This is a genomic window from Kribbella sp. NPDC055071, assembly GCF_053608045.1.
This window is the reverse complement of sequence record NZ_JBSGUS010000014.1, coordinates 199,391-246,657: the sequence shown is the minus strand read 5'-3', so window position 1 is coordinate 246,657 and position 47,267 is coordinate 199,391. Positions and strand designations below refer to the sequence as shown.

At 67.7% G+C, this 47,267-nt stretch carries 51 protein-coding genes; 27 read left to right on the top strand and 24 right to left on the bottom strand.

The window, feature by feature from the left end:
• The first annotated feature begins 109 nt into the window (after positions 1-109).
• A complete protein-coding gene (locus tag ACWF4Z_RS23975; RefSeq protein ID WP_452245353.1) occupies positions 110-778 on the top strand; it encodes a GntR family transcriptional regulator in 669 nt (222 codons plus the stop codon).
• Positions 779-820: 42 nt separating this feature from the next.
• Here the strand turns inward: ACWF4Z_RS23975 and ACWF4Z_RS23970 are convergent, their stop codons facing one another.
• Together ACWF4Z_RS23970 and ACWF4Z_RS23965 are read right to left on the bottom strand one after the other, a co-directional pair.
• Positions 821-2,035 carry an enolase C-terminal domain-like protein gene (locus ACWF4Z_RS23970; RefSeq protein ID WP_452245352.1) on the bottom strand — a complete coding sequence of 405 codons (1,215 nt, stop codon included), beginning with the start codon at positions 2,033-2,035 and terminating at the stop codon, positions 821-823.
• Positions 2,032-2,781, bottom strand: coding sequence for a FadR/GntR family transcriptional regulator (locus tag ACWF4Z_RS23965; protein ID WP_452245351.1), 750 nt, complete (start codon positions 2,779-2,781; stop codon positions 2,032-2,034). The genes ACWF4Z_RS23970 and ACWF4Z_RS23965 overlap by 4 nt, the downstream gene beginning before the upstream one ends.
• 102 nt (positions 2,782-2,883) lie before the next feature.
• Here ACWF4Z_RS23965 and ACWF4Z_RS23960 point away from each other — a divergent pair, with 102 nt between their 5' ends.
• Positions 2,884-3,270, top strand: a complete 387-nt coding sequence (locus tag ACWF4Z_RS23960; RefSeq protein WP_452245350.1) for a phage holin family protein — start codon at positions 2,884-2,886, stop codon at positions 3,268-3,270.
• A 57-nt stretch (positions 3,271-3,327) separates the two neighbouring features.
• Here the strand turns inward: ACWF4Z_RS23960 and ACWF4Z_RS23955 are convergent, their stop codons facing one another.
• The gene (locus ACWF4Z_RS23955; protein ID WP_452245349.1) at positions 3,328-4,539 is read right to left on the bottom strand and encodes a pyrophosphate--fructose-6-phosphate 1-phosphotransferase; all 1,212 of its coding nucleotides are present in this window, start codon (positions 4,537-4,539) and stop codon (positions 3,328-3,330) included.
• 105 nt (positions 4,540-4,644) lie between these two features.
• The gene (locus ACWF4Z_RS23950) at positions 4,645-5,112 is read right to left on the bottom strand and encodes an Lrp/AsnC family transcriptional regulator (protein WP_452245348.1); all 468 of its coding nucleotides are present in this window, start codon (positions 5,110-5,112) and stop codon (positions 4,645-4,647) included.
• A gap of 63 nt (positions 5,113-5,175) precedes the next feature.
• Here ACWF4Z_RS23950 and ACWF4Z_RS23945 point away from each other — a divergent pair, with 63 nt between their 5' ends.
• Positions 5,176-6,084 (top strand): DMT family transporter, encoded by a 909-nt coding sequence (locus ACWF4Z_RS23945; RefSeq protein ID WP_452245347.1) that lies wholly within the window; start codon positions 5,176-5,178, stop codon positions 6,082-6,084.
• On the opposite strand, the gene ACWF4Z_RS23940 is transcribed toward ACWF4Z_RS23945, so the two are convergent.
• Positions 6,025-7,017 carry an acetamidase/formamidase family protein gene (locus tag ACWF4Z_RS23940; RefSeq protein WP_452245346.1) on the bottom strand — a complete coding sequence of 331 codons (993 nt, stop codon included), beginning with the start codon at positions 7,015-7,017 and terminating at the stop codon, positions 6,025-6,027. The genes ACWF4Z_RS23945 and ACWF4Z_RS23940 overlap by 60 nt on opposite strands.
• A gap of 120 nt (positions 7,018-7,137) precedes the next feature.
• Between ACWF4Z_RS23940 and ACWF4Z_RS23935 the strand changes: the two genes are divergently transcribed.
• From ACWF4Z_RS23935 to ACWF4Z_RS23920, 4 genes are all read left to right on the top strand, one after another.
• On the top strand, positions 7,138-7,830 hold the full coding sequence (locus tag ACWF4Z_RS23935) for a response regulator transcription factor (RefSeq protein ID WP_452245363.1): 693 nt from the start codon (positions 7,138-7,140) through the stop codon (positions 7,828-7,830).
• Positions 7,827-9,434, top strand: coding sequence for a sensor histidine kinase (locus tag ACWF4Z_RS23930; protein ID WP_452245345.1), 1,608 nt, complete (start codon positions 7,827-7,829; stop codon positions 9,432-9,434). The genes ACWF4Z_RS23935 and ACWF4Z_RS23930 overlap by 4 nt, the downstream gene beginning before the upstream one ends.
• Before the next feature lie 173 nt (positions 9,435-9,607).
• Positions 9,608-11,011, top strand: coding sequence for a trypsin-like peptidase domain-containing protein (locus tag ACWF4Z_RS23925; RefSeq protein WP_452245344.1), 1,404 nt, complete (start codon positions 9,608-9,610; stop codon positions 11,009-11,011).
• Between the two features lie 78 nt (positions 11,012-11,089).
• Positions 11,090-11,794: a pirin family protein gene (locus tag ACWF4Z_RS23920; RefSeq protein ID WP_452245343.1), complete on the top strand. Its 705-nt coding sequence runs from the start codon at positions 11,090-11,092 to the stop codon at positions 11,792-11,794.
• Here ACWF4Z_RS23920 and ACWF4Z_RS23915 read toward each other — a convergent pair.
• Positions 11,791-12,120, bottom strand: coding sequence for an L-rhamnose mutarotase (locus ACWF4Z_RS23915; protein ID WP_452245342.1), 330 nt, complete (start codon positions 12,118-12,120; stop codon positions 11,791-11,793). The two genes, ACWF4Z_RS23920 and ACWF4Z_RS23915, sit on opposite strands and share 4 nt — an antisense overlap.
• A 163-nt stretch (positions 12,121-12,283) precedes the next feature.
• Between ACWF4Z_RS23915 and ACWF4Z_RS23910 the strand changes: the two genes are divergently transcribed.
• Together ACWF4Z_RS23910 and ACWF4Z_RS23905 are read left to right on the top strand one after the other, a co-directional pair.
• A complete protein-coding gene (locus ACWF4Z_RS23910) occupies positions 12,284-14,188 on the top strand; it encodes a penicillin-binding transpeptidase domain-containing protein (protein WP_452245341.1) in 1,905 nt (634 codons plus the stop codon).
• A gap of 118 nt (positions 14,189-14,306) precedes the next feature.
• Complete coding sequence (locus ACWF4Z_RS23905) at positions 14,307-14,633, top strand: TFIIB-type zinc ribbon-containing protein (protein WP_452245340.1); 327 nt, start codon at positions 14,307-14,309, stop codon at positions 14,631-14,633.
• Here the strand turns inward: ACWF4Z_RS23905 and ACWF4Z_RS23900 are convergent.
• A complete protein-coding gene (locus ACWF4Z_RS23900) occupies positions 14,630-15,037 on the bottom strand; it encodes a PaaI family thioesterase (protein ID WP_452245339.1) in 408 nt (135 codons plus the stop codon). The genes ACWF4Z_RS23905 and ACWF4Z_RS23900 overlap by 4 nt on opposite strands.
• A gap of 64 nt (positions 15,038-15,101) precedes the next feature.
• Here ACWF4Z_RS23900 and ACWF4Z_RS23895 point away from each other — a divergent pair, with 64 nt between their 5' ends.
• The 5 genes from ACWF4Z_RS23895 (at position 15,102) to ACWF4Z_RS23875 (ending at position 19,463) form a co-directional block, all read left to right on the top strand.
• The gene (locus tag ACWF4Z_RS23895; protein WP_452245338.1) at positions 15,102-15,566 is read left to right on the top strand and encodes an N-acetyltransferase family protein; all 465 of its coding nucleotides are present in this window, start codon (positions 15,102-15,104) and stop codon (positions 15,564-15,566) included.
• A gap of 103 nt (positions 15,567-15,669) precedes the next feature.
• Positions 15,670-16,692: an ABC transporter ATP-binding protein gene (locus ACWF4Z_RS23890; RefSeq protein ID WP_452245337.1), complete on the top strand. Its 1,023-nt coding sequence runs from the start codon at positions 15,670-15,672 to the stop codon at positions 16,690-16,692.
• A complete protein-coding gene (locus ACWF4Z_RS23885) occupies positions 16,689-17,501 on the top strand; it encodes an ABC transporter permease (protein ID WP_452245336.1) in 813 nt (270 codons plus the stop codon). The genes ACWF4Z_RS23890 and ACWF4Z_RS23885 overlap by 4 nt, the downstream gene beginning before the upstream one ends.
• The gene (locus ACWF4Z_RS23880) at positions 17,498-18,337 is read left to right on the top strand and encodes an ABC transporter permease (RefSeq protein ID WP_452245335.1); all 840 of its coding nucleotides are present in this window, start codon (positions 17,498-17,500) and stop codon (positions 18,335-18,337) included. Before ACWF4Z_RS23885 ends, ACWF4Z_RS23880 begins: the two co-directional genes overlap by 4 nt.
• Positions 18,338-18,368: 31 nt before the next feature.
• The gene (locus tag ACWF4Z_RS23875; protein WP_452245334.1) at positions 18,369-19,463 is read left to right on the top strand and encodes a DNA polymerase IV; all 1,095 of its coding nucleotides are present in this window, start codon (positions 18,369-18,371) and stop codon (positions 19,461-19,463) included.
• Between the two features lie 161 nt (positions 19,464-19,624).
• Here ACWF4Z_RS23875 and ACWF4Z_RS23870 read toward each other — a convergent pair whose 3' ends face one another.
• From ACWF4Z_RS23870 to ACWF4Z_RS23835, 8 genes are read right to left on the bottom strand one after another with little or no spacing between them, the layout of a single operon-like run.
• Positions 19,625-20,131: a hypothetical protein gene (locus ACWF4Z_RS23870; RefSeq protein ID WP_452245333.1), complete on the bottom strand. Its 507-nt coding sequence runs from the start codon at positions 20,129-20,131 to the stop codon at positions 19,625-19,627.
• Between the two features lie 10 nt (positions 20,132-20,141).
• Positions 20,142-21,257 carry an ImmA/IrrE family metallo-endopeptidase gene (locus tag ACWF4Z_RS23865; RefSeq protein WP_452245332.1) on the bottom strand — a complete coding sequence of 372 codons (1,116 nt, stop codon included), beginning with the start codon at positions 21,255-21,257 and terminating at the stop codon, positions 20,142-20,144.
• Between the two features lie 56 nt (positions 21,258-21,313).
• Positions 21,314-22,153 carry an amidohydrolase family protein gene (locus ACWF4Z_RS23860; RefSeq protein ID WP_452245331.1) on the bottom strand — a complete coding sequence of 280 codons (840 nt, stop codon included), beginning with the start codon at positions 22,151-22,153 and terminating at the stop codon, positions 21,314-21,316.
• Entirely contained in the window at positions 22,150-23,667 is a 1,518-nt protein-coding gene (locus ACWF4Z_RS23855; RefSeq protein ID WP_452245330.1) for a sugar ABC transporter ATP-binding protein, read from the bottom strand. Before ACWF4Z_RS23855 ends, ACWF4Z_RS23860 begins: the two co-directional genes overlap by 4 nt.
• A complete protein-coding gene (locus tag ACWF4Z_RS23850; protein WP_452245329.1) occupies positions 23,664-24,659 on the bottom strand; it encodes an ABC transporter permease in 996 nt (331 codons plus the stop codon). Before ACWF4Z_RS23850 ends, ACWF4Z_RS23855 begins: the two co-directional genes overlap by 4 nt.
• Positions 24,656-25,753, bottom strand: coding sequence for an ABC transporter permease (locus ACWF4Z_RS23845; RefSeq protein WP_452245328.1), 1,098 nt, complete (start codon positions 25,751-25,753; stop codon positions 24,656-24,658). The genes ACWF4Z_RS23850 and ACWF4Z_RS23845 overlap by 4 nt, the downstream gene beginning before the upstream one ends.
• A complete protein-coding gene (locus ACWF4Z_RS23840) occupies positions 25,750-26,841 on the bottom strand; it encodes a mandelate racemase/muconate lactonizing enzyme family protein (RefSeq protein WP_452245327.1) in 1,092 nt (363 codons plus the stop codon). Before ACWF4Z_RS23840 ends, ACWF4Z_RS23845 begins: the two co-directional genes overlap by 4 nt.
• The gene (locus ACWF4Z_RS23835) at positions 26,838-27,911 is read right to left on the bottom strand and encodes a sugar ABC transporter substrate-binding protein (RefSeq protein ID WP_452245326.1); all 1,074 of its coding nucleotides are present in this window, start codon (positions 27,909-27,911) and stop codon (positions 26,838-26,840) included. The genes ACWF4Z_RS23840 and ACWF4Z_RS23835 overlap by 4 nt, the downstream gene beginning before the upstream one ends.
• Before the next feature lie 164 nt (positions 27,912-28,075).
• Here ACWF4Z_RS23835 and ACWF4Z_RS23830 point away from each other — a divergent pair, with 164 nt between their 5' ends.
• The 4 genes from ACWF4Z_RS23830 to ACWF4Z_RS23815 are packed head-to-tail and all read left to right on the top strand — an operon-like array spanning position 28,076 to position 30,688.
• A complete protein-coding gene (locus ACWF4Z_RS23830; RefSeq protein ID WP_452245325.1) occupies positions 28,076-28,786 on the top strand; it encodes a GntR family transcriptional regulator in 711 nt (236 codons plus the stop codon).
• A 27-nt stretch (positions 28,787-28,813) separates the two neighbouring features.
• A complete protein-coding gene (locus ACWF4Z_RS23825; protein ID WP_452245324.1) occupies positions 28,814-29,662 on the top strand; it encodes a fumarylacetoacetate hydrolase family protein in 849 nt (282 codons plus the stop codon).
• A gap of 36 nt (positions 29,663-29,698) precedes the next feature.
• On the top strand, positions 29,699-30,301 hold the full coding sequence (locus ACWF4Z_RS23820) for a class I SAM-dependent methyltransferase (RefSeq protein WP_452245323.1): 603 nt from the start codon (positions 29,699-29,701) through the stop codon (positions 30,299-30,301).
• A 9-nt stretch (positions 30,302-30,310) separates the two neighbouring features.
• Positions 30,311-30,688, top strand: a complete 378-nt coding sequence (locus tag ACWF4Z_RS23815) for a VOC family protein (RefSeq protein ID WP_452245322.1) — start codon at positions 30,311-30,313, stop codon at positions 30,686-30,688.
• A gap of 30 nt (positions 30,689-30,718) precedes the next feature.
• Here the strand turns inward: ACWF4Z_RS23815 and ACWF4Z_RS23810 are convergent, their stop codons facing one another.
• The 4 genes from ACWF4Z_RS23810 to ACWF4Z_RS23795 all read right to left on the bottom strand — a co-directional run bounded on the left by ACWF4Z_RS23810 (position 30,719) and on the right by ACWF4Z_RS23795 (position 34,298).
• Positions 30,719-31,306: a histidine phosphatase family protein gene (locus ACWF4Z_RS23810; protein ID WP_452245321.1), complete on the bottom strand. Its 588-nt coding sequence runs from the start codon at positions 31,304-31,306 to the stop codon at positions 30,719-30,721.
• Positions 31,307-31,362: 56 nt separating this feature from the next.
• Positions 31,363-31,731, bottom strand: coding sequence for a DUF1304 domain-containing protein (locus ACWF4Z_RS23805; protein ID WP_452245320.1), 369 nt, complete (start codon positions 31,729-31,731; stop codon positions 31,363-31,365).
• A gap of 96 nt (positions 31,732-31,827) precedes the next feature.
• Entirely contained in the window at positions 31,828-32,736 is a 909-nt protein-coding gene (locus ACWF4Z_RS23800; protein WP_452245319.1) for a phosphotriesterase family protein, read from the bottom strand.
• An 83-nt stretch (positions 32,737-32,819) separates the two neighbouring features.
• Positions 32,820-34,298 (bottom strand): DEAD/DEAH box helicase, encoded by a 1,479-nt coding sequence (locus tag ACWF4Z_RS23795; protein ID WP_452245318.1) that lies wholly within the window; start codon positions 34,296-34,298, stop codon positions 32,820-32,822.
• A 393-nt stretch (positions 34,299-34,691) separates the two neighbouring features.
• Here ACWF4Z_RS23795 and ACWF4Z_RS23790 point away from each other — a divergent pair, with 393 nt between their 5' ends.
• The 4 genes from ACWF4Z_RS23790 (at position 34,692) to ACWF4Z_RS23775 (ending at position 38,227) form a co-directional block, all read left to right on the top strand.
• Positions 34,692-35,201, top strand: coding sequence for a DinB family protein (locus ACWF4Z_RS23790; protein ID WP_452245317.1), 510 nt, complete (start codon positions 34,692-34,694; stop codon positions 35,199-35,201).
• 37 nt (positions 35,202-35,238) lie between these two features.
• The gene (locus ACWF4Z_RS23785; RefSeq protein ID WP_452245316.1) at positions 35,239-36,279 is read left to right on the top strand and encodes an amidohydrolase family protein; all 1,041 of its coding nucleotides are present in this window, start codon (positions 35,239-35,241) and stop codon (positions 36,277-36,279) included.
• A 3-nt stretch (positions 36,280-36,282) separates the two neighbouring features.
• Positions 36,283-36,639, top strand: coding sequence for a YybH family protein (locus ACWF4Z_RS23780; RefSeq protein ID WP_452245315.1), 357 nt, complete (start codon positions 36,283-36,285; stop codon positions 36,637-36,639).
• A 145-nt stretch (positions 36,640-36,784) separates the two neighbouring features.
• Entirely contained in the window at positions 36,785-38,227 is a 1,443-nt protein-coding gene (locus ACWF4Z_RS23775) for an ankyrin repeat domain-containing protein (RefSeq protein ID WP_452245314.1), read from the top strand.
• Here the strand turns inward: ACWF4Z_RS23775 and ACWF4Z_RS23770 are convergent.
• Complete coding sequence (locus tag ACWF4Z_RS23770; RefSeq protein WP_452245313.1) at positions 38,193-39,290, bottom strand: calcium:proton antiporter; 1,098 nt, start codon at positions 39,288-39,290, stop codon at positions 38,193-38,195. The two genes, ACWF4Z_RS23775 and ACWF4Z_RS23770, sit on opposite strands and share 35 nt — an antisense overlap.
• A 61-nt stretch (positions 39,291-39,351) precedes the next feature.
• Here ACWF4Z_RS23770 and ACWF4Z_RS23765 point away from each other — a divergent pair, with 61 nt between their 5' ends.
• Together ACWF4Z_RS23765 and ACWF4Z_RS23760 are read left to right on the top strand one after the other, a co-directional pair.
• Positions 39,352-39,852, top strand: coding sequence for an N-acetyltransferase family protein (locus tag ACWF4Z_RS23765; protein WP_452245312.1), 501 nt, complete (start codon positions 39,352-39,354; stop codon positions 39,850-39,852).
• On the top strand, positions 39,849-40,691 hold the full coding sequence (locus ACWF4Z_RS23760; protein WP_452245311.1) for an SCO6745 family protein: 843 nt from the start codon (positions 39,849-39,851) through the stop codon (positions 40,689-40,691). Before ACWF4Z_RS23765 ends, ACWF4Z_RS23760 begins: the two co-directional genes overlap by 4 nt.
• Here ACWF4Z_RS23760 and ACWF4Z_RS23755 read toward each other — a convergent pair.
• A complete protein-coding gene (locus tag ACWF4Z_RS23755) occupies positions 40,688-41,272 on the bottom strand; it encodes a TetR/AcrR family transcriptional regulator (RefSeq protein ID WP_452245310.1) in 585 nt (194 codons plus the stop codon). The genes ACWF4Z_RS23760 and ACWF4Z_RS23755 overlap by 4 nt on opposite strands.
• A gap of 97 nt (positions 41,273-41,369) precedes the next feature.
• On the opposite strand from ACWF4Z_RS23755, the gene ACWF4Z_RS23750 reads away from it, so the two are divergent.
• Positions 41,370-42,578, top strand: coding sequence for an FAD-dependent monooxygenase (locus tag ACWF4Z_RS23750; RefSeq protein ID WP_452245309.1), 1,209 nt, complete (start codon positions 41,370-41,372; stop codon positions 42,576-42,578).
• Here ACWF4Z_RS23750 and ACWF4Z_RS23745 read toward each other — a convergent pair.
• Positions 42,529-43,416: a LysR family transcriptional regulator ArgP gene (locus tag ACWF4Z_RS23745; RefSeq protein WP_452245308.1), complete on the bottom strand. Its 888-nt coding sequence runs from the start codon at positions 43,414-43,416 to the stop codon at positions 42,529-42,531. The two genes, ACWF4Z_RS23750 and ACWF4Z_RS23745, sit on opposite strands and share 50 nt — an antisense overlap.
• A 108-nt stretch (positions 43,417-43,524) precedes the next feature.
• Here ACWF4Z_RS23745 and ACWF4Z_RS23740 point away from each other — a divergent pair, with 108 nt between their 5' ends.
• On the top strand, positions 43,525-44,124 hold the full coding sequence (locus ACWF4Z_RS23740) for a LysE/ArgO family amino acid transporter (protein ID WP_452245307.1): 600 nt from the start codon (positions 43,525-43,527) through the stop codon (positions 44,122-44,124).
• Between the two features lie 6 nt (positions 44,125-44,130).
• Here the strand turns inward: ACWF4Z_RS23740 and ACWF4Z_RS23735 are convergent, their stop codons facing one another.
• Entirely contained in the window at positions 44,131-45,042 is a 912-nt protein-coding gene (locus tag ACWF4Z_RS23735) for an SDR family oxidoreductase (RefSeq protein ID WP_452245306.1), read from the bottom strand.
• Between the two features lie 55 nt (positions 45,043-45,097).
• On the opposite strand from ACWF4Z_RS23735, the gene ACWF4Z_RS23730 reads away from it, so the two are divergent.
• Positions 45,098-45,793 carry a TetR/AcrR family transcriptional regulator gene (locus ACWF4Z_RS23730; RefSeq protein ID WP_452245305.1) on the top strand — a complete coding sequence of 232 codons (696 nt, stop codon included), beginning with the start codon at positions 45,098-45,100 and terminating at the stop codon, positions 45,791-45,793.
• Here ACWF4Z_RS23730 and ACWF4Z_RS23725 read toward each other — a convergent pair.
• Positions 45,712-46,644 (bottom strand): DMT family transporter, encoded by a 933-nt coding sequence (locus ACWF4Z_RS23725; RefSeq protein WP_452245304.1) that lies wholly within the window; start codon positions 46,642-46,644, stop codon positions 45,712-45,714. The two genes, ACWF4Z_RS23730 and ACWF4Z_RS23725, sit on opposite strands and share 82 nt — an antisense overlap.
• Between the last annotated feature and the right edge of the window lie 623 nt (positions 46,645-47,267).

The window sequence follows — 47,267 nt, the reverse complement described above, 5'->3', positions numbered from 1 at the left end:
GCCTCAAACGCGCACTCTGCCGCGAACTCCTACCCCTCATCACCCAAGCCCTCACCCCAGACTTGACACCCAACGATCTATAGGAGCATCAGGCTGCGAGAATCACTGCATGTACGAACGGCTGAGGGTGGATCGCTCGACCACGGTGGACCGCGTGGTCGACGCGCTGCGCGCCGCCCTGTTCGCCGGAGACCTCGAGCCCGGGACGCCGTTACGCGAACAACCGCTCGCGGAGGCGCTGGGCGTGGCCCGGAGCACGGTCCGGGAGGCGATGACCATGCTCGTCACCGAGGGTCTCGCCGTTCGCGAACCGAACAAGGGCGTCAGCGTCGCGATCCTGCACCCGGCCGCGGTCGCGGACATCTGCCGGGCCCGGTTCGTGCTGGAGTCGGCCGGGATCCGAGCCTGGTTCGACGCCGACGAGGCCGCGCGGGAGCGGGTCCGCGAGGCGATGCGGGTGTTCGCCGCGACGGCCAAGGACGGCGCGGACCCGGAAGCGATGACCGAGACGCACCTGGCGATCCACCGAAGCCTGGTCGCGTTGACCGGTAGCGACCGCCTGATCGCGACGGCCGACTCGATCACCGGTGAGGCGCGGCTCGCGTTGGCTCGCGTCGACGCGCTTCGCCAGGATGCCCGGCAACAGGTCGCGTCCCACCGCAAGCTGGTCCGCCTGCTCGAACGCGGCGAACTCGACGCCTGCGTTGAGGAACTCCAGGCCCACCTGGACGGCGCCCAGGAATCCCTCCTCGAGGCCATCGCTACTCCGCCGCGCTGACCTGCGCCGTACCGAGGAAATGGTCGGCGGAGCGGGGAACGGTCATGAGGGGTCGGCCCAATCGGTGTTCGGGAGGAGGGGGTACCAGTCGGGGCGGGCCGGGTCTCGGTCGTAGGGATACGGGCCGAGTTCGCGGAAGAGTTCGGCGTACTCGGCGAGCTTGTCGCGGTCCAGGTCGACACCGAGGCCCGGTGCATCCGGGACGGCGATCGCGCCGTCGACGTACGGGAGCTTGCCGCCGGCAATGATGTCGTCGCGCAGGTGGTGGTAGTGCGCATCGGCCGCGAACGACAGATTCGGTACGACGGCGCCCAGCTGCAGCATCGTGGCCAGCTGGATCCCCAGCTCGCCGGACGAGTGGACGGCGACGCCGAGCTGAAAGGTCTCGCACACGCCGGCCGCTTTGAGGCACGGTCGGATCCCGCCCCAGAACGTGGTGTCCAGGAGGATCACGTCGACGGCGGGGTCGCGGACGTTGGCGGCGAGCTGCTCGAAGTTCACGACAACGGTGTTGGTCGCGAGTGGGATCGGCGTCTTGTCTCGCACCCGGCGCATACCGTTCATGCCCCAGGTCGGGTCTTCGAGGTAGTCGTTGTCGAGGTCCTCGATACCGCGGGCGAACCGGATCGCCTCCTCGACGCTGAACGCGCCGTTCGGGTCGAAGCGGACCCGGTGCCCGGGGAACGCTTCGGCCAACGCGCGGAGGCACTCGCGTTCGTAGTCCGGTGGGAAGACGCCACCCTTCAGCTTGTGCACGCTGAATCCGTGCGCATCGACGAGGTCGCGGGCATGGTTGATGAGCTCGTCGGCGGTCCGGATCTCGCCGGTGCCGTCGTCGGCCGGGTGGCGGAAGAACAGGTAGCTCGCAAAGGGAACGCGGTCACGGACCTTGCCGCCGAGCAGCTCGTGCACCGGGACGCCGAGCTCGCGACCCTGCAGGTCGAGGCAGGCGAACTCTATTGCCGCCAGCAACTGAGTCCTGTTGTTGTAGAGGCTTGCGGTCGGGTTGGCGAGCATCCACCGGAGTGCTTCGGTGCGTGCCGGGTCGTGGCCGACGAGGTAAGGCTTGAGCCCGGTGATCGCGGCCTCGGCGCTCTGGCCGCCGCCGCCCATCTCGCCGAGCCCGATCAGCCCGTTGTCGGCCTCGACCTCGACGACGGTCCGGACGAACCGTCCCCAGTGCGCGCCGTTGCTGTGCCGCAGCGGCGCCTCGAGCGGAACGGTGACCGTGGTGGCGCGGATGTCGACGATCCTCACTTGGCGTCCTCCGGCAGTACGACGGGCAGTCCGGCCGTCAGCCCGCCGTCCACCTTCACGTTGATGACCGCGAGGACGCCGTCGAGGTGCTCGCGGGTGAGTCGCTCCGCCAGCTCGGGGTCTCCGGCCCGGACCGCCGCATAGACGGCCTGGTGCTCGTCCAGGTCGGTCTGCCGGTCGCCGTGGATGTGCAGGATCTCCAACTGCTCACGGACGTTGACGACCGTGACTGACTCGACCACCTCGGCCAGGGTCGCGTTTCCGGATGCCTGGGCGAGTGCGCGGTGGAAGTCCATGTTGATCTCGGCGAGCTGGGCATGGTCTGCCGACGCGATCAGCTCCGCCGCCGTGGCGAGGTCCCTGCTCATCTGTTCCAGTGCGTTCTCAACTCGAACCTGCGCGGCCAGTGCGGCAACCGGCGGTTCGATCAACGCGCGCGCCTGCAGCAGCTCGACCAACCGATCCGCGCTCGGTGCCAACGCCAATGGGTTGGCCAGAACCAGACGTCCGACGTTGGGCCCGACGTACACCCCAGACCCGTGCCGCAGCTCCACGGCACCAGTTGCCTCGAGTCTCCGGAGTGTCTCGCGCACAGTCGGTACGGCGACCTTGAACCGGTCCGCCAGTGATCGGACCGACTCGAACTGGTCCCCGGACGACAGCCTGCGCTCGGCGATCAGCGACAGCATCGACGCAGCCAGATCGTCCAGCAGGCTTCGTCGTACCACTCCCAGTCGCTGTGGCATGAAAATGATCAGATCACTTGGTCATTTGCGTGTCAAGACTCAGGGTCGGGTCAGGGCGCGTACCAGGAGTGATGTCACCGCCCAGGTGGGAGGATCGACGGCATGAAGAACTTGGTCATCAGGCTCCTCGTGAACGCGGTCGCGCTGGCGGTGGCGAGCTGGATCGTCGCCGGCATCACCCTGCAGGGTGCGACCACCGGCAAGCGGGTCCTGACGCTGCTCATCGTCGCGGCGATCTTCGGCATCGTGAACGCGATCGTGAAGCCCGTCGTGAAGGTGCTGTCGTTCCCGCTGCTGATCCTGACGCTCGGCCTGCTCACGTTCGTGATCAACGCCGCGATGCTCCTGCTCACGTCCTGGATCACCGGCAAGCTGGACGTCCAGTTCCACGTCGACGGCTTCTGGAACGCCCTCTTCGGCGCCCTGATCATCAGTGTCGTCGGCATGCTCCTCAACGCCGTACTCCCCGAAAAGGCCGAGGTCCACTAACAGCACAGACGCGGCAATCGGACAGCCGCCGCGAAAGCGGTGTCCGATTGCCGTGTACTACGCCTGGCCGATGTCGGCCTTGAGGGCTACGAACCAGTCGACGGTGGGGTCGAATTCCTTGCCGCCGGCGATGCGGGGGAACTCGATCGCGCGCAGCTCGTCGTTGCGTTCCTCGTCGTGGCCGACGACGCCGCTCTCGCCGCGCAGCGCGGCGTCGACCGCGTAGTCGGTGCACTCCTTGATCAGCGCGAGGTCGCGGTCGTTGGCCGCGGCCGAACGGCTGAAGTAGCCGCTCTTCTGCACCATCGTCTTCTCCGCGCCGATCCGCTCGGCGAACTGCTTGGCGAACCAGGCGCCCGGGTTGATCGTGTCCAGCTTGACGTGACCGAACGGGTCCCGGCCGACCTCCTCGCCGCGCGCCTCCAGCTCGGCCACGATCGCCGGTACGCCGGCACCCTCGGACAGGAAGATGTTCACACAGTCCTCCTCGTCCATCACCGCGCGCAGCCGCTCCGCCTCGGCATCCAGGTCGATTGTTGCCTCCGGCACGTACACCGCGTGCACGTCCCAGCCGGCCTTGTCCAGGCCGATCCCCGGGTTCCACTCCTGCGTGGCCAGCCACTCGCGGTACTCCCGAGCCGTTGCCGCGGTCAACCATCCGCAGTTGCGGCCCATCACCTCGTGGACGATCAGCATCCGGGGGTTGGAGCTGTGCTCGCCGATGATGTTGCGGGCGAACAGCGCACCCTGCTCGGCCGCGGTCCACGCACCCAGGCTCTGCCGGATCGGGATCACGTCGTTGTCGATGGTCTTCGGCAGGCCGACCACGGTCAGGTCGTAGTCGTGCTCGTGCAGGTACGCCGCGAGGTCGGCAGCGGTGGTGTTGGTGTCGTCGCCACCGATGGTGTGCAGTACGTCGACGCCGTCGGCGACCAGTCGCTCGGCGGCGACCTGGAGCGCGTTCTGGCCGTCGGCGATCAAGCCGCGCTTGACCAGGTCGGCCGTGTTGGTCAGCTTCACCCGGCTGTTCCCGATCGGGCTGCCGCCGAACTTGTGCAGCAGCGACGCCTTCGCGCGTACCTCGGGCGTCACCTCGAGGAACCGGCCGCTGAGCAGGCCGTGGTACCCGTTCAGGTAGGCGATGATCTCCACGTCGGGCGCCACCTCGGTGTAGCGCTCGATCAGCCCGCCGACGGCGGACGACAGGCAGGGCGCGAGCCCGCCGGCGGTGAGCAGGGCAACTCTGCGGACAGACTTGTCGGCAGCCATGGGTCAGGGTCCTTCCAGAGGGTCGCTGAAGTCGGCACCCAGACTAGTGACCCAGACCACCCTCCACGCTGGTCGACCCCACCACCAGCAAGGGTGGGTGTGCGTCTAGGCGCTGGTCGGGGCCACTGGGCGGGGTGGGACTGGGGTGGAGACGATGAACGAGCTGTTGGTTTGGCCGTAGGGGCCGAAGCGGTCCAGGAGGTCTTCGAGGCGGTCGATCGCGGCGACCTGGACCCGCATCAGGAAGCAGTCCTCGCCCGAGATCCGGTGGCACTCGACCACCTCCGGGGTGTTCTGAGCGAGCTCGGCGACCCGGCGGACCTGCCCGGGTCCCGGCCGCATCCGGACCCACGCGGCGACCGGGACCCCGAGCGCGGCCGGATCGATGTCGAGCCGGTAGCCCCGAATCACCCCAGCCTCCTCGAGCCGGCTGACCCGCTCACGCACGGTCGGCGTGGACACCCCCAGCCGCCTGGCCAGCTCTGTGGTCCGCAGCCGCGGATCGGCGGTCAACTCGCTCAGGATCCGAGAGTTGAGCTCATCAAGCAGTTGGCTTTTCGTTTCAGTAAGCAAGTCGGCCTCCAGACCTTCGTTCCGTCATGGTAACTCGCGCAATCACTTTCTAGTATCGATGGCATGAAACCCACCGCACTCGGCGCCGCGGGCGTCACGGTCGTCCTGTGGGCATCGGCGTTCGTGGCGATCCGCCACCTTGGTTCCGAGCTGTCAGCCGGACCACTGTCGCTCGCCCGATTGCTGATCGGCAGTGTTCTGCTCGGACTGGTCCTGCTGGTGAAGCGGGAGCCGTTCAAGCTTCCGCAGCGCCGTGACTGGCCGCTGCTCCTGGGGTGCGGCGTCCTGTGGTTCGGCGTCTACAACCTCGCCCTCAACGCGGCCGAACGGCGCTTGGACGCCGGCACCTCCGCGATGCTCGTCCACGTCGCACCACTGCTGGTCGCACTACTCGCCGGACTGACCTTGGGCGAGGGATTCCCGCGACAGCTCGTCATCGGCAGCCTGATCGCCTTCGGAGGCGTGTTGCTGATCGGCCTCTCCACCTCGACCGGCCACGCCGAGACGTGGGGCGTCGTCCTCTGCGTCACGGCCGCGGTGTCTTACGCCGTCGGGGTGGTCACCCAGAAGCCGCTTCTGAGCCGACTGCCCGCCGCACAGGTCACCTGGATGGCCTGCATGATCGGAACGGTCGTTTGTCTCCCCTACGCACCCGCACTGGTCCACGAGGTCAGTGCAGCCACGCCTTCGACGCTCTGGTGGGTGTTCTACCTCGGCGCCTTTCCCACCGCGCTTGGCTTCACCACCTGGGCCTACGCACTGTCCCGGACCACCGCGGGCCGGATGGGCGCGACGACGTACCTGGTCCCGATGGTGACCGTTCTCCTTGCCTGGGTGCTGCTCGGCGAGACCCCAGTCACTCTGGCGATCGCGGGCGGCGCGCTGTGCCTCGTGGGGGTCGCCGTCAGCAGGTCAAAGCGCAAGACCCCGCAGGTGCCGGTGGACGCCGTCGTACGCGCTGGTCGTGGGTAGTAGTCGCTTCGGGACTTTGGTGACGACGCTGTAGTTGGCGTCGACCACGTTGGCCAGCGGGACCTCGCTGACCTGGCTGAGCAGTTGGTAGGCGTCCAGCTTGTCCAGTCCGTACAACTGGCCGAGCCAGCCGACCATGTCTACCTGCCCGGCTCGCCAGGCGTCCTCGAGCGGCCGGCTCGACCCGACCACGGCCAGGTACTCGTCGTTCTCGATCCGCGGCCACACCGGTCCAGGCGTCTTCAACAGCTCGACAATCAGTACGACGTTCATCGCGCCCTCGACCGCCGTACCGCAGGACTCGCCCTCGCCTTGGCGGTAGTGGCCGTCGCCGATGGAGAACAGGGCGCCCTCGACGTTCACCCGCAGGTAGCAGGTCGCGCCGGCTCGCATCTCCGGTGTGTCCATGTTGCCGCCGAACATGTCGGGCACGAGGGACGAGCGGACCTCACCGGCCGCGGGGGCGACGCCGACCGTGCCGAGCATCGGCTCGAGCGGCAATGCGATCTCCAGGTCGCTGCCCTGCGCCTGGAAGCCGACGGTCTGGTTCGCCGTGTCGACCTCGTAGATCCAGGTCCGCTCGGGCAGCGGGTCCTGCAGAGTGGCGGTCCGATCCGTACCAGTCAGGCCGCCGAAGAACGGGATGGTCGCGGAAGCACCCCAGCCCCGCGCCGGCGTGAGCTCGACGAAGTGCAGGACCAGGGTGTCGCCCTGCTCGGCGCCCTGGACGTAGAACGGACCGGTCTGTGGGTTCACGAACGGCATGTTCAGCGAGGCGCTGGCGAGGTCCGTCGTACTGCGCAGACTCCCGACGAAGGCGTCCTCGGTCCACAACCGCAGCGCAGTCCCCGGCGCGATCCATCGTACCGGCGCGACCCCACCGAACGTCCAGGCAAGATCCTCGGGCTCGGGCGTGAATTCGAGAATGTCCACGACTCGACAACTTAAGGTGTGCAGGAGGTGTTGGATAGTCATCAGTAGGTTCTCAGGCGATTCTCAAACTGACGGCCTACTGTCAATCTGATGAGCGTTACAGCGGAGCGGGGAAGCGACATGCGGGTACTCGTGGTGGACGACGACCGGGCGGTCCGGGACTCGCTGCGCCGTTCGCTGGAGTTCAACGACTTCGAGGTGGTGACCGCGGCCGACGGGGCCGAGGCGCTCGCGGTCATCGGCAACGTCGAGCCGGACGTCGTCGTGATGGACGTGATGATGCCGCGCCTGGACGGCCTCGAGACCACCAAGGCCTTGCGGGCCGCGGGCAACAATGTGCCGATCCTGGTGCTGACGGCCCGGGACGCGGTCGCGGACCGGGTCGACGGTTTGGATGCCGGTGGCGACGACTACCTGACGAAGCCGTTCGCGCTCGAGGAGTTGCTGGCCCGGCTGCGGGCCCTGCTCCGGCGCAGTACGACGCCGGGCGAAGGCGGCCAGCGCGGCGAGGTCCTGCAGTACGGCGATCTCGTGGTCGATGTGGACGCGCACGAGGTCCACCGAGGCGAGGTGCCGATCCCGCTCACCCGGACCGAGTTCTCGTTGCTCGAGCTCCTGATCCGCAACCCACGCCGCGTGCTCGAGCGAGCGGTCATCCTGGACGCGGTCTGGGGTTACGACTTCCCGACCACGGCGAACTCGCTCGAGGTCTACATCGGCTACCTGCGCCGCAAGACCGAGGTCAACGATCTGCCCCGCCTGATCCACACCGTCCGTGGCATCGGCTACGTCCTGAGGGACACCCCACCGTGAGCGGCTCCGACTTCCCGTCGTACGCCGATCACCCGAACGAGCGCCACGGTCCTGGCAATGGGCGGGGCAGTGGTCAGGGCAGTGGTCAGGGCCAGCCGCCCGCCGGGGCACGCCCCCTGCCCACGGCCGGCCAACCTGTTGCCAACGGCAACGGCAATCGGGTCACGACGACCGCGAGCCGGACCCAGGACTGGGCGCAGCAGAAGCTGCACCAGCTGAGCCTGCATGCCCGCGTCACCCTGCTCGCCGCGATCGCGGTCGGTCTGGCCGTGTTGTTCGTCAGCGGCGCCGCCTACCTGACCGTCCGGCAGCAGATGTACCGCAACCTGGACGAAAGCCTGATCCAGCGATCGGTGTCCGCGGTCAAGGGTGGCGTCATCACCAATCCGCAGGTGATCACGCAGATCACCCCGGCGTACCTGGGCCTGACCGACATTCGGATGGGCCTGCTCTTCGACGACGGCACCACGATCACGGGTCCCAAAGCCTACGCCCCGCCGATCGGGCCGCAGGAGCTCTCTGTTGCCCAGGCCGCAGCGGGGAGCGACGCGAACATCCGGACCGACGGATCCCCCAACAACCATCACTACCGGGTGATCGCGATCCCGCTGGGTGACGACACCGCGTTCGTGGTGGCCCAGTCGCTCGATCCGATCGACCACACGCTGCACAACCTCGGCATCGTCTTGTGGGCGGTCGGTCTGCTCGGCGTGATCGGCGCGGCGCTGGTCGGCAACGCCGTCGCGGCGTCCGGGCTGAGACCGGTCTCGCGGCTGATCGGCGCGGCCGAACACGTCGCGCGGACCGAGGATCTGCAACCGATTCCGGTGACGGGATCGGACGAGATCTCGCGGTTGGCTCAATCGTTCAACGCGATGCTGGCCGCGCTGGCACGATCTCAGGATCGGCAGCGCCGGCTGGTCGGCGACGCGGGGCACGAGCTGCGTACGCCGCTCACGAGCATCCGGACCAACCTGGATCTGCTCGCCCAGGCCGACAAACGCGGCGGGCTCCGACCGGAGGATCGCCAGCAACTGCTGGACGACGTACGGGCTCAGATGGACGAGCTGACCACGCTGATCGGCGACCTGACCGAGCTGGCCCGCGACACTCCCCAGGTGCGGAACGCCGAGTTGATCGAGCTGTCCAACGTCGTCGAGGACGCGATCATCAAGGTACGGCGACGCGCGACCGGGATCGAGTGGGACATCCAGCTCACGCCGTTCCCGGTGTGGGGCGACGAGCGGCTGCTCGGCCGCGCAGTGACGAACCTGCTCGACAACGCGGCGAAGTACAGCGTGCCGGAGGGCATCACCCCGACCAGCGACGGTGAACCGGTCGGGCGGGTCACAGTGCGGCTGCTCGACGGCGTACTCACGGTGACCGACTCGGGGCCGGGAATCGCCGAGGCGGACCTGCCGCACGTGTTCGAGCGGTTCTACCGGTCCAGTGAGGCGCGCAGTCGGCCCGGTTCGGGGCTGGGGCTCGCGATTGTGAAGCATGCGGCCGAGCGGCACGGCGGGATGATCTACGCCCGGAACGCACCCGGCGCCGGCGCCCAGTTCACGCTGTGGCTCCCACACGCCGCCACCCAGACCCGCTGATCCGCCGCCCCGGAGCACGCTGTTCGCGGAGCGAAGGCTGTCTCGGAGCACGCCGTCTCGGCGAGCGTCTGAAGATCCCCTGACAGAACCTTCAGGGATTCTTCACAGAGTTCTTCGTGAGCTCCGAGCGGATCTTCAGGGCCCTCTCAGGTCCGGCCGACAAAGTACTCGGCATGACGGAGAACCAGCCGCAGCAGCCGCAGAACCAGCCCGGCCAGAACCCGCAGCAACCGCAGGGGCCGCAAGGGCCGGAGCGGACGCAGCAGTTGCCGATGGGCATGCCTTCCTACGGGCAGCATCAGCAGCAGCAGTCCGCGCCGCTCGGCGGGCAACCGCGGCCGGGTCAGCACCCCTCAGGTGGGAGCGCTTACCCGCAGTTCGGGACGCCGGGGACGCATCAGGGGACGTCTCCGGGTCCGAACTGGCCGTTCGGCCCGCAGCCGCAGACCGCGGAGGCCACGCCGCCGAAGCCGAAGCGACGCGGTCTGGCCCTCGTAGCGCTGACCGCCCTCCTGGTCGGCACTGCGGGTGGTGTCGGCGGCGCCGCCGTGTACTCGGCGACCAACGACACGACCAACGCGAACTCTCCGTCAGTGACAGCGCCGCTGAACGGTAACCAGGCGGCCCCGGCCGCCGCAGCCGACGGCTCGGTGCAGAACGCGGCCGCCAAGGTCCTGCCGAGCACCGTGAAGATCGCGGTGGCCACGTCGCAGGGCGCGGCGACCGGTTCCGGCATCGTGATCAGCAAGGACGGCCTGATCGTCACCAACAACCACGTGGTCGCCGGGGCCGGACCGGGCGCCACGATCACGGTCATGCTGAACGACGGACGCACGGTCTCCGCGACGGTCAAGGGTACCGACCCGCTGACCGACCTCGCCGTGATCAAGGCGGCCGCGAACGACCTCACCCCCGCCACCCTCGGCAGCAGCGGCAGGCTCGCGGTCGGCCAGGGCGTGGTGGCGATCGGCTCGCCGTTCGGCCTGGAGGCGACCGTGACGAGCGGCATCGTCTCGGCGCTGAACCGTCCGGTCACCTCGGGCGACGAGCAGCAGGACAGTACGACGGTTTTCCCAGCAATCCAGACCGACGCCGCCATCAACCCGGGAAACTCCGGCGGCGCTCTGATCGACCTCGCCGGCCAGGTGGTCGGAATCAACAGCGCGATCAAAACCGCCGGAGGATCGGGACAATCCGAAGGCGGCAACATCGGCCTGGGCTTCGCGATCCCGATCGACCAGGCCAAGCCGATCATCGACGAGCTGGTGGCCAAGGGCAAGGCCACGCATGCGCGGCTCGGTGTGACGGTCGGCGACGCGCAGTCAACCGACGGGCTCACGAATGGAGCACGCCTCGGCGAGGTAACGTCCGGCGGTGCGGCGGACAAGGCCGGTCTGCAGTCAGGTGATGTGGTGACTGCTGTAGACGGTAAGGCGATTGCGTCAGGGGACGCGTTGGTCGCCGCGGTCCGTTCGCACCGCCCGGGCGATCAGGTGAAGATCAACCTGACCCGCAACGGCAAGCCTCAGTCGATCACCGCCACCCTCGGATCGGACAACGGCAACCCGACCGGCTGAGCAGCAGGCACCCTCCGTCCGGGACTGCGCCGCCCACCGAGCGGCGCAGTCCCTTTGTTTTGCTGGACAATGGGTGTCATGAGTGTGGAGATCCGGCGGGCGGGCGATCGATTCGAGACGTCGTCGGCGTGGCTGGAGTCGCGGCACTCGTTCTCGTTCGGGCCGCACTACGATCCGGCGAACGTCGGGTTCGGGTTCCTGCTGGCGCACAACGACGAGACGGTTGCCCCCGGCAACGGATTCGACCCGCATCCGCATCAGGACCTGGAGATCGTCACCTGGGTACTGCGCGGAGCCCTGGTGCATCGCGATTCGCAGGGGAACTCCGGGCTCGTCCACCCCGGTCTGGCGCAGCGGATGAGCGCCGGCTCCGGCATCCGGCACACCGAGTGGAACGACGGCGGCGAGCCGGTCCACTACGTACAGATGTGGGTCCGGCCGGATCGCTTCGACCTGCCCCCTTCGTACCAGCAGGCCTACGTCGGGCTGAGCACCGGCGAGCTGGTCCCGATCGCCTCCGGGCTGCCGCACCACGCGGCGAGCACCGCTGTCCGCATCAACCAGGCCGCCGCCGGGCTCTCGATCGCCCGTCTCGCGCCCGGTGATGCGGTCGACCTGCCAACAGCGCCGTACCTGCATCTGTTCGTTGCCCTCGGCACCGCGACGCTCGAAGGTTCAGGAGCCCTCGGTACGGCGGACGCCGCCCGCCTGAACGGCTCCGACGGCGAGACGATCACGGCCGGACCGGCCGGGGCGGAGCTGCTCGTGTGGGAAATGTACTAGTCGGTTTGTTCGCTCATGGTCCAGACGTGGCGTAGGGACTGGCCCGCGACGCCTTCCGGGTTCTGGGCGAAGCCCTCGACGAACTGGCTCATGTGCTGCTGCCAGCGCTGATCGACCGGATCGTTCTTCAGCTGGGCGACCGCAGCCTCGTAGTCCTCGGAGACCACCAGGTGGAAAAGGTCGCGGCCACTGCGCCAGATGGACCAGTCGGTGATGCCGGCCGCGTGCATCACGGTGATCAGTTCCGGCCAGACACGAGCGTGCTCGATCTCGTAGGCCTCTTCGGTGCCGGGAATGAGTCGGCTGTGGAGAGCAAGGCGGGTCACAACAAGGCAGAATACGCCGGACGCTCTCTCAGTTGATGCCAACTCCAGCGGCCGGATGCGCGTCGTACTTGGGTGGATTGAGTAGTTTCGCCCTCGTGGTTGCGAAACCACACGCCGAAGACTGTCCCAGGTGTCCATCCGTCGTCGTGCGAGAGTTGGAATTGTGAAGCGAACCACTGCGATCGTCTGCTTGAGTAGTCTGCTGATCACCGCCGGTTGCTCCGACAGCAAATCCGGTGACGGCAAACCCGACCCGAACAACGAGAAGCAGGCGTCCGCGGCGGTGATCAAGCAGTTCGCCGACGCCTGGGTGAAGGCGTGGGCGCCGAACGGCAAGCCGGACGCCGCCGGTGCGCTGACCGACAACCCGACGGTGTTCGGCAAGCGGCTCGACGATGTCGACACCGCCCTGGTCGCGAGCACCGTGACGGTGGTGCCGCAGGGCGACCCGAAATGCAGCGACAACAACAACTGCACGCAGGATCTCGCCGTCGAGGCGCAACTGCGCGGCATCGGCACGATGAAGTGGACCAGTACGGCGACCGCCGTGAAGACCGGCGACGCCTGGAAGATCAAGGCCTCCGGCGACACCATCTACCCCGGTCTCGGCGACGCGAACTACCTCAAGCGGGTTCGCGCGCTCCCCAACCGCGCCTCGATCCTGGACCGCAACGGCGTCGCGCTGACCGTGAACCGCCCGGTCGTCATCGTCGGTGTGGCCTCCGGCAAGACCGCCACGGCCGCGACGTACGCCGCTTTCACGAAGAATCTCGACGTCGACGGCAAGAAGCTCGCCGCCCGCGCCCAGGCGGCGCCGGCCGGTCAGTTCGTCGAGGCGATCACCATCCGCGCCGAGCAGTGGGAGACGCTGCGACCAACGATGGGCAAGCTCCCCGGCGTGCTGACGATGGGTGGGACCCAGTCGCTGGCGCCGACCGCGACGTTCGCCCGCAACCTGCTCGGCACGATGAAGACGGCGACCGCGGACACGCTGAAGAACGCCGGACCGACCGCGTCCGCGACGGACCAGGTCGGGACGACCGGCCTGCAGTACGCATTCCAGCAGCAGCTCGCCGGGACGCCGGGCGGCACGGTCACGCTGCGCGACGGCAAGACGAAGCTGTCGATCAAGACGGTCTTCGCGCAGAAGGGGGCCGCGGGGAAGCCGGTCAAGACCACGATCGACACCAAGCTGCAGACCTCCGCCGAGGCCGCGCTGGCGGCGAGCAAGCTGCCCGCGTCGCTGGTCGCGATTCAGGCCTCGACCGGACAGATCCTGGCCGCGGCGAACGGGCCGGATCCGGCCAGCTACAACCGCGCGTTCCTCGGCCGGTACGCGCCGGGTTCGACGTTCAAGATCGTCACCTCCGCGGCGCTCCTGGGCAGCGGCCTGACCGCGAACACCCCGCTGCCGTGCACGGACACGGTCAACGTCCTCGGCAAGACGTTCAAGAACTACGACGGTCTCGCGGCGTACGGCGCGGGCACGATGCAGAAGGCGTTCAACGAGTCCTGCAACACGGCCTTCATCTCCCAGCACGGCCGGTTGCCGAGGGACGGGATGACCAAGGCCGCCGCGATGTTCGGCATCGGGCGTGACCTGAACCTGTCGGTCTCGGCGTACGGCGGTCAGGTGCCGACCCCCAAGGACGACACCGCCGAGGCCGCGTCGATGATCGGCCAGGGCACGGTCACCGCCAGCCCGCTGGCGATCGCGCTGGTCGCGGCCACGGTCGACCACGGTACGGCGATGAAACCCGTCCTGGTCCCGGAGAAGGACGCGGCCGGAGCCGCCGCCTCTCCGTTGCCTCCGGCAACCGTCGCGGCGCTGCGGACGTTCATGCGGACGACGGTCACCGGTGGTACGGCCAGGGTCCTGGCCGCGAACGGCGCCGTCGCCGCCAAGACCGGTACGGCGGAGGTCGTCCAGAACGGCAAGGTCGGGACGAACGCCTGGATGGCCGGCTACCGCGGCGACGTGGCGTTCGCGGTCATTGTCGAGGGCGGCGAGTCCGGTTCGAAGGCGGCCGGGCCGATCATCAAGAGCTTCCTGTCCAGCTTCAAATAACCGGTTGGTTGTAGCGCCCAACCAGTTGAGCGAGGGTGGCTGAGAGTTGTGCTCCGAAGATGCTGAGAGTTCGCTGAAACCGCGGTATACCGGGGATTTGGTCACTTAGGGTTGCCGAATGGAGAGCCTGACGTGTCCCAAGTGCCGCGGTGCGATGCGAACCTACGAACGCAGCGGAGTCACCGTCGACCAGTGCGCCGAGTGCCGCGGAATCTTCCTCGACCGAGGCGAACTCGAGCGCCTCGTCGACGCCGAACTCCGCTACAACACCCCGCAGCAGTCACAGCAGCAGCGCCCGGAGAAGCGCTACGACGAGAAACGGTACGAGGAGAAGCGGTACGACGACCGCCGCCGCTTCGACCACGACGACGATGATGACGACGACCGCCGCTACGGAAGCCATCCCCGCAAGAAGAAGTCCTTCCTGGAAGGGCTTTTCGACTAGCGGCGGATGACGGTGCCTTGGGCTATTGCGCAGAGGGTGGGGGTGCCGGAGGTGTCCTGGGTGGAGAGTTCGCAGGTGCAGGTGGCTTGGCGGGTGCCGGCGTACGTGACTTTTGCTTCGGCTCTGAGCAGGGTGCCTTGGGCGGGGCGGAGGTAGCTGATGGTGAAACCGCCGGTGAGGACCTCTGGGCCGAGAGTGGATCCGGCGGCGAAGGTGATCGCGTTGTCGGCGGCGTACGCGAGGACGCCGCCGTGCAGGAACCCGTTCTGCTGTTGAAGATCCGGGCGGATGTCGAGCTCGAGGGTCGCGCCGCCGGCGCCGAACGCGGTCACCCTGGCGCCGAGCAGCACGCTGAACGGCTGCGCGGCAAGGATCTTCTCGGCCAGCTCGAGAGTCAGCTCCATAGCGACAGGTTAACCAGCCGGTAGCCGGTGTCGGCACCTGCCGGGGCGCGTTATCGTCGGGCAGGTGACCACGCCTTCGGTGACGCTGCGCCCGATTTCCGAGACCGAGTTCGCCGGTTGGAGGGATCGCGCCGCCGCGTCGTTGGCCGCCGGCATCGGGCCGACCCGGGGGCTCAGTGAGGACGAGGCGTTGACGGTCGCCTACCCGGAGATCGACAAGCTGTTGCCCGAGGGCCCCGGCACCGAACAGCACCTGATCTGGATCGCCTGGGACGGCGATCAGCCGGTCGGCAGCCTGTGGATCAGCACCAAGCCGCGAGTGGCGTTGATCTTCGGGCTCGAGGTCGACGACGGCCACCGCGGCCGGGGCTACGGCCGCGCGATCATGCTCGCCGGCGAGGAGGAGTGCCGCCGCCTCGGCCACCACCAACTCGACCTCAACGTCTTCGGCAACAACACCACCGCCATCCACCTCTACGACTCTCTCGGCTACACCGTCACCTCCCAGCAGATGCGCAAGCAGCTCTGAAACCCGGTGGACAGCGCTTTCTCGGTCGGATTAGCGTGCCACCTGGCAGCCGCTCGTCGAGGCCCGGCAGCATCCGACTCTCTCTCGAAAGCGGTGCATCACCGTGGCGTACGTTCGTGACCCGTCGCCTGTCATTGCGGCCAACGATCTGACCAAGACCTACACCTTTCATCAGCAGCGCGCTGGGCTCGGTGGCGCGCTGAAGAGTCTGGTCAGGCGGAAGTACGAGACCAGGCTGGCGGTCGACCGGATCGGCTTCACGATCGATCGCGGCGAGGTCGTCGGGCTGCTCGGCCCGAACGGCGCCGGCAAGACGACCACGCTGAAGATGCTTTCCGGCCTGCTGTACACGACATCCGGTGAGCTGGAGGTCCTCGGCTTCACCCCGTCGGACCGCAAGCACGACTACCTGCGTCGGATCGCCTTGGTGATGGGTCAGAAGACCATGCTCTGGTGGGACGTTCCGGCCATGGAGAGTCTCCTGCTGCACAAGGAGATGTACGGCCTGTCCACAGCGGAGTTCGACCGCAATGTCGCCGAGCTCGCGGAGCTGCTCGAGGTCCAGGACCTGCTGAACGTCCAGGTCCGCAAGACCTCGCTCGGTGAGCGGATGAAGCTCGAGCTGATGGCGGCGCTCGTCCACGGCCCGGACATCCTCTTCCTCGACGAGCCGACGATCGGGCTCGACGTGGTCGCGAAGGCGCGCGTCCGGTCGTTCCTGGCCGAGGTGAACCGGCTCCGCGGGACCACGATCCTCATCACCAGCCACGACATGGACGACATCGAGGCGCTCTGCTCGCGGGTGATGATCATCGACCACGGCCGACTTCAGTACGACGGTGCCCTCGACGAGCTCGTGCACACGGCACGGCCGCGCAAGCTGGTGCGGGCGACGTACGCGACGGCCGTCGACGGCAGCCCACTCGCCGCACTGGATGGTGTCGCGGGGGTCTCCGCAGTGGATCACACGATCACGCTGGAGGTCGACCGGGAGCGGGCCGGCGACGTGATGGGACACCTCACCCGCCTCGGCCCACTCGTCGATCTCGATGTCGCGGACGCCGACATCGAGGAGATCATGCGCGACCTGTTCCTGCGGCGCGGGACGGTCGGGGAGGGGTCGTGAACACGCTGGTCCGCACCGCGCGGGTCCTGCGCCGGATGACCGCGGCCGACATCGCCCAGGCGTCGATCTATCGCGGCGCGTGGATCATCTTCATGGCGGCGAACATCTGCGTACCGATCATCTCGCTGCTGATCTGGCGGACGGCGATCGCGAACGGCGCCCAACTCCCGATCGACGAGCGGTACATCACGACGTACTTCGTGCTGCTCAGCTTCGTCACGATGGCGACCTCGTCCTGGATGGCGGCGTTCCTCGCTCAGGACATCCGGCTGGGGAAGTTGTCGAGCTGGATGGTCCGGCCGGCGTCGTTGCTGGTCGGCTTCGTCGCGAACAACCTGTCGGAGAAGTTCCTCAAGCTGTTCGCGTTGGTGCCGATGATCGGGATCCTCTGGTGGATCTTCCGCGACTCGATGAACATCCCCGCGGGTCCGGGCCGGTGGGCGCTGTTCGCGGTCAGCATCGTGCTCGGGGCGATCCTGGTGTTCACGATCGACATCCTGATCGCGTCACTGGCGTTCTGGATGGACGACGTGACCGCGCTGGCACAGGCTCGTCTGATCATCGCGAGTGTGCTGTCCGGTGCCGTCGTACCGCTGGCTTTGATGCCGGACTGGTCCCGTGGGTTCGTCGACTACCAGCCGTTCCGGTTCACGGTGTCGTTCCCGGTCGAGATCGTCGCGGGCAACCTCTCGGGGACGGATCTCCTGGTGGGGTTGGGGATTCAGCTCGGGTATGTGCTCGTGCTCGGGGCGCTGACCCGGTTGGTCTGGTCCGCCGGGATCCGTGCGTACTCGGCGGTGGGCGCATGAGCTCGCTCGATCATCGGGAGCCGTTGGATCGCACGTGGCTGCACAAGCAGCGGCGGCATCTCCGGTTGTGGCGGCGGTTCTTCGCGCAGGCGATTGTCCGCGAGACCCACTACCGCGCGCACTTCCTGACGACCTTGCTGGTCGGGTTGGTCCAGCTGGGGCTTGGCGTCGTACCGATCCTGTTGTTGTTCGGGTTCACCTCGGAGGTGCACGGCTGGTCGCGGGCCGAGGTCATCACGCTGGTCGGGGCGTATCAGATCACCACCGGACTGATGGCGACGTTCATCGCGCCGAATCTGAACCGGATGACGTCGTACCTCACCGAAGGCGAACTCGACGCCGTCCTGTTGCGGCCGGTATCGAGCCAGTTCTACCTGACGCTGCGCTGGATCAACGTTGCTGAGCTCAGCAGCGTCGTCAGCGGCATCGTCGTGCTGGTGATCGGGCTCGTACAGGCGGAGGTGAGCCCGAACGCCGGTCAGATCCTGCGGGCTCTGGTGCTCGCGGCCTGTGGGCTGGTGCTGTTGACGGCGGTCTGGTCGGCGATGTCGTTCCTGGCGTTCTGGCTGCAGTCCGTGAACTCGATCGGGGCGATCTACCTCAACCTGGTGGAGGCGGGCCGGTATCCGCTCGTGTTCTTCCCGGTCGCCGTGCGCATGTTCCTGATCTTCGCGTTTCCGGTGGCTTTTGCGACCACGTTCCCGGTGCAGGCGTTGTCGGGTGACATCGGCTGGGGATGGGTCGCGGGTGGGATCGGGCTGGTTGTCGTCGCGGTGACGCTGGTTCGGATGCTGTGGGGGCGCGGTCTGCGGACGTACTCGAGCGCATCCAGCTGACCTGTCGGTGGGGTGTGGTTACCTGTGGGGTATGAGCTGGTGGGTCCTGCACGTGGACATGGATCAGTTCATCGCGGCCGTCGAGATCCGGCGGCGGCCGGAGCTGCGGGGGCTCCCGGTCGTGGTCGGCGGGTCGGGCGATCCGACCCAACCACGGCAGGTCGTTGCGACTGCGTCGTACGAGGCCCGCGCCTTCGGAGTCCACTCGGGGATGCCGCTGCGGGCGGCGTACAAGAAGTGTCCGTCGGCGGTTTTCCTGCCGAGCGAACCTGCGACCTACGAGGCTGCGTCCGTCGAGGTGATGGACGCTCTTCGCGCCTTTCCGGTGGTGGTCGAGGTCTGGGGATGGGACGAGTGCTTCGTCGGTGCCGAGACCGACGACCCGGAGGGGCTGGCCGCGGCCCTGCGCGCCGCGGTTGAGGCGGAGACCTCGCTGACCTGCGCGGTCGGCATCGGTGACAACAAGACCCGAGCCAAACTGGCGACCAACTTCGCGAAGGAGTCGCGTTCCCACGCGGAGCCCTTCGCGGGCGCCGGCGACGGTTCTTCCGTCGGCATCTACCGGCTCACGGCCGCCAACTGGCGTTCGGTGATGGACCATCGCCCGATCCGCGATCTCTGGGGTATCGGCAGCCGGATGGAGAAGAACCTCAACGAACTAGGCGTGACCACCGTCGCCGACCTGGCTTCCGCCGACATCGAGGCGCTGCGCGAACGCTTCGGCCCGAACATGGGCTCCTGGTACGCCGCCCTGGGCCGAGGCCTGGGCGACACCCAGGTCACCGACGTCCCGCGCGAGCCCGTCTCCCGAAGCCACGAAGAAACCTTCCCCACCGACCTGGTCGAACTCCCCGACATCGAACGCGAACTCCGCCGCATCGCCGAAGAAGTCACCCGCGAAGTAGTAGCCGACGGCCGCACCATCCAACGCATCTGGGTAAAACTCCGCTTCACCACCTTCTACACCCCCATCAAAAGCCGCAAACTCAAAACCCCAACCCAAGACCCCGACCTAGTAGCCGAAACAGCCCTGTCCCTCCTCGAAAAATTCGACCTCCGCCGCCCCATCAGACTCCTAGGCGTCCGCGTCGAGTTCGTGCCCCCCAACTCCGAACCCACACCGTGACCTCAGCAAACGCCCCGAATCAACGCTTATCGCGTCGCTATATATAACTTTCTTCTGAGAAGGTTATAGCGAGCGACGTGAACCAACCCGCAGTCGCCACAGGGCGGCGGGTGAGCGAGGCAGGTCGCCGTACGTCTCCCAGAAGCCCCATGGCATAGGGCTCACCGCCTCGGCCTGTGGCGGTCGGCTGACCGGAGAGCAGCCACGTACTGCGCGTGAACCTCTGCGGAGATCATGCCTACGCGTTCGGCGAGGAGCAGCAAATCCCAGGTGTCGGCGATCTTGATCCCGTGCGCCTCGGCGTGGATGAGCGCACCGGTGTCGTCGCTGACGAAGACCGCCGTGGACCGGAGCTCGCGGCTCGTGAGGATGGCGATCGTCTCGGCCTCACCCAGGTGTTTGGTCGGCCGGTCGCCGGGCGCGGCCATCGCCTCGCGCAGCATCCTGGTCGTCAACAACTCGGCAGGCGTCGGCTCGAGCGGCCGGCCGAGGAAATCGCGTACGCCGTTGAGCGCGCTCAACCCATCGATGCGAGCCGACCTCGCGCACTCCTGAGAAACCGAGAGGCACCACCGGCCGTTGCCGTTAGCAAGCTTCTCCAGGAGATCGACGCGACCGATGACGGCGAAGTTGATCAGGACGGTATTGTCCGGGAAGAACAGGCTCACGTCTCAACGCTCAGAGGCCGAGGGCTGATGCGAGAGAGTCGACGGACTCGTGCACAGGGGCGGGTCGTTCAACCACCAGGTCATCCTCGGCGGTGTCCAACATCCAGGCCAAGGTGCCCGGTGAAATCTCGCCGAGTGCGATCCGCTGGACATGCGCGGCCTGCAACGACAGGGGAAATCGTCGCACTGCGGACGCGTTCATCCGCTCCGCGATGAGATCGATCGGCAGAGCGAACTGTCCCCCGGTCGCGGCCTGGCCGGCGACGCCGGCCAGGTGATCCCGCAAAAGTCGCTGCGTCGAGCAGTCCAGAAGCTTCCGGACCCGGCCCGATACCGGGAGTTGCAGGCTGTTCAGCCGCGTTACGAGCGCCTCGCAGGAAACGCCTGCGTCCCAGACGAACTCCGCCAAATCGGACGCCCCGATGGCCTGCCAGTCGACCGCACTCAGGACCGCCCGCGGCAGCAGCAACTCGGCGGCGAACGCATTGGCAGCTGCCTCCTGGCCGCCCTTTGCGTCCTCGATGTCATGGTGGCGCAGAGCGAGATGCGCCAACTCGTGCGCCACAGACCAGTTGCTGCGGAACCAGTTCGCCCGAGCAGCCAGCAGGATCACATGCCGACCACCGATGGTGAAGGAGTAGTCAGTCGTCAGACCCGCTATCCGTACGACGTCTACATCCAGCCGATCCTCGACGCGGTCGGCGAACCCGCGCACGTAGCCGTCGCCCAGGGCTGCGCGGAGCGCAGCCGCTGACGTCGGAAGGCTCGCAGACGGGCGCCCTGCGTCCGGATATGCCTGTCGATAGGCCAGCGCGACGTTCGCAAGCTCCTCATCGTCCTGCTCACGACCAGGGACGCTGTGCTCGCCGGTGAGGTGATCGAACTCGTGCCGGGCCGCAATCCGCACGCCGTGAGGATCGGCGTTGCCAGTGATCAGCCAGTGGAGATCCGCGCCGAGGAGGTCGGCCAGCAGTGCCAGCTCGATCGACGAGAACGACCGCTTGTCGTTGAGCGCCCGCGAGAAGGCATCCGGCGTCATCCCGATCTGCTCGGCGACATCTCGCTGCCGAGCCGCCGGGAGAACCGATGCGATGCGCTCCTGCACACGTCCCCCGATGCTGCTCATGCAACGACCTTAGCCCTGAATTGGGAAAATCCCAACTAGCGCTCGCGGCCGGACACTTACAGGTTGTAGGTGGTGGTGGCGGTGGTGGTGAAGATTTGGGTTTGTTCTGTGGGGGTTAGGTGGGTGGTGAGGGTTTCGGTGAGTTCGTGGACTTGGGGGTAGGTGGCGGCTAGGAGGCAGACGGGCCAGTCGGAGCCGAACATGACTCGGGGTGGGCCGAAGGTTTCTAGGACTGTGTCGGCGTAGGGCTGGAGGTCTGCGGGTTTCCAGGTGGACCAGGGGGCTTCGGTGACCATGCCGGAGAGTTTGCAGGTGACGTTGGGGAGGGCGGCCAGCTCGCGGAGTTGGGTGGCCCAGGGGTCCAGGGGGTCGCCGATGACGGGCTTGGAGATGTGGTCGACGACGAAGGTCAGCTGCGGGAAGGCCCGCACGGTTTGGATTGCGGCGGGGAGGTGAGGGGTCTTGGTCAGGAGGTCGTACACCAGGCCGGCTTCGGCGACGGCGGCCAGACCGCGCTGGACGTCGTCGCGCAGGAGCCAATCGACGTCGGGCTCGTCGTGGACCTGGTGGCGGATCCCCTTCAGGTAGGCGCCGTCGGGGCGTTCGCGTAGGGCTCCCAGGGTGTCTGCGATGTCGGGGGCGGTCAGGTCGACCCAGCCGACCACACCGGCGACCAGGTCGTTGCCGGCCGCAACCTCCAGGAGCTCGACGGTTTCGTCGAGCTGACTGACGGTCTGGACGACGACGGTGGACGTGACGTCGGCTGCTGCCGCCGAGGGGGCCAGGTCTTCGATGGAGTAGTTCCGCCGGATCGGGTCCAGCTCGGGACCGACCATCCAGGTCTGCTCGCGGACGGTCAGGTCCCAGACGTGATGATGAGCGTCGACCTTGCTCATGCGGCTGTTGTCCCTTCGGCGTGGATCAGGCGGATGACCTGCTGGCTCATCCGGTCGTAGTCGTGGTCGTTCGGGAGCTCGCCCTGGACGCGGTGATCGCGCATCACGACGACTCGATCGGCCAGGGTGATCATCTCGGGGAGGTCCGAGGTGATCAAGAGGATCGCGAGTCCGTTCGCCGCGAGGTCCCAGATCAGGGTGTGGAAGGCGTCCTTGGTGCGAACGTCGATGCCGACGGTCGGTTCGTCGATGATCAGGATCTCGGTCTGCGCGGCCAGCCACTTCGCCAGCGAGACCTTCTGCTGGTTGCCGCCCGACAAGGTGCCGGCGTGCTGCTCGGGTGACGCGATCCGGATGCCGAGCTTGTCGACGTACGTCGCAACCGTCGCGGTCTCCGCCTTCGCCGGGACATAGCCGAGTGCCTTGCGCAGGCGGTCCCAGATCGTGACGGCGATGTTCCGGCTGACCGACTGCTCGAGGAAGACGCCCTCCTCCTTGCGATTCTCGGTGACGTACCCGATCTTGTAGTTCCGCAGGGCATCCCGGACATTGCGGATCCGCACGACCGATCCACGCACCCGCACCTCGCCGGCGGTGATCCGGTCCAGCCCGAGCAACGCCTTGGCCAGCTCGCTGCGACCGGCACCCACCAACCCGTACAGCCCGACGATCTCGCCCGGCCGGACGGCGAGATCCACGTCCGCGTGGCCGGTCGCCGTACTGACACCGGAGAGCTCGAGCAATGGAGCGGCCGACGCGTCGACGGATCGATCCGGCAGCTTGAGCGCCTCGTGCACGCGGCCGACCATCAGGTCGACAACCTGGTCGCGAGTGAGATCCGAAAGCGCACCGCCGCTGAGCACCGAGGCGCCGTCGCGGAGCACTGTCACCGTGTCGCAGATCTGGAAGACCTCCTCCAGCTTGTGACTCACGAACAGGATCGCGCGACCGTCGTTCTTGAGCTTGTCGACAACGCGGAACAGCAAGGCCGACTCGTTCGGCGTGATCGAGGCGGTTGGCTCGTCGAGCAGCAGGACCCGGCTCTCGATCGACAACGCCTTGGCGATCTCCACCAGCTGCGCCTGCGCCACCGACAGCTCGGTGACGGGCTGGTCCGGATCGATGTCCAGCTCCAACTCGGCCAGCCACCGCGCCGCCTCCGACCGGATCGCGGCGCGGTCGACGAGTCCGCGGGAGGTCGGCAACTTCTGGAGCAGGATGTTCTCCCCGACGGTGAAGCCGGGGATCAGGTTGCGTTCCTGGTGGACGACGCCGATCCCGGCCGACGCCGATTCGTGCGGCGAACCGAACGACACCTCGCGACCGTCCAGCAGCAACCGGCCACCGTCCGGGCGATAGAGCCCGGTGATCACCTTGATCAGTGTCGACTTGCCGGCGCCGTTCTCCCCGAGCAGCGCGTGCACAGACCCGGCCTCGAGGGCGAGCGTCACGCCGTCGAGCGCCCGTACGCCGGGGAAGACCTTGTCGACTCGCTCGGCCTGGAACAGCGTCATGAGACACCTCCTGCCACGGTCGCATCCGGTGCTTTCACGACGGAACGGCGGTCCTGGCGTTTGGTCCGGACTTGGCCCAGGACGACCGATCCGAGCACCACGGCACCGACGACGAAGTTCACCCAGGAGGGCTCGAGGGAGAACTCGGCTCGTGCGGTGTCCACGAAGCGCACGATGAACGCGGCCAGGACTGTCCCGAGCACGACCGCCGAACCGCCGGTGAGGAGCGCGCCACCGATGATCGGTGCCGCGAACGACGGCAGTAGCCAGTCGCCGCCGATGCTCTTGTTCACCCCTGGTGACGATGCGACCGTGAGGATCGCGGCGATCCCGAGGATGGCTCCGGACAGGGTGTGGGCGACGATGACGGATCGGTCGTTGGAGATGCCGGAAAGGCGGGCTGCGATCGGATTCCCGCCGGAGGCGAGGAGTTGCCGGCCAGGGACCGTACGACGAAGCAGCACGGACAGCGCGCCCGCGACGACCAGCGCGACCAGGAAGATCGAGGGCAGTACGCCGAAGAGTGCGGACGAGCCGAAGTCCTTCAATCCTTGGGGATACGCGTCGACCGTGCGGGTGCCGACGATGCGGTACTGCACGCCGAGCAGGACGGTCATCGTGGCGAGCGTGACGATGAAGCCGTTGATGCGGGTCAGGACGACGAGTACGCCGTTCAGCAGGCCGGCGATGGATGCGAGCAGGAAGCCGATCAGGAGCGCGAGGGGGACGGGCACGCCGTGATCGGCCATGAGCACAGCCATGGCCGCCGCAGCGAATCCACCGATCGCGCCAACAGCCAGGTTGAGTTGACCCACTGCGAGAACCACCATCTGAGCCAATCCGATCAGGACCGGCACGGCAAGGAACTGAAGGAGCACTCGTAAGGAATTCGCCGAGAGCAGGTCACCCTTCGAGGCGATCGCCAGAAACACGAAGAACACGACGCAGATGACCAGCAACGTCATCTCGGTAGAGCGCACAAACCGCCTCATCCCTTCCTCCCAGAGTCCGCCGGTGGCCGTGAGCGGGGTTGGCGTTCGGAGAGGAGGGTTCGGATGCGGTCGGTGGAGAGGGCCAGGAGGAGGATGAGGCCCAGGTAGATGTTGAGGCTTTCCAGGCCTACGCCTAGGAGGTCCAGGCCTTTGCGGATAACTGACGTCAGGGCTGTGCCTAGGAGGGTGCCCCAGATGGAGACGAAGCCGCCGGCCAGCAGGGTGCCGCCGAGGATGGGGCCCAGGAACGACGGGAGCATGAACTCCTCGCCGATTGTGGCCTTGATGGAGCCCGTGGAGACGGCGAGCATGAAGCCGGCCAGCGCGGCCAGGCACCCGGACATCGCGTGCGCCACGATCACCCGGCGTGCAGTCGGGATCCCGGACAGCTCAGCCGCCCGCACCGACGAGCCGGTCATCAGCAGCTCACGCCCGAGCCGCGTCCGCGAGTAGATCCACCCCACGACGACCATCGCGACCACCGCGAAGATCGCCAGTTGCGGTACGGCGGGAGACCCACACACGTTGCCGATACACACATCGGCCAGCGAGTAGTTCCGCAACTCACGCATCCCGGCCGGCTTCGTCACGAACGCCGCGTTGTCCGTCAACGCCGTGTACACCAGCGGAATCAGCCCCAGCAGCAGGAAGTCCAGCGCCAGCGTGACCACGAACGAGTTCACCCCGGTCCGCGCGATCACCCAGCCCGCCAACGCCCCGATCGCCGCACCCGCGACGAGTCCGACCAGGAGACCGGCGTACAGGCCGAAGTGCCAGAGGTCGTACGAGATCCCGGTGATCATCATCGAGAACGCCGCCATCCGCCCGACCGCGAGGTTCATGTGGCCGATCGACAGCACGCATAGCTGCGCCAGCCCGACCACGGTGAACATCGCGATATCCCGCAGCAACGGAAACACGACCAACTGCTGGTTGAAGAACGCAGGCCGCAGTACGCCGAACAACGCAGACAACACCACAACCAGCAACAACAACCCGATCCGCTGGTTCGCCCACCACGGCGCACCCCGCGGCGGCTTCTCTACCGGAGCGTCGTCCTGCAGCGCCTGCGTCGCCGTATCGGAGACGCTCATCCAACCCGCCGATCGTCGATCGCGTCGACATCCCAATCGATGCCGAGCCCCGGCGTGTCCGGAGCCACCGCATGCCCGTCCGCGACGGTCATCTCGGCCAGCGTGATCGCCCGCAACTGCGGAATGTGCTCGACATAACGACCATTGGGTACGGCGGCTGTGAGGCTGACATGCAGTTCCATCAGGAAGTGCGGACACACCTCGAGGTTGAACGTCTCGGCCAGATGCGCGACCTTCAACCACGGCGTGATCCCGCCGATCCGGGCAACGTCGACCTGGACGATCCCGGCCCCACCGGAGGCGACGTACTCCCGGAACTGCGACACCGAGTACAGCGATTCCCCGACCGCGATCGGGATCGACGTCGTCGACGCCAGCCGCACATGCCCGGTCACGTCGTCGGCCGGCAACGGCTCCTCGAACCACGACAGGTCGACCGCTTCGAACGCCGCCGCCCGTCGCCGCGCCTCCGGGTACGTCATCGACTGGTTGGCGTCGACCATGATGTCCAGCGAAGGACCGACCGCGTCCCGCACCGCCTGCAGCCGATCGAGATCCTCGTGCACCCGAGGCTTCCCGACCTTGAGCTTGACGCCCGGCCAGCCCGCCTTCTGCGAGGCCAACGCGCCGGCGACGAGCTCATCCGTTGTCAGATGCAACCATCCGCCCTCGGTGTCGTACAGCGGAACCTGCTGGCGATACCCGCCCGCGAGCCGCCACAACGGCTCACCGGCCCGTAGGCAGCGCAGATCCCACAACGCCGTATCGACGGCCGCCAAGGCCAGCGAGGTGATCGCGCCGACGGTCGTCGCGTGCGTCGACCAGAACAATTCCGACCACAGCGCCTCGACGTTCCGAGCGTCCTGACCCACCAACCGTGGCAGCAGATGATCGCGCAGTAACGCCAGTACGGCGGTCCCGCCCGTACCGATCGTGTACGCGTACCCGAGCCCGGTCAGCCCGTCCGATGTCGACAAAGAGACGAAGATCGTTTCCTGCTTGATGAACGACTGCACCGCATCGGTACGGACCGTCTCGACCTCGAGATCGACCAGGAACGCTTCAGCACGGCTGATGACGGTGTTCACTGGCAGCTCAGCTGCGATGCGAACTCCGTCTGCAGCTCCTTGGTCTTCGCCTTGCGCTCGTCGTCGTACGTCGCGACGTTGGCCTTGGTCACGATGAACGACCCGGAGTCGACGATCACGCCGGGCTTCTTCATCGTGCACTGCTTGGACTGCAGCAGGGCGAGCAACCAGCCACCGACGTACGCCTGGCCGACCGGGTTCTGCGTGACCGTCGCGGCGACGCCGCCGGACTTGATGCCGGCCAGGATCTTCGCGTCGTCGTCGATGGCAACGACCTTGATCGGGAGCTTGCTGCTGGCAACACCGTCGGCCGCGGCGACCGCCGGGTTGTAGGCGGTAGTGACGATGCCATTGATCTTTGCGCCCTGTGCGGCCAGCAGGTCGGCGACGGCCTTCTGCGCGGTGGAGAGGTCCTTGTCGATGTCGGTGATCACCGGCAGCTCGGTGACCTTGCCGTTCGTCTCGGCGACGGCCTTCTTCACCCCGGCGATCCGGCGCTGGGTGTTCGAGTCGACGTTGTTGCCGGTCAGATGGACGATCGTGCCCTGGCCGCCGATCGCGTCGATCGTTGCCTTCGCCGCCTTGTACGCCGCCGCCTCGACATCGGTGGACAGGCAGAAGTCGGCCGAGTTGGTGTCACCGGCCGGGCAGGAGGCCAGCGAACCGACCGCGAACCCCTTGGCCTTCAGGTCCTCGAACGTCGAGTTGATGTCCGTCGGCGACACGCCGAAGATGCCGAACGCGTTGTAGCCCTGGGCGGCGAGCGAGCTGACCACGTTGTTCTGCTTGCCCTGGTCCCATTCGCCGGTTTCGTTGAACGTCACGCCACCGAGCTTGAAGTCGGTCTTGTCCTGCTCCGCGGTGGTCTTCCACGGCTGGAAATACGGGTGCGCCCCGCCGGGGATGAGCGCTAGCTTGACCTTCGAGCCGTCCTTGAGCGTGACCGGACCGGATGACGTCGAGGTGGACGCGTCATCCCCGGTACTGGTACCGCTCGAGTCGCTGGAGTTCTTCGTGGTGCATCCGGCGACGAGGGCGAGAGCGGCGAGACAGACCGCTGTCCTACGCACTGTGACTCGCAAAGACGCTGTAACAATCCTGGGGACGATCATGGGGCGGCTCCAGATCCTATAGGATATTGCGTACCCGATGCTGCCGCCTCACACTGGACGCGTCAAGACTCGCCCAGGTAACGATGCGGGTCGGGCAGAATAGCTTCCCGGGAGGAGCGACAGTGACGGATGCGCATGTGGGTCTGGCGGGGCAGCTCACGCGCCTGCCCCAGCGACAGGTACTGAGTGACGACGTCTATGAAACGGTCAAGGGCCTGATCATGGACAGTGTGGTCGAGCCGGGCACCCGGCTGAACATCGACGCGTTGACCCGCGAGCTGGGCATCTCCCAGACGCCGATCCGCGAGTCGCTGGCCCGGCTGGAGTCGGACGGGCTGGTGATCAAGGAGCCGCTGCGCGGGTACCGGGTCTCGTCCCGGCTGTCGCGGGCCGAGTTCGAGGACCTGTTCGAATATCGGCTGCACATCGAGCCATGGGCGGCCGGACGTGCCGCCGAGCGGGCCGGCGCCGACGACCTGGCCCGGCTCAAGGCCGAGATGCTGAGCTACACCGACGTACCGGATCGACCGGCGTACGAGAGCTACCGCGCCATGGCCGCGCACGACCAGCGCTTCCATGACCTGGTGCTGGAGCTGTCCGGTAACGAGACCGCCCGGCTGTCCTTCGCGCGGACGCACTGCCACCTGCACCTGTTCCGGCTGTACTACGGTGGCGGCATCGCGACGAAGGCGTTGCGCGAACACAAGACGGTCGTGGCCGCGGTCCGCAAGGGCGATCCCCAGGACGCGGCCGCGGCGATGCGGGCGCATATCGAGGCCTCCCGGGCCCGGCTGCGACCCATCTTCGACCAGGATCCTGCCACCAAGAGCTGACCCCAACCGCCACCCAGGGAGACATCTGTGGAACTGCTGCGCCTCGGCGCGGTCGGCGAGGAGCGCCCGTACGTGCGCGCCGCCGACGGCACCGTCCATGACCTGAGCCCGATCACCCGTGACATCGACGGCGCGTTCCTGGCCGCCGACGGCATCGCCCGTACGCGCGCCGCCCTGGAGGCCGGCGAACTACCCGTCGCCGACACCGACGGCCTGCGGATCGGCGCCCCGATCGCCCGACCGGGCGCGGTCGTCTGCATCGGCATGAACTATGCGGCCCACGCGGCCGAGTCCGGCGCCGAGCCGCCGAAACAGCCGATCGTCTTCTTCAAGCACCCGAACACGGTCGTCGGCCCGAACGACGACGTACTGGTCCCCCGCGGCTCGGTCAAGACCGACTGGGAGGTCGAGCTCGCCGTTGTCATCGGCAAGCCGGCCCGGTATCTCGAGACCGACGAGGAGGCGCTCGCCTGCGTCGCCGGATACACCGTCTCGAACGACGTCTCCGAGCGGGCGTTCCAGATCGAGGTGTCCGGCGGGCAGTGGTCCAAAGGCAAGTGCTGCGAGACGTTCAACCCGCTCGGCCCGGCGCTGGTCCCGGCCGACGAGGTGGACCCGACCAACCTCGACCTGAAGTCCTGGGTGAACGGCGAGCCGCGACAGGACTCGAACACCCGGGACATGGTCTTCTCGGTGGCGGCGCTGATCCGCGACCTCTCGCAGTACATGGTGCTGAGCCCGGGCGACATCCTCAACACCGGCACTCCGGAGGGCGTCGCGCTGTCCGGCCGGTTCCCGTTCCTGGTGCCCGGCGACACGATGGAGATGGAGATCCAGAGGCTCGGCAAGCAGAAGCAGGCCCTGGGTAAGGCTTGATCAAAACTGTCCCCGGTCGGCTCTAGGGTCGGCCGGGTGACAGACTTTCTCGCCGACATCCGTACGTCCTACGACACCGTCGCCTCGTCCTACGCCGAGCTTGTGGTCGACGGCGCCGACTGGGAGGACGAGGCCTTCGACCTGCTCGTCAAGCTCGTCGCGGGCAGCGGACGCAGGGTGCTCGACGTCGGCTGCGGGCCGGGTCGGACCACCGGCATGCTGGCCGAGCGCGGCCTGCGGGTGACCGGCATCGACCTGTCACCCGGGATGATCGAGGTCGCCCGCCGCGACCGTCCTGAGCTCGACTTCCGCGTCGGCTCGATGACCGCACTGGACCTCGCCGACGGCTCGGCCTCGGGTGTCGTGTCCTGGTGGTCGATCATCCACCTCCCCCGCGACGTCGTACCGCAGGCCTTCGCCGAGTTCTATCGCGTCCTCGCGCCCGGCGGTGTCCTGCTGATGGGATTTCACGTCGGCGAGGAGAGCACCCACAAGACCTCCGGGTACGGCGGCCGCCCGATGAACGTCCACGTCCACCGCTGGACCGCGCCCGCCCTCACGGCACTCGCGGTCGCGGCCGGCTTCGCGCCGTACCTGGCGACCGAAATTCCCGACGACCGACTGCTCTTCCAGAAGTAGGGTCTGCCCATGACTTCCCGCGTGCGCACGGTCACCTTCGACACCCGCGATCCGTACGAGCTGGCCGGCTTCTGGCTGCAGGTGCTCGACGTGCCCCGCCCCGACGACGACCACCCCGGTGATCCCGCGGCGCTGGTCGTCACCGACGCCATGACCCTGCTGTTCGAGCAGAACGACGACGTGAAGGCCGTCAAGAATCGCGTCCACCTCGACCTCGAGCCCGATATCCCCCGCGACGAGGAGGTCGAGCGCATCCTCGCCCTCGGCGCCACCATCGCCAACGACCTCCGCAACCCTGACGGCACGGGCTGGGTCGTCATGCACGACCCCGAAGGCAACGAGTTCTGCGTCCTGCGAAGCCAAGCGGAGCGAGACGCAACCAGCTAGCTCCCCCGATGGCCAGAGACCAGGACGCAGCTAACCCCCGAGGGTCAGGGACCAGGAGCCGGCGAGTGCAGCGAGGCTGACCGTGGCCAGTGGCCGGATGTCCACGTGGCGCAGTGACTCCGCGGGGGCGTCGAGGACGTAGAGCACGATCGCCCGGACCACTGCGGGATGCACGACGGCGACGATCGTACGGCGTTCCTCGCCGAGCTGACCCAGGTCACCGAGCCAGTCCGCGACCCGCGCGAGGACATCGTTCTCGCTCTCGCCACCCGGGGTCGCGGTGTGCGGACGCTCGAGCCACACCGACACCCGGGCCGGGTCCTCGGCGAGCAGCTCCTCGAGCCCGCGACCGGTCCAGTCGCCGTACTCGCGGTCTCGCAGGGCGGGCTCAAGCGCCGGGACCAGGCCCAGTGCCTCCGCAGTACGTACGGCGGCCTGCTCGGGACCGGCGTACACCACGTCAGCCTCGAGCTTCAGCTCGCCCGCAGCCTCGACACTCGCCGGATCCGGCTCGCCGTCGCCACCGAGGACGAGCCCCCGCAGCGAGGGTGTGAGCGCGTGGGCGACCAGTGTGAGTGATCGAGGTGGTGGGGTCGGGAGGGAATCCTGCGCCGTCAAGCCGCAACCACCTTCTGTCGAGTCATCCGGGCGGTTCACAGCGTAGCGGGCAACGATCAGAGGATCGCCGCGAGGACCAGGGCGATGATCGGCGGGACGGCCTGGGTCGCGGCGGCGCGGGCCATCCGGCGGTCCGAGGCGATCAGCACGATGCCGGCGCCGGCCATGCACGCACAGGCGAACAGCGCGATCGCGTGTCCCTTGTCGCCGCTCCAGATCAGCCCGCCGAGCGCGCCGATGGCGAGGAACAGGTTGTAGAAGCCCTGGTTGAACGCCCACGGCCGCGCGACCGCCGCCTCGGTGTCGTCCTTGACCAGGAACCGCTTGTACGTGCTCGGCTTGGAGAACAACAGGCTCTCCATCGCAAACACCGCGAGGTGGAACACCCCGGCGATCCCCACGAACACCTGCGCTACAAAACTCATCCACGTCCTCGCTTCGCTCCCGGCGCGGATGAGGCACGAGACCCACTGTGTTTGATGATGAACTCGCTTCGCTCCTTCATGCCGGGAAACGTACCGTCAGGCGCGCCAGTCCGTGGCGAAGGCGCGCGCGGGGTTCGTCTTGAAGACCGCGTCCGCGACATCTCCACCCAGGTGACGGGCGATCTTCGGCCGCAGATGCGTGAGCAGGTACGGCATGCCCGGACCTTCGGAGGTGGAGCGCGCCCGGGCCGAGGTGGTATCGCCGCCGAGCAGCAGCCGATCGGCATACCCCGCATCGACGAGCGCGGCCAAGCAGTCCATCAGCTGCGGATCGGTCGCGCTGTTGGCCCGCGACGGTCCGTCGAACTCCAGCCAAGCACCCCGCTTCGCCAACTCCAGCTGCGCACGGTGATCCGGGAAGCGGTTCAAATGCCCGAGGATCACCGCCAACGGATGAACATCGAGCTCGTCGACGAGCAGGTCCAGTACGGCGTCCGCCGCCGAGCCGAGCTCATGATGTACGGCGATGGCCGCACCGGTCGCGTGGTGAGCCTCGGCCGCGGCCCGCATCACCAGCTTCGCGTGCTCGTCCAGTACGTGGAACCCACCGGCCACCTTGATCAGCCCGGCACGCACCGAACTGTTGCCGATGCCAACGGTCAGCTCGCGGACGAAGATCTCCGCGAGCTGATCCCGCACCTCGTCGACGAACCCGTCAGGATAGTGCTCCCGACGGTGCAAACCGGTGGCGGCGACGAGCGAAATCCCTGTCCTGGTGGAGATCCCGGGCAACAGCTCGGCCCGGCGGCCCAACCCGTACGGCGTCCACTGCACGATCGCCTGACCACCGGCGTCCGCGAACGCGCGAACTTCGGCCAGCGCGGCGGCCTCGTCGTCCAGCTCCTGTCCGGCCAGGAGCGCCGACCGGAAGAACAGGTGATCGTGTGAGTCGCAGACACCGAGCGCCTCGGGGAGGAGGTCGTTGAGGACCGTTCGAATCCGCATGAGTACCTCGCTGTCAGGAGTCGTCAGAAGAGATCGTGACAGGACCAGGTGTCACGATCTCTTCCGGGTAGCGCGGTTCCTGCTCAGCGGCCTCGGCGCGACGAGCGGGTGCCGGCCGAGAAGGCCGCGGCCCCCGCAGTACGGCTGCCGGATCCCGGCGTACTCGTGCTGTAGGTCTTCGGCGCGCTGCTGCGCTTCGACCCGCCGGCCTTCGAGCCACCGGCGCTCGACGCACCGGCCTTCGACGTACTGGCCTTCGAGGTGTTGGGCGACTTCGAACGACCCCTGCCGCGGGCCGGCCGCCCGGTCCCGCGACCCGATCCGGCCTTGCGGGTCGACGGGGCGGTGCCTTCCGGTTGCGGCGCCTTCAGCACGGGTGTGACATAGCTGCGCTCGCCGGGCGCCAGCTCGGACAGCAGCGGGTCGCCGGTGGTGAGCTTGGTGATCGTCGGCGCGATGCCGGCCTTGCGGGTCAGATCGCGAACGTCGCGGACCTGCTCGTCGGTCATCAGCGTGATGACCGTGCCCTCGGCGCCCGCGCGGGCCGTGCGGCCGGAGCGGTGCAGGTAGGCCTTGTGCTCGATCGGTGGGTCGGCGTGGATCACCAGCGCGATGTCGTCGACGTGGATCCCGCGGGCCGCGATGTCGGTGGCGACGAGGGTCTTCGCCGTGCCGTCGGAGAAGGCTTCGAGGTTCCGCGTGCGGGCGCCCTGGGAGAGGTTCCCGTGCAGCTCGACGGCCGGAACGCCTTGGGCGATCAGCTTCTTGGTGAGCGACTTCGCGCCGTACTTGGTCCGGGTGAAGACGAGCGAACGCCCGGGCGCCGCGGTCAGGTCGACGAGGACCGGGAGCCGGTTCGCCGGCTGGACGTGCAGCACGTGGTGGGTCATCCGCGACACCGGCGACTGCGCCGAGTCGACGCTGTGCGTCACCGGGTTGTTCATGAACCGCTGAACCAGTACGTCGACGCCGGCGTCCAGCGTGGCCGAGAACAGCAACCGCTGAGCGGTCGACGGGGTCGCCTCGAGGATCCGGCGGACGGCGGGCAGGAAGCCGAGGTCGGCCATGTGGTCGGCCTCGTCGAGCACGGTGATCTCCACCGAGTCGAGCTTGGCGTGCCCGGCCTTGACGTGGTCCTCGAGCCGGCCGGGGCACGCGACGACGATGTCGGCACCTTTGCGGAGACCGGTGATCTGCGGGCCGTGACCGACACCGCCGAAAATCGTCATCGTGCGCAGGTCGAGCGCGTCGGCCAGCGGCGTGATCGAGGCCTGGATCTGGGTGGCGAGCTCGCGGGTCGGCGCGAGGATCAGGGCGCGCGGACGGTTCGGCTTGCGCTTGGTCCTACCGGTCGCAAGGCGGGCCAGCACGGGCAGGACGAACGCGTAGGTCTTGCCCGATCCGGTCCGGCCGCGACCGAGAACGTCCTTACCGGCCAGGGAATCCGGCAGGGTCGCCGCCTGGATCGGGAACGGCTTGGTCACTCCGGTCGCGGCGAGCGCGGACGCCAGCACGTCGGGCACTCCGAGCGCGGCAAAGGTGAGGTCGTCCGGGATGACCATCGGCTCGACCTCGTCGTACTGCGCGGCGTCGGTAACGTTGTTGCTATTGGCAACCGTTGACTGGGGTGCGCCGGTTTTGTTGCGTCCGGCACCGGAACGGCGACGGCGGTTGGGCCGCGCGGTTGCGGATTGAGAAGAGGAGTTCTGAGCTTGGCGGGATGTAGACGTGGGGCGGCGGGCCGCCATGGGGTACTCCAAAAAGTCGGGGGTCGTCCTGCCCGGCGCGGCCAGTGGGCCGCGGCGCGTGGTGGTCGACTGCTGGCGCAGTGTGTTTGCGCTCACCGGCCCGAGGCAGAACTGGGCGGGCCGTCACATTCAGTGTACGGCACACCTGGTTGAACCCGCTCCGGTTATCCACAGGACACTCGTCACATCACGGGCTAGGTTCTCCCCGTGACGACAGAATTCCGCGTGAACCCGCCCACCACCGCCGGCGAGCGCGACATCCTGCAGGGATATCTCGACTACCACCGCGGCACGCTGCTGTGGAAGGTGTCCGGGCTCACCGGCGAGCAGCTCACCCAGCGCGCGGTCGCGCCGTCCGGCATGTCGTTGATCGGCCTGGTGCGGCACCTCACCGAGGTCGAGCAGTTCTGGTTCCGGCACTGCCTGGACGGGCAGGACTTCCAGGCGAGGTACTGGACCGACGAGTATGCGGACGGCGATTTCGACCTCGTCGACCCCGCCCAGGCCGAGCAGGACCTCGAGGACTTCCGCGCGATCATCAAGGTGTCGAACGAGATCGTGGCCGGCTACGCCCTCGACGACACCTTCACCCGGCGAGGACGTGACGAGGTGCAGTCGGTGCGTTACCTCTACGTCCACATGATCGAGGAGTACGCGCGCCACAACGGCCACGCCGACCTGCTCCGCGAACGCATCGACGGCCTCACAGGTGAATAGCTCGAGGTAGGCCTGTTCGTGCGGCAGGATGGCGAACATGACGACCTGGGTGTTCGAAGGAACCGTTCTGCCGGCCGGTGACACCGCCCGGCTCACGTTCGGCGGGTCCGGTGCCACGGACGTGTTGCCCGGGCGCTTCGCCGTACCCGGGCTGGTGGACTCGCACTGCCACCTGACCATGGGGTACGGCGAGGACGGCGAGGCGGCGATGTTCGGCGACGACTTCGCCAACGCACGGCTCGGCGAGCTGGCGGACGCCGGAGTGAGCGCCGTGCGCGACGTCGGCGGCAACCGCGAGGTCACCCTCAAGCTGGCGACCGCCCAGGACGACAGCCGCCCGGTCGTGATCGCCGCCGGACGGTTCTTCGCACCCCGCGGCCGCTACTTTCCGCAGATGTACACCCCGGTCGACCCCGAGGACCTCCTCGCCGCGGTCGAGACCGAGATCGCGGACGGCGCGGCCTGGCTGAAGCTCGTCGGCGACTTCCCCGAGGTCGACGCGAACGGCCCGGTCCGCGGCAGCCTGGTCGGGCCGACGTACGAGCTCGACCTGATCAAGGCCATGGTCGAGACCGCCCACGCCCATGGCGCTCGGGTCGCGTCCCACGTGACCAGCGAGCTCGTCAGCGACCTGATCGAGGCCGGGGTCGACTCGGTCGAGCACGGTACGTCGATCACCGAAGCGGACCTGCAGGCCCTCGGAGCCCGCGGCGGCGCCTGGACCCCGACGATGTGCGCATCGGTCGAGAAGGAGCCCGGCGACACCCCGGAGCGGGAGAAGCGCCGGCAGGCCCGGTCCGACTATTTGGCGTCGGTGCTGCCGCTCGCCGCGCAGTACGGCGTTCGTGTCCTGACCGGGTCCGACATCGTCGGGACCGTCGCCCGCGAGATGGAGCTGCTCGTGGAGCACGGCCTGACCGTCGACCAGGCGATCACGGCCGCGTCGACCGGAGCCCAGGAGTTCCTCGGTCTCACCGGCGCCGGCAACCTCGTCACGTACGACGCCGACCCGCGCGAGCATCCCGAGGTCCTGGCCACCCCGGCCGCGGTCGTCCTGAACCACCGCCGGCTCCGGTGACCCGTGCGGGAGAAGGACCTGGACAAGTGGGTCACCAAGTACCGCAAGGCCTGGGAGTCCAACGACCCCGGTGACATCGCCGCACTGTGGACCGAGGACGCGGCGTGGTACCGCAGGCCCGACGAGGAGCCGGTCCTCGGCCGGGATGCGATCGTGCAGGCCTGGTTGGAGGTCTCGGACGCGCCGGGCGAGACCCGATTCGAGTACGAGGTGCTCGGCTTCGGTGACGGAGTCGGTTTCGTCCGCGGGTGGACGACGTACCAGACCGAACCGCCAGGCGAGTTCAGCAACCTCTGGGTGATCCGGCTGGACAAGGATCGCGCCCACGAGTTCATCGAATGGTGGATGGAAAAGCCTTAGTGGGTTAGAGTCGCCGATAGGCGCTCAGGGCGCCACCGGTCCGCGGGAAGGGCTCAGCCCACCTGGTCACGAGGTTGTACGACGCATGTTCACCTCCTTTCTCGCCTGACGACGCGGACAGCAGGCTCGTAGAGAGGAGGTCGCTATGCCGACCCGAAATCTTCCGAACGACCCGAACCTCGAGCACCTGCACAACCAGGCCAAGGCGCTGCTCAAGCAGGTCCGTGACGGCTCACCGGAGGCGGTGGCGCTCGCCGCCGAGTTCCATCCCGTGCAGACGTTGGCCGATGCCCAGCTGGTTGTCGCCCGCAGCTACGGATTCCCCAGCTGGCCACGGATCGTGCGGCACCTCGAGCTGGTCACGCGTTACAGCCGGTCGCCGCATCGGCAGGCCGTCGGTGGACCACTCGACACCCCTTCGCAGCGCGCTGACGAGTTTCTGCGGCTGGCGACCTTGCATTACGGGCAGGACGATCCGGCGCGGCAACGATCCGCACGGGACCTGCTCGACCGCTTTCCAGACGTTGCCCAGAGCAACATCTACACGAAGGTGGTGGCGGGCGAAGTCGACGCGTTGCGGGCTGACCTGGCCGATCAGGCGAGCGTCGAAGGCGGCCCGTACCAGTGGGAACCGCTGCTGTACCTGACCTACAGCCGGCTCGACGCGCCACATCAGGTGGAGATCGCGCGACTGCTGCTGGAGAACGGCGCGGATCCGAACGCCGGCTACCTCTGGCAGGGCATGGCGTCGCCCTTCACCGCGCTGACCGGCGTGTTCGGCCGCGGCGAAGGCGATCAACCACCGCATCGCGATCGGGTCGAGCTCGCCCGCGTGCTGCTCGACGCGGGCGCGGATCCGAATGACAGCCAGACGATGTACAACTGCGGTCCCGGCTGTCCCCCGCCGTACGACGACGTGCACCTGGAGCTCCTGCTCGAGTACGGACTCGGCCGGGGCGACGGTGGTCCGTGGCACGAGCGGATGACGACTGCGCATCCGACGCCGACGCAGCTCCTGGAGGACGAGTTGGTGTTCGCTTCGTCGGAGGGGTTGCTGCACCGGGTCGAGCTGGTGCTTGCCCAGGGCATCGATCCGGAGGGGCGTGGGACCGAACACCCCGGCTTCGCCGGGCACCGTGCGTACGAACTGGCCGCCGTCCAGGGACACACGGAGATCGCCGAGCTGCTCCGCGCTCGCGGTGCGGCCGGGCTGGACGAGGTGCACGAGGTCTTCGCGGCGATCATGCGTGGCGAGACGCCGGACCTCAGCCCGGAGCTGGCCGCGCGGGCAGTTGCCCGCAATCCGCACCTGCCGATCCGGGCCGCGGAGATCGGCCGGACCGAAGCCCTGGAACCGCTGCAGAGCCTCGGTTTCGACCTCAACATCGTCGCGCTGTCGGCACCGATCCATCAGGCCGCGTTCCATGGTCACCTGGACACGGTCAAGAAGCTGATCGAGCTCGGCGCGGACCCCGAGCAGCGGGATCCGTCGTACGGCGGAACCGCGTACGGCTGGGCCGAGCACAATCACCAGCAAGCGGTGATGGACTACCTCAAGGACTTACCGCCAGGAACAGGAACGCGCTGAACACCATCAGGTGGACGGCACCCTGAAGCAGGGTGGCCCGGCCGGTGGCAAGGGTGAGCATGCTGGTCACGACAGTCAGCGCGAACAGGACCATCTCCTTGCCACCGAGGCCGAGCACGAGCGGTCCGTTCAGCCAGATGGACGCGACGGCAATGGCCGGGATGGTCAGGCCGATACTCGCCAGCGCTGAGCCGAGCGCGAGATTGACGCTGGTCTGCAGGCGGTTCCGCAGTGCCGCGCGGACTGCGGCAACCGTCTCCGGCAGCAGCACCAACAACGCGATCACCACACCGACCACGGCGAGCGGCGCGCCGGCCGACTCCACCGCGGACTCGAGCTTCGGCGAGACCGTCTTCGCGAGCCCGACCACCGAGATCAGGCAGACGAACAAGAGCCCGAGGCTGACGAGCGCGACCTTCCCGCTCGGCGCATCGGCGTGACCGTCCTGGTCCTTGTCGTCCTCGGCGGTGACCGGGAGGAAGTAGTCCCGGTGCCGGATCGTCTGGACGAACACGAAAACGCCGTACATCACCAACGACGTGACCCCGGCGAACGCGAGCTGGGCCGAGCTGAACTGCTGCCCGGGCGCACTTGTCGTGAACGTCGGAAGCACCAGGCTCAGCGTGACGAGCGCGGTCATCACGGCCAGCGCGCTGTTCGACGCGCGGATCCGGAACTCCTGGACGTGATGCTTGATCGAACCGACGATCAAGGCCAGGCCGAGGATCCCGTTGCAGGTGATCATCACCGCGGCGAACACGGTGTCGCGCGCGAGCGACGCGGCCTTGTCGCCACCGGATGCCATCAGCGTCACGATCAGCGCGACCTCGATGATCGTCACGGCGAGCGCGAGGATCAGCGTGCCGAACGGTTCGCCGACCCGATGCGCGACGACTTCGGCGTGATGAACGGCGGCGATCACCGCAGCACCGAGACCGGCGCAGACCAGGATCACCAGCACTGTGCCGAGGTCACGACCCCAGGACAGCAGCAGGACAACGAACGCGAGCGGGGGCACGGCCAAACTCCAGCGCGGCAACCCTTGGAGCACTGTTTTGGTCATCCCCAGACAGCCTATCGGGAATGCGCTTGGCATCCAGGGGCGTGCGGGTGATGCTTCTCGCATGCAGATCAGGACCGCCAAGGACGCCGATTGGGCGGCCATCTGGCCGTTCTTCCACGACATCGTCAGCGCCCGGGAGACCTACGCCTACGACCCGGAGCTCACCGAGCAGCAGGCGCGGGCGCTCTGGATGTCGCCGTCGAGTGCGACGCGGAGCCGGACCACGGTCGCGGTCGATGCCGACGGCACCATTCTCGGCAGCGCGAACATGTACCCGAACCGGCCCGGTCCGGGCGCGCATGTCGCCAGCGCCAGCTTCATGGTCAGCGGGGCGGCCCGCGGCAAGGGGGTCGGCCGGGCGCTGGCCGAGGACATGATCGCCTGGGCGGCGGCCGAGGGCTTCCGATCGATCCAGTTCAACGCGGTGGTCGAGACGAACGAGCCGGCCGTTCACCTCTGGCAGGCGCTCGGCTTCCGGATCGCCGGCACTGTGCCCGAGGCCTTCGACCACGCCAGACTCGGGTACGTCGGTTTGCACGTGATGTACCGTCCGCTGCCATGAGGGACAGCCGCGCTCGCCAGATGTGGAAGACGCTCGAGCCCTACCACGCGATCACGTACTTCGCTCCGGACACCAGGCAGGCAACCGACGCCCTCGGCCTCAAGGGTGGCTGGATGAGCTACTTCGCCTGCCGAGCCGCTCCGCTCGGAGCGGTCGGGCCAGAGCTGGTCGCGGCGGTGTTCTACAACTTCCACCCGGCGATGGTCGGCCGTGCGTTGCCGGACGCGTGGAGTCTGGCCTCCCCCGCACAGATTCTCGATGCCCGGTTGGCTGCCGTGGACAACGCCGTACGACGTTTGTTGCCGGATGCCTCGTTTGATCGCGCCGCCGAGGTGGCTCGGCAGGCAGCATCGGTGGCACCGATCGCCGGGCGACCTATTGCTGCCGCCAACGCCGCGCTGGACTGGCCGGACGAGCCGCATCTGGTGCTGTGGCAGGCCACAACTCTGCTCCGCGAGTCGCGCGGTGACGGCCACGTGGCCGCGCTGATGAGCGCCGAGCTCACGCCGTGTCAGGCGCTGGTGACGATCTCTGCCGCGGGTGGGCCGTCGAAGCAGGTCTTCCAGGTCAGCCGGCGGTGGAGCGACGAGGAGTGGGCTGTCGCCGAGGACGACCTGCGCAGTCGTGGATTGCTCTCCGATGCCGGCCTCACTGACGCGGGTCGGGCGGTGCGACAGGACGTCGAGGCAAGGACGGATGCGTTGGCCGAGCAGGGCTGGCGCGCGCTCGGCGACGAGCTGACCGCGGAACTCCATGACCTCGTGCGCCCGTTCAGTGCCACGTTCATGTCCGCCGGACTGATCCCGGCGGACAACCCGATGGCTCTGCGCTGGGACTAGTCCTTCTTGAGCCGGTCGGCCACTAGCTGGATCGAGCCGGCCAGGTCTTCACCGGTCGGAGCCTTGGCGGGGTCGAAGAGGTAGAGCGCGACCACCCCGAGCAGCAAGGCCTGGAAGAACGCGCCCACTCGCTGGACCGTCTCCGGGTCCGAGTCCGCGTCCGCGCCGCCGAAGAGATACGCGACTCCTTCGCGGGCCTCGCCCTGGAGTTTCGACAGCTCGGCCAACAGCTCCGGCATGTGCGCGCCGAGGCTGAGCACCTCGAACTGCGTGGTCCACAGCGCCCGGACGCCCGGGGCCGACAGGCTGTCGACGGTCAACCGCCAGGTCTCGGCGAACCGCTCCTGTGCGTTGTCGCCGGCAGTCCCGGCGCTCATCGTCTGCGCCAGCTCGGCACCCCAGTCGTCCAGCGCCACCCGCATCGCCTCGTTCAGCAACGCTTCCTTCGAACCGAAGTGATAGCCGATCGCCGCCAGGCTGACGCCGGCCTCGGTCGCGATGTCGCGCGCGGTCGTCCGGCCGTACCCCTTCTGCAGCAGACACGTCTTCGCGCCGTCGATCAGCGCCTCCCGATTTCCCATCCACAGAGCGTAGCACATCTGTCTCATACAAAGGTCTTGCACAAACGTCTAAGACCGTCGTACAGTCATCGCACCAACCAACTTTCGGAGGCTTGAGATGACTACGGTTCTGATTTCCGGTGCGAGCGTTGCGGGTCCGGCTCTGGCGTACTGGCTGCAGCGGTACGGCTACACCGTGACGGTGGTCGAGCGCGCTCCCGCGCCGCGGCCCGGCGGGTATGCGGTCGATTTCCGCGGCGCGTCGATGACGGTGCTCGAGCGGATGGGCATCCTCGAGGCGGTCAAGGCGAAGGCCACCAACATGGGTGAGATCACCTACGTGAACGAGCAGGGCAAGAAGGTCGCGGCCACCCCGCCGAGCGCCTTGAGCGGCGAGCTGGAGATCCTTCGCGGCGACCTGGTCGAGATCCTGTACGGGCAGACCGCCGGCACCACCGAGTACCTGTTCGGCGACTCGATCACGGACCTGCACGACGACGGCTCGGGTGTCGATGTGGTCTTCGAGAGCGGGCTGCGGCGACGGTTCGATCTCGTCATCGGTGCCGATGGCCAGCACTCGAACGTACGGCGTCTGACCTTCGGCGCGGAGTCGTCGTACGCACACAACCTCGGCTACTACGTGTCGGTGAGCACCGTGCCCAACCACCTGAACCTGGACTACAGCGGCCAGATCCTGAACGTGCCGGGCAAGGCCGTCGGCACCTACAGCGCCCGCGAGAACACCGAGGCGAAGGCGCTGTTCTACTTCTCCGCCAAGGAGAAGATCGACTACGACCGACGCAACCTGGAGTCGCAGAAGGCGATCGTCGACCAGAACTTCGCGGGGATCGGCTGGGAGGTGCCGACGCTGCTCGCGGGGATGCGGCAGGCGCCCGACTTCTACTTCGACTCGATCACCCAGATCAAGCTGGACAGCTACTCGCGCGGGCGCGTCGCGCTGGTCGGCGATGCCGGGTACTGCGCTTCGCCGCTGTCCGGGATGGGGACGAGCCTGGCCGTCGTCGGTGCGTACGTGCTCGCGGGCGAGCTGCGCGCGGCCGGTGGTGACTACGTGAAGGCCTTCGCGGCGTACGACGAGCAGATGAAGAAGTTCGTCATCGCTTGTCAGAAGCTGGCCGAAGAGGGCGCGATGTGGTTCATCCCGGGGAGCAAGGGGTTCATGAAGCTGCGGAACCTGACGCTGCGGATGATGCCGTACCTGCCTTGGCGCAAGGTGATCGAGCAGGCACCCTTCAAGGCCGCCAACGCGATCGACCTCAAGACCTACGAAGGCCTGCCGCAGCGGCCCGCAGCACCGCGGCCGTGAGCGCGTCGAGGATCCCGGACTCGAGCTTCCAGTGCTGCCAGTACAGCGGAACGTCGATGTACTTGCCTGGAGCAACTTCCACCAGGCGGCCGGCGGCCAGCTCGGGTCCGGCGACCTCGTCCTCGATCATCCCCCAGCCCAGACCGATCCGGACCGCCTGGTGGAAAGGTCCGGAGGCCGGGACGCCGTGGGTCGGCGGGTCGAGCCGCCGGCGGGTGACCTTGCGGATCAGGCGATGCTGCAGGACATCCTTGGAATTGAAGATGATGATCGGCGCTTCGGCGAGCGCGTCCGGCAGGGGCTTGTGGTTGAGCCAGCGCTCGGCGTACTCGGGAGTGGCGACAGGGAGGTACCGCATCTTGCCGAGCGGTACGACGCGGCAGCCCTGGACCGGCCGTGGATCGGCGGTCACCGCGGCCAGGACCGTCCCGTTGCGGAGGAACTCGGCGGAGTGTTCCTCGTCCTCCTGGTGGACCAGGAACCTGGCTTCGTGGGTTTGGGACAGGTCGAGCATCGCGGGCAGGAACCAGTTGTTGAGCGAGTCCGCGTTCACCGCGATCGGGAGCCGCAAGGCGTCGACCGTGCCGCGGATGGCGGTGATCGCGTCGAGCTCGAGCAGGTTCACCTGCCGGGCGAGCCGGAGCAGCGCCTCACCGGCCTCGGTCGGCCGAGCGGGCTTTCCCCGCATCACGACCACTTGACCGAGCCGGCTCTCCAACGCCTTGATCCGCTGGCTCACCGCGGAGGCCGTCACTCGCAACCGCTGCGCCGCCGCCTCGAAGCTGCCGGCGTCCACAACAGCCGCAAACGTCTCCAACTGCACAGAGTCGAACTCCACACCGACCCCTTCCATCAGCTTCCAGGCCCGGGCCTCCCTTAGGGATCCTAATGGGTACTGAGAATCTTTAGCTGGTTTGTTGGCGGAGAGCTTCCTAAGGTCGTCACCATGCCTTTGCTCGCCGGCTTCGCCACGGCCCTGACCTTGATCGTCGCCATCGGCGCCCAGAACGCCTTCGTCCTCCGCCAGGGCCTCCGCCGCGAGCACGTCCTACCGGTGGTCCTGATCTGCGCGTTGTCCGATGCACTCCTGGTCTCCGGTGGTATCGCCGGCCTCGGCGCGCTCCTCACCCGCAGCCATCTGGCCCTCGAGATCGCCCGGTTCGGCGGAGCCGCCTTCCTGTACGCCTATGCGATCTTCGCCGCGAAGCGAGCACTCCACCCGGGGTCCTTGAGCCCAGCTGACCACGCTCCGGCCGCGCTCGGCAGCGTCGTACTGACGTGCTTGGGCTTCACGTATCTCAACCCGCACGTCTATCTGGACACCGTCGTACTCCTGGGGTCGCTTGCCAATCAGCGCGGGACCGACGGGCGGTGGTTCTACGGTCTCGGCGCTGTTGCCGCCAGCTTCGTCTGGTTCTTCGCGCTGGGTTTCTTCTCGCGGAAGCTCTCGCCGATCTTCGCCCGGCCTCGGGCTTGGCAATACCTCGACAGCGGGATCGCGCTCCTGATGGCGGCTCTGGCCACCTGGATGCTCATCCCCTCGTAGTGCGGGTCAGCGGTAGCCGGTGGTGTCGGCGGGCTTGCCTGGGTCCTGGACCTCGACGATGTACCGCCAGGCTTGCGGTTGGGAGCCGTCTTGGTCGGTGAAGTTGTAGTGGCGGGCGAGCTCTTCGCTGGAGGTGGATTTGCCGTTCCAGCGGCGTACGTCGGGATCGGCGGCCAGGGCTGCGACTGCGCGGCCCACATAGCTTGGGGTCTCCGAGATGGCGAAGTGCGGGATGCGTTCGGTTGCGTCGCGCCAGTTCGCCTCGGTGACGCCGAAGCCGTCGAGCATTGCCTCGGAGCGGAGCCAACCGGGGGTGAGAAGCACCGCGGTCGCGTCATACTGGTCGAGCTCGTGCGCGAGTGCGAACGCCATCCGGCTGACCGCGCCCTTCGCTACGTCGTAGAAGAACGAGACACGGTAGTTGGTGGCGTTGTAGTCGTTCGTCCCGTCGGTCATCTCGACGACGAGGCCGCCGGGTGACTTGATCAGCAGCGGCAGTGCGTAGTGGCTGGTGATCGCGTGGGTGTGGACGCCGAGTTGCAGCAGTCGCAGGCCGTTCTCGAGGTCGCTCTCCCAGACGGTCTTGTCCCACTCGGGCTCGCTGTGCTGGCCCCAGATGTCGTTCACGAGGATGTGCAGCGCGCCCTGCTCGCGCTGGATCCGGTCGATCAGGTCGCGCACCTGCTCGGGCACGAGATGGTCGACCGGTACGGCGATGCCGTGGCCGCCGGCCGCGTCGACAAGCTCGGCGGTCTCCTCGATCGTCTCCGGCCGGTCCATCTCGGACCGTCGGGCCCGGGTGCTGCGACCAGTCACGTACACCGTCGCGCCCGCGGCGCCGAGCTCGACCGCGATCCCTCGCCCGGCTGCCCTGGTCGCGCCCGCCACCAACGCCACCTTCCCCGCCAACGGCTTCATGGATTGCCACCCTCTTTGGTATTCATACGCTGTATGGTTATGTACCATACGACGTATGGTTAATGCTGGCAAGCGCTCCGGGCGGCCTCGGGCCGGTGCGGAGCGACTGAGCCGGACGGCGATCCTGACCGCAGCGCTGCGGATCGTGGACGACGAAGGCATCGACGCGCTGACCATGCGGCGGCTCGCGGCGACGCTCGAGGTCAATCCGATGTCGCTCTACCACCACTTGCCGAACAAGGCCGCCGTTCTGGCCGGTTTGGCGGAGTTGGTCTTCGCCGATCTCGAGCAGTCCGATCCGGGCGACAGTGTGCCGTGGGAGGAACAGCTGAAGGCCGCGGCTCGGTCGTACCGCAGTGCACTGCGAGCCCATCCGAACCTTGCGCTGCAGGTGTTGTCGGACACGTCCGCCGTGTCTGAGGTCGTCGTCGTGACGGTCGAGCCGTACTACCGAGCACTCGATCGGGCCGGTCTGTCACCGCGGCAGATCTTCGAGTCCGTCAACACGATCGTCGACTTCATCCACGGGTTCACCCTCGGCGAGGCGTCGGTCCGCGCCGAGACCTTTGAGTTGGCGCCTGACCTGGTTGCCCGGGTGGCGGGACTCCCCGCCGGTCAGGCGCCAACGCTCGTCCGGATCGTCGGCGAGTTGGGTGCGGAGGGTCTGGCCTACGAGTTCGACGCCGGATTCGAGTCCGGGTTGACTGTGTTGACCGCCGGCATCGCTGCTGTGGCGCGGCGCGAGCGGTAGCGGGAGATGGCGACACCAATCAGGCAGAGCACGCCGCCGAGGTAGGCGAGTGGTGCCGGGCTCTCGCGGAGCAACAGCCAGCCGAGGAAGATCGTCAACGGCGGGACCAGGTACGTCGTCGCACCCATCCGGCCGGCCGTCGTCCGCGCCAAGGCATAAGCCCAGGTCGTGAAGGCGATCGCGGTCGGGAACGCACCCAGGAAGACAACCCACCAGATCGTCGACGGCCGCGCATCGGCGGTCTCCCGGACCAGCGCCGGCGCGAACGGCAGACAGGCGACCGCGCCGATCACGCACGACAACCAGGTCACCTCGAGCGCAGGCAGCCGGGCGAGCAACGGCTTCTGCGAGACCACACCAACGGCGTAGGCGGCCGCGGCGACCAGACACAGCACCACGCCCCACGTCTCAGTCGTCCCGCTGGACGATGAGAGTCCGATCAGGACGACCCCGGCAAACGCGGCGATGCTCCCGAACACCAGTTGGCGCGGGAAACCCTCATGCAGCAGCAGTCCGGCCAGGATCGCGATCAGGAGCGGGCCGATGTTCACGAGCATCGCGGTCGTGCCTGCGTCGAGCCGGTGCTCGGCTTCATTCAGCGCAAGGTTGTAGACGCCGAACCACAGCAACCCGCACAGCAGTAGGAACTTCCAGTCCCCTCGCGCCGGCCACCGCCGAGGCCGCGCGAACACGAAGACCCCCAGCAGCACACTCCCGACCAACAGCCTCCCCAACGACAGCGCCCCCGCCGAAATCTCCGGAGCCACATGCCGAATAGCCACAAACGCCGAAGCCCACAACACCACAGTCACCCCAGCCGCCCCAGCGGCCAACACCCCTTGCCTCTTCATACCTGTACAACGTCCAGTCCACTCATGATGTGAGCCTAAGCACCAAACCCTTAGTCCCCCACCGAACCGTCACCTCACCACCCGCCCCGCCATCCGGCCGAACCATCCACCTGCTGAATCACCGAGCGGCGCAGCCGGGTTGGGGCGGATTTCTTCCCGTTCCCGGCAGGAAATCCTCCCGAACCCGTTCCCTACAAAGCGAACCCCGCCACCCCGAACAGAACGTTCCAGCTGCCGATCCACCAGCCCGAACCTGGTGCCGCAGGGAGCACCCCATTTCGACACCCTGAAAGCCCCCACCCACCACGACCCACCGCCAGCCACCGCCAGCCACCGCCAGCCACCGCCAGCCACTGCCAGCCACTGCCAGCCACCGCCAGCCACCGCCAGCCACCGCGATCTACCACCATCCACCGCGATCCAGCGCGATCCAGCGCGATCCAGCGCGATCCAGCGCGATCCACCGACGTGATCACATTCAGCGCGCGACCACTCGGGTCAGCGGCTCCGGGCTAGCTGCCGTCCTTCCCTGGTCGGGGGGGGGGGGGGGGGGGGTGGGGGGGGGGGGGGGGCCGCCGCCCCCCCGCCCCCACGCCCCCCACCCCCCCCCCCCCCCCCACACA

Bases quoted from the DNA above. Each gene is read 5' to 3' on its own strand.
- ACWF4Z_RS23905 (WP_452245340.1), top strand. From the start codon at position 14,307: ATGGAGAGCCTGACGTGTCCCAAGTGCCGCGGTGCGATGCGAACCTAC.
- ACWF4Z_RS23795 (WP_452245318.1), bottom strand. From the start codon at position 34,298: ATGGTCATCCCGGACGACCTCACCTTTGCCGCGCTCGGAGTGCCCGAC.
- ACWF4Z_RS23800 (WP_452245319.1), bottom strand. From the start codon at position 32,736: ATGCGGATTCGAACGGTCCTCAACGACCTCCTCCCCGAGGCGCTCGGT.
- ACWF4Z_RS23735 (WP_452245306.1), bottom strand. From the start codon at position 45,042: ATGAAGCCGTTGGCGGGGAAGGTGGCGTTGGTGGCGGGCGCGACCAGG.
- ACWF4Z_RS23955 (WP_452245349.1), bottom strand. From the start codon at position 4,539: ATGGCTGCCGACAAGTCTGTCCGCAGAGTTGCCCTGCTCACCGCCGGC.
- ACWF4Z_RS23755 (WP_452245310.1), bottom strand. From the start codon at position 41,272: ATGGGAAATCGGGAGGCGCTGATCGACGGCGCGAAGACGTGTCTGCTG.
- ACWF4Z_RS23945 (WP_452245347.1), top strand. From the start codon at position 5,176: ATGAAACCCACCGCACTCGGCGCCGCGGGCGTCACGGTCGTCCTGTGG.
- ACWF4Z_RS23925 (WP_452245344.1), top strand. From the start codon at position 9,608: ATGACGGAGAACCAGCCGCAGCAGCCGCAGAACCAGCCCGGCCAGAAC.
- ACWF4Z_RS23785 (WP_452245316.1), top strand. From the start codon at position 35,239: ATGACGACCTGGGTGTTCGAAGGAACCGTTCTGCCGGCCGGTGACACC.
- ACWF4Z_RS23775 (WP_452245314.1), top strand. From the start codon at position 36,785: ATGCCGACCCGAAATCTTCCGAACGACCCGAACCTCGAGCACCTGCAC.
- ACWF4Z_RS23865 (WP_452245332.1), bottom strand. From the start codon at position 21,257: ATGAGCAGCATCGGGGGACGTGTGCAGGAGCGCATCGCATCGGTTCTC.
- ACWF4Z_RS23805 (WP_452245320.1), bottom strand. From the start codon at position 31,731: ATGAGTTTTGTAGCGCAGGTGTTCGTGGGGATCGCCGGGGTGTTCCAC.
- ACWF4Z_RS23750 (WP_452245309.1), top strand. From the start codon at position 41,370: ATGACTACGGTTCTGATTTCCGGTGCGAGCGTTGCGGGTCCGGCTCTG.
- ACWF4Z_RS23760 (WP_452245311.1), top strand. From the start codon at position 39,849: ATGAGGGACAGCCGCGCTCGCCAGATGTGGAAGACGCTCGAGCCCTAC.
- ACWF4Z_RS23845 (WP_452245328.1), bottom strand. From the start codon at position 25,753: ATGAGCGTCTCCGATACGGCGACGCAGGCGCTGCAGGACGACGCTCCG.
- ACWF4Z_RS23860 (WP_452245331.1), bottom strand. From the start codon at position 22,153: ATGAGCAAGGTCGACGCTCATCATCACGTCTGGGACCTGACCGTCCGC.
- ACWF4Z_RS23765 (WP_452245312.1), top strand. From the start codon at position 39,352: ATGCAGATCAGGACCGCCAAGGACGCCGATTGGGCGGCCATCTGGCCG.
- ACWF4Z_RS23730 (WP_452245305.1), top strand. From the start codon at position 45,098: ATGGTTAATGCTGGCAAGCGCTCCGGGCGGCCTCGGGCCGGTGCGGAG.
- ACWF4Z_RS23920 (WP_452245343.1), top strand. From the start codon at position 11,090: ATGAGTGTGGAGATCCGGCGGGCGGGCGATCGATTCGAGACGTCGTCG.
- ACWF4Z_RS23740 (WP_452245307.1), top strand. From the start codon at position 43,525: ATGCCTTTGCTCGCCGGCTTCGCCACGGCCCTGACCTTGATCGTCGCC.
- ACWF4Z_RS23855 (WP_452245330.1), bottom strand. From the start codon at position 23,667: ATGACGCTGTTCCAGGCCGAGCGAGTCGACAAGGTCTTCCCCGGCGTA.
- ACWF4Z_RS23975 (WP_452245353.1), top strand. From the start codon at position 110: ATGTACGAACGGCTGAGGGTGGATCGCTCGACCACGGTGGACCGCGTG.
- ACWF4Z_RS23770 (WP_452245313.1), bottom strand. From the start codon at position 39,290: ATGACCAAAACAGTGCTCCAAGGGTTGCCGCGCTGGAGTTTGGCCGTG.
- ACWF4Z_RS23965 (WP_452245351.1), bottom strand. From the start codon at position 2,781: ATGCCACAGCGACTGGGAGTGGTACGACGAAGCCTGCTGGACGATCTG.
- ACWF4Z_RS23725 (WP_452245304.1), bottom strand. From the start codon at position 46,644: ATGAAGAGGCAAGGGGTGTTGGCCGCTGGGGCGGCTGGGGTGACTGTG.
- ACWF4Z_RS23960 (WP_452245350.1), top strand. From the start codon at position 2,884: ATGAAGAACTTGGTCATCAGGCTCCTCGTGAACGCGGTCGCGCTGGCG.
- ACWF4Z_RS23850 (WP_452245329.1), bottom strand. From the start codon at position 24,659: ATGAGGCGGTTTGTGCGCTCTACCGAGATGACGTTGCTGGTCATCTGC.
- ACWF4Z_RS23875 (WP_452245334.1), top strand. From the start codon at position 18,369: ATGAGCTGGTGGGTCCTGCACGTGGACATGGATCAGTTCATCGCGGCC.
- ACWF4Z_RS23815 (WP_452245322.1), top strand. From the start codon at position 30,311: ATGACTTCCCGCGTGCGCACGGTCACCTTCGACACCCGCGATCCGTAC.
- ACWF4Z_RS23880 (WP_452245335.1), top strand. From the start codon at position 17,498: ATGAGCTCGCTCGATCATCGGGAGCCGTTGGATCGCACGTGGCTGCAC.
- ACWF4Z_RS23900 (WP_452245339.1), bottom strand. From the start codon at position 15,037: ATGGAGCTGACTCTCGAGCTGGCCGAGAAGATCCTTGCCGCGCAGCCG.
- ACWF4Z_RS23935 (WP_452245363.1), top strand. From the start codon at position 7,138: ATGCGGGTACTCGTGGTGGACGACGACCGGGCGGTCCGGGACTCGCTG.